The organism is Nonomuraea sp. NPDC049784 (assembly GCF_040659615.1).
GTDB lineage: Bacteria > Actinomycetota > Actinomycetes > Streptosporangiales > Streptosporangiaceae > Nonomuraea.
The window spans coordinates 1-54,752 of sequence record NZ_JBFAMX010000014.1; the positions used below are offsets into that span (position 1 = coordinate 1).

Genomic DNA, 54,752 nt, shown 5'->3' on the forward strand with positions numbered 1-54,752 from the left:
GCGTGTCGCAGGACACGAAGGACATCACCACGCTGGGACGCGGCGGGTCCGACACCACGGCGGTGGCGCTGGCGGCGGCCCTGCAGGCCGACGTGTGCGAGATCTACACCGACGTCGACGGCGTCTTCACCGCAGACCCACGCATCGTGCCGCCGGCACGGCAGATCCCCAGGATCTCCTACGACGAGATGATGGAGATGGCCGCCTGCGGCTCGAAGATCCTGCATCTGCGGTGCGTGGAATACGCGCGCCGGTTCGACCTGCCGATTCACGTCCGCAGCTCTTTCAGTACCAGGGAAGGCACGTGGGTCGTCTCCGACCCTTACACCGAAGGAACCGAGATGGAGCAGCCGATCATCTCCGGCGTCGCGCACGACCGGAGCGAGGCCAAGATCACTGTTGTCGGGGTCCCCGACAAGGTCGGAGAGGCTGCCTCGATCTTCAAAACGCTGGCCGACGCCCAGATCAACATTGACATGATCGTGCAGAACGTCTCGGCCGCGGCCACGGGCCGCACGGACATCTCCTTCACGCTGCCCACGGCCGACGCCCAGACGGCGCTGTCGTCGCTGAAGAAGATCCAGGGCCAGATCGGCTACGAGTCGCTGCTCTTCGACGACCAGATCGGGAAGGTGTCGCTGATCGGCGCGGGCATGCGCTCGCACCCCGGCGTCACGGCGACGTTCTTCGCGGCCCTCGCCGACGCGGGGGTCAACATCGAGATGATCTCCACCTCGGAGATCCGCATCTCAGTGGTCGTCGAGGAGGACGGCGTCGACGCGGCCGTGCAGGCCGCCCACCGCGCGTTCTCGCTCGACTCCGACCAGGTCGAAGCCGTGGTGTATGGAGGTACCGGACGATGAGCAGAAGGCCCAATCTTGCCCTGATCGGCGCGACCGGCGCCGTCGGCACCGTCATGCGCGACATCGTGTCGACGCGCGAGGACATCTGGGGCGAGATCCGTCTCGTCGCCTCGCCTCGCTCGGCGGGCAAGGTGCTCCAGGTACGCGGTGAGGACATCGTGGTCCAGGCGCTGGCGCCCGAGGTGTTCGACGGCATCGACGTGGCCATCTTCGACGTGCCCGACGAGGTGTCGGCGGTGTGGGTGCCGATCGCGGCCGAGCGCGGCCCGATCGTGATCGACAAGTCGGGCACGTTCCGCATGGAGCCGGACGTCCCCCTGGTCGTGCCCGAGGTCAACCCGCTCGACGCGCGCAACCGGCCGCGCAACATCATCTCGACCCCCAACTGCACGACGCTGTCGATGATGGCGGCCATGGGGGCGCTGCACGCCGAGTTCACGCTCACGGAGCTGGTCGTCGCCTCCTACCAGGCGGTGTCCGGCGCCGGTGTGGCGGGCTCCGCGCGGCTCTACGACGAGGTCGAGGCGCTGGCCGGCGACCGCACGGTCGGGCAGGCGGCCGGCGACGTACGCAAGGTGCTGGCCAACAAGCTGCCTGAGGAGTCCCCGTTCCCCGCGCCCATCGCGTTCAACGTGGTGCCGTGGGCGGGCTCCTACAAGGACGGCGGCTGGGCCTCCGAGGAGCTCAAGCTCCGCAACGAGTCCCGCAAGATCCTCGGCATCCCCGACCTGAAGGTCTCCGCGACCTGCGTGCGCGTTCCGGTGATCACGACCCACTCGCTGGCCGTGCACGCGCGGTTCGAGCGCGAGATCACGGTCGCCGACGCGCACCGCGTCCTTGAAGCGGCGCCGACGGTGGTCCTCATGGACGACCCGGCCAACGGGGTCTACCCGACGCCTCTCGACGTGGTGGGCAACGACCCGACCTACGTGGGCCGGATCCGTCAGGCGGTCGACTTCCCCAACACGCTCGACCTGTTCGTGTGTGGCGACAACCTGCGCAAGGGCGCGGCGCTCAACGCGGCGGAGATCGCCGAGCTGGTCGCGGCCGAGCTGTAGTCCGTCCGTTCGATGGTGTGACGCCGCGTGCTTCGTGCGCGGCGTCCGCCGTCTCACGGCCCGTCCGGCCGTCTCACAGCTGTGGTGTCCCGCCGGTGGTTGTCCGGCCCGGGAGGGTGGGGGAGCAGCCGGTTCGCGGTGTCAGCGAAAAAGAATGTCCCAGTGGTCGCGCTCATCGGCGAAGACCGTTCCTGAGCCGGCGCGGTACAGCCGGGCGCCGTCGCTACGCACACCCGCCTTCTCATGATTTTTCGTGATGTGCTGGTCAATGCAGTCGTTGTGGGAAATGTCGAGCTTGTAGCCGTTGCCGTGGCTGTAGGTCCCAGGAGCGTGGCCTGCTTCCGTACCCCCGGTGACCATGATCGGGCAGCCGCTCTCACGCTTCAGCTCGATGATGCCGGCGATCGTTCCGGTCCGCACCGAGTCGAGCGAGGTGCAGTGGTGTACCTGCTTGCTCGTGCAGTTGCCGCTCGACTTCGTCTTCACACCCACACCCTTCAGCCAGCCGGCGGCGGTGATGTGGGACATGTGCATGGCCCCTTGCCGCGGCAGGACGCGCGTCAGATCGACGCCGGCGTTCTTGCGCGACGTCAGACCAACGCCGGCGTCCTTGCGCGACGTCAGATGGGCGCGAGCGCGCTTGCGTGGCAGTTGCGGCCGCGCCCGGGGTATTCGCGCCACCCGAATGTGTACGAGCCCCTCTTCGGGCTCGATGGCCGGAGGACGCGGCGGCCGCTGCCCGATCGTGGGCTCCATGGGCCAGTCCTGCGTGTCGGCCGATTCGCTCATCGGCCAGTCCTGCGCGTCGGCCGATTCACTCATCGGCCAGTCCAGCAGGGCCGCCAGCTCCTTGCGGTCCATCATGAGCCGTTCGAAAGCCCACGCCTTGCTCAGATCCGGCCCCACCTCGTAGTCCCAGTCGGTGGGGCCGGCCGTGTTGTTGCTGCTCGGCACCGCCGACCCTCCGGGGCGGGTGGCGGCTGAAGCGGCCGAGGCCAGTGCGATTATGGAGATCTCAACGCCGAGGAGTGCGACTACTGTGAGGCGCACTGTTCCACGTATCCACATGTCGATGCCTTTTCGCGGAAATAGCCCTTCCGCCTGAAACGACAATCCCACCATTCACAGGAGATAACTCATGCCGCGGTCGCAACTTTGCCTTGTGACGGCGATCATCGTGCGGCTTCATGACCTACGAGTGGAAAACCTGCTAAATTGGACTGCCGCTATGATCTTGGCCCGACACAACGGAGGGGCGGCAGTCAGATGAGCAGGTTTTCTGCTCCATGCCCCATCACGACGTAAAGTGACGAACGTGTCCGAAGCCCGAAACCGAGGATCGGAGAGCACCCGAGAGGTCATCGTCGAGACGGCATTGCGGTTGTTCAGGGAGCGCGGCTTCGACGCGACCACAATGCGTGCCATCGCCGCCGAGGCCGGGGTGTCCGTGGGCAACGCCTACTACTACTTCGACAGCAAGGAGGCGTTGATCCAGGCGTACTACGACCGCGCCCAGGCCGAGCACGAGGCGGCCTGCAGGGAGTTCCTGGCCACCGAGACATCGTTCGCGGCCAGGCTGAGCGGGGTGCTACGCGAATGGGTACGCGTGTCCGAGCCCTACCACGAGTTCGCCGTCAAGTTCTACAAACACGCGGCCGAGCCGACCAACCCGCTGAGCCCGTTCAGCGAGCAGTCGTCACCCGCCCGCGAAGCCTCCATCGACATCTACCGCCAGGTGGTCGAGGGGTCGCGCGACCGTATGAACGCCGAGCTGCGCGAGGAGTTGCCCGAGCTGCTCTGGCTGCTGTCCATGGGCATGGTGCTGTTCTGGGTGCACGACACCTCGCCGGGCTGTGCGCGTACGTACCGGCTGATCGAGGTGACGGTGCCGCTGGTGGACCGGCTGGTCGGGCTGTCGCATCTGCCGGGTCTGAGGGGGATCACGAAGGACTTCATCGCGGCTGTCCACGAACTGCGCGCCTAGTGACACATACCGGTCGGTTGGTAGGGTTGGACGCGTCCAGCGGCCAACCGCGGGTTGCGGGGGGTGCGTTGAAGCCCTGAAGGCGCTCGGAGGCCATGAATGACTCAGAACTGGGGCATGACCATCCCCTTCTATGATCGCTCGCTGTCGAAGTCGCAGGAGCTGATCGCGGAGCTGCCCGAGCTCGGTTACACCGATGCCTGGTCCGCCGAGGTCAACGGGGCCGACGGGTTCGTGCCGCTGGCCATGGCCGCGCAGTGGGCGCCGGGGATCAGGCTGGGCAGCGCCATCGTGCCCGTCTCGACGCGCGGTCCCGGGCTGCTGGCCATGTCCGCGGCCACGCTGGCCGACCTGGCGCCCGAGCGGTTCGTGCTGGGCATCGGCGCGTCCTCGCCGGCGATCGTCGAGCGGTGGAACGCGGGGCGGTTCGAGAAGCCGTACGCGCGCACGCGGGACACGCTGCGCTTCCTGAGGAAGGCCCTGGCCGGGGAGAAGGTCTCGGAGGCGTACGAGACGTTCGAGGTCAAGGGGTTCAAGCTGGAGCGGGCCCCGGAGATCCCGCCCAAGATCGTGCTGGCTGCGCTGCGGCCCAGGATGCTCCGGCTGGCCGCCGAGGAGGCCGACGGCGCGATCACGAACTGGCTCTCGCCCGACGACGTACGCAAGGTGCGCGCCGAGATCGGCGAGGGCACCGAGTTGATCGCCCGCCTGTTCGTCTGCGTGAGCGAGGACGCCGACCGGGTACGGGAGATGGCCAGGCGGATGCTGGCCAGTTACCTGACCGTCCCGGTGTACGCGGCCTTCCACGACTGGCTGGGCCGGGGCGAGGTGCTGCGTCCCATGCACGAGGCGTGGCAGGCCGGCGACCGGCAGGCGGCACTCAAGGCAATCCCCGACGAGGTGGTCGACGCCCTGATCGTGCACGGCGACGCGGCCACCTGCCGCGCACGGATCCGGCAGTACGTGGACAACGGACTCGACACCCCTGTTCTCGCGCCGATCCCGGGCGGAGAGGTCTCCATCGAGCAGGCCGTGCGGGAGCTGGCCCCCAAAGCGTAGGAGCGCGCATGGACGACGTACTCAGGCTGGACGCGGTCGGTCAGGCTCAGGCGGTCAGGGACGGGCAGGTGTCGGCGCGGGAGCTGGCCGAGGCCGCCATCGCGCACATCGAGGCCCACGACGGCGAGCTGAACGCGGTGATCCACCGCCGGTTCGAGCGGGCGCTGGCCGAGATCGACTCCATCCCGGAAGACGCGCCGTTCCGCGGCGTGCCGATCCTGCTCAAGGACCTCGGCTGGCGGCAGGCGGGCGAGCCGTACAGTGCGGGCTCGAACGTGCGCGACGGCGTCGAGCCCGGCGCGGACGGGTACGGCGTCGTGCGGTTGCGCGAGGCCGGGTTCGTCATGCTCGGGCGGACGAACACCCCCGAGTTCGGCAGCACGATCACCACGGAGCCGGTGGCGTTCGGGCCGACGCGCAACCCCTACCACCCCGCGTACTCGCCGGGCGGTTCGAGCGGGGGATCGGCTGCGGCGGTGGCGGCCGGGATGGTGGCGCTGGCGACCGCGAGCGACGGCGGTGGGTCGATCCGCATCCCGGCGTCCCTGTGCGGCCTGGTGGGGCTCAAGCCGACGCGCGGGCGCGTGAGTGCGGGACCGGCCGGCGGCGAGGGGTGGAGCGGGTTCTCGTGCGCGGGATTCGTCAGCAGGAGCGTACGTGACACGGCGGCGGCGCTCGACGTCGTGTCCGGCATGCACCCCGGTGACCCGTACGACGCCCCCGCGCTGCCCGGCCCGCTGGCCGCCGAGGTGGGCAGGGAGCCGGGCCGGCTGCGGGTCGGGTTCGTCACCAGACATCCGAACGGGGCCGTGCCCGAGCGGCAGGAGCTCACCGAGGCCGTCACCGGGGCCGCCGCGCTGCTGGAGTCGCTCGGTCACGACGTCGCGCCCGGCGCCCCCGAGGCGCTCGCCGAGCCCGGCTTCGCCCAGCAGTTCGGCGCCATCGTGGCCAACAACCTGGCCGCGCACGTGGCGGGCCTCGGCGAGCTGCGCGGCAAGCCTGTGCAGCCGGAGGAGCTGGAGCCGCGGAACGCCGCCATGATGGCCGCGGCGCACAAGCACAGCGCCGCCGACCACATCCTGGCCGTCCAGTGGGTGGACGGCTTCCGCCGCCGCATGGCCGCGTGGTGGGGCGCGGGCCACGACCTGCTGCTGATGCCCTCGCTGGGTGTCGCGCCGTTCCCGCTGGGCTGGATACCGCCGGACGATCTCAGCACCGCGTTCGGCAGGACCGGGCACGCCGTGGCGTACTCCTCGCCGATCAACGCGACCGGACAGCCGGCCATTTCGCTGCCCCTGCACAGGAACGAGGCGGGCCTGCCGGTGGGCGTACAGCTCGTGGCGGCGGCCGGGAGAGAGGACCTGCTGATCAGGGTGGCCGCGCAGATCGAGCAGGCCAGGCCGTTCGAGCACGCGGCGATGCGCTGATCGCCAGGAACTCGTGGCCGCGCCGACGCGTTATGTCGTGAGAAGTCGGGGGTAGGGGGTTTCTCATGATGGCGAAGGCAGCACGGGCGGCGGCGGCGTGGCGGACGTACCGCGAGGTGACCAAGCCAGGCTCGCCCAGCTTGATGACCAGGGTTCGGGCGATTCCGCGGATGGTCGGCGCGGTCATGCGCGGGCAGTACGGAGGCATGGGCAAGGGCAGGCTCGCCCTGCTCGGGCTCGGGGTGGTCTACATCCTGTCGCCCATCGACGTGGTGCCCGACTTCCTGATGGTGATCGGCGTGGCCGACGACTTCGGCGTGTTCCTTTGGCTCGTCGCCTCGTTGCTCGGGGAGAGCGGGCGCTACGTCGAGCACGAGCGGCACGTCATCCAGGGGCGACTCCTCGAAAAGGAAGCCTAGATCTCCTCCATCCGCAGCCAGGCGCGTGAGGGCAGCGGGTGGCCGAAGAGGCGTGCCGCGTTGCCGTAGGCGACCCTGGCGATGTCGGCGGGCGGGAGCGTTCCGAGGTTGCGCGCCACGGACTTCTGCGTGTCCGGCCAGGTCGAGTCGGAGTGCGGGTAGCCGCTCTCCTGCAGCACGTGGTCGAGCCCGACCGCGAGCCGCACGCCTGACAGCGCGTGGTCGTCGAGCGTGCCGAAGAAGAAGTTACGGCGCAGCACCTCGCTGGGCTTGAGCCCGCCCTCCCACGACGCCTCGCCGGCGACCGGGTGGTCGAGGGCGTAGTCGGCACGCTCGGCCAGCATCGGCAGCCAGCCCACCCCGCCCTCGACAATGAGGATGCGCAGCGCCGGGAAGCGCAGCGGCAGCCCCGACCAGAGCCAGTCGGCGCAGGCGAACATGGCGCTGGTCGGCATCAGCGTGGTGATGGCCTCGATGGGCGTGTCGGGCGACGGCACGGGAGACCACGAGGAGTCGCCCGCGTGCAGCGCGACGACCGTGCCCGTCTCCTCACAGGCGGCGAAGAACGGGTCCCAGTGGCCTGAGTGGATCGACGGCAGCCGGAGCCGGGTCGGGAACTCGGGGAAGACGACGGCCTTGAATCCACGGGCGGCGTTGGCGCGGATCTCCTTGGCGGCCACGTCGGGGTCGGGCAGCCAGGGGAGCTGCAGGCCGATGATGCGCTCGGGATAGGTGCCCGCCCAGACGTCGATGTGCCAGTCGTTCCACGCCTTGACCAGGGCCAGACCGAGCTCCTGGTCGCGGGTCCTGGCGAACGGCATGCCCGACTGCATGGCCAGCATGCCGGGGAAGCACAGCGCGGCCCAGATGCCCGCGACGTCCATGTCCTCGATGCGGGCCTCGATGTCGTGGCAGCCGGGGCGCATGTGCTCGAACCTGACCGGCTCGAGCGTGCGCTGCTCGCGGGGCAGCCCGGCGCCCACGTCGATCCCGGCGCACGGGTAGGTCGCCCCGCCGTAGCGCCAGACCTGGTGACCCGCCTCCGTCTCCACGACCTTGGGCGCGACCTCGGCGTATTTCTCCGGCAGCCGGCCTTCGAACAGGTCGGGAGGCTCGATCAGGTGATCGTCGGCGGAGATGATCACGTAGTCGCGCCGCCTCGGGTCAGGGTCGGGGAGCAGCGGCGTAGTCACGCAGGTAACCGTACGACGGCGGGATAACGTCGAACAAGCTGCGACGTATCCGTTGGGTATCCGAGATTTTTGACCCGGGACCGCCGGGAGGGGGATGGCGGGCGGTCCCAGGCCCAGGATGGGCCGCTCGCCTGGACGCAGCAGGCGGGACCCGGCCTGCCTCTACCCGTCTGAGTTCGGTTCAGTCAGAAGGTGGTCGCGCAATTCGGCGATGGTGGCGGGGGAGACGTTCAGGACCTGTGTGACGTACCTCTCGATCGAGCCGTGCCGCGCCGTCAGGTCGGTGAGAAAGAACCGCATGGCCTCGGCGGGCGCCAGGCCGAACCCCGGCCACAGGGGTGCGCCGGGATGCCTCCCGCGCCAGTCGGCGATGAAAGCCTCGGTGGCCAGCCCGGTCAGCGCGTAGTCCGCCACGATGTCGTCCTCGCCGACGCCCGCCAGCGAGAGGGTCAGCGCGGTGAGCACGCCGGTGCGGTCCTTGCCCGCCGCGCAGTGGATCACCACAGGGGTGTTCTCGGCCCGTGCGATCGTCTCCAGCGCGGTCCTGAGGTTCTCGACGCCGTCCTCGGTCACCTCCAGGTAGCGGTCGGCGAGATATCTCCCGACCCCGATCTCCTCGCTGTACGGCGAGCTGTCCCAGCGGCGTCCCTCGATGGGCAGGTTCTGGTAGTGCTGCCCCTCGCTCTCCGGGACTCGTCCCGCCTTCTCGATCTCGAACGGGTGCCGCAGGTCGATGACCGTACGGACGCGTAAAGCGCGGAAGGTCGTGAGGTCGTCTCCGGCCAGCCAGCCGAGCGAGTCGGCCCGGTAGAGCCGCTGCCACTGCACGGTGCGCCCGTCCTGGGTGGCATATCCACCTACGTCGCGAAAATTATGGATACTGGCGAACTCAATGTGGCGGATCACCCTCAATACCTTAATTGGCGGCGGCCACGGACTCCTTGGAGTCCTCCCCAGCCTTCCGCTCGGCCACCTCGCGCCGGATCAGCAGGACCCAGCCGACCAGGGCGACGCCGATGAACAGCCACCACTGGATCGCGTACGCCAGGTTGAGCCCGCCCCCCGCGCCCACGTCCGGCGCGGGAACCGGCGCCGGCGCCGTGGCGGGCTTGGGCGACTGCTCGATCAGCTCCACGTATCCGCCCACCAGCCGGTACGGCAGCCCCTGCCCGATCTTGTCCGCGTTGATCAGGAGCACCTGTCCCGGCGGCAGCCCTGAGCGCTCTCTGATGCCGCTGGAGTCCTCGGTCTCGCTGAGCCGTAGCCGTCCGGTGACACTTACCTTCCCGGTGGGCGGAGCGGGCACCTCGGGGGTGGCGTCGGCGGTGGCGCCTGCCTGGACCCAGCCCCGGTTCACGATCAACGCCGTGCCGTTGCCGGTGACGAGGGGGGTCAGGACGTAGAAGCCGTTCAGCCCGTCCTGGGGGCGCCTGCGTACGAGCAAGGCGTGGGCCGGGTCGTACGTGCCGGAGACCGTGACCTGCCTGAACCGGTCGTCCTCGCGGACCCGCTGCGCCGGGGCGGCCAGCTTCTCCAGCGGCACCGGCGCGGCCTCGATGTTGGCGGTGACCCGCGTGCTGTTGGCCGACCGCTCCTCGAAACGCCCGAACTGCCACCGCCCGAGGAACACGAAAGCGGGGATGACCAGCAGCACCACCAAGTGGAGCGCCAGCCATCGAGGCGTCAGCAGGAACCGGTACACGCTCTCAAGCCTAGGCACCGGGAGGGGTGCCCCCGCACGCGCCTATGCGCTCCTGAGCTCGGCACCTGACCCCGGCATCGGGGTCACCTCGCGCGGCCCGCGCACCTCGTGGCCGTCGGCGCACCGGAAGTGCTGCTCGATGGGGGCGCCACAGTCGCGGTGGGTGAGCACCACCGGCGGGCCCTCCTCGTCGGTCAGGTATCTGTCGCCCCAGTGCATGAGCGCGACCAGCAGTGGATAAAGGTCGCGGCCCTTCTGGGTGAGCCGGTATTCGTCGCGCTGCCGCTGGCCCGGCTCGCGGTAGGGCTCCTTGCGCAGCAGTCCCTCGTCGACCAGCCGGGCCAGCCGGGCGCTGAGGACCTGGCGGGGGGCCCCGGTGTTGGCCTGCATGTCGGCGAACCTCCGCACGCCGCTGAACGCCTCGCGCAGCACCAGGAAGGTCCACTTCTCCCCGACGACGTCCAGGGTGCGCTCGATCGAGCAATTGTTCACCCGGAAGGGAACGTTCATCTTTCTATTATACCTGAGTTCAATTGACAGACTCAGCATTGACTGCGAGCCTGGGTCTATGCGAGGAACTCAGATCCGCCCCGCACGTGCCGACGACGAAGAGCGGATCAGGTGCTTCCTGGCCGGGCTGTCGTTGCACACGCAGACGCTCCGGTTCTTCACCGGCATCAGCACTCCGGCCGCCGGGCTGGTGCGCACGCTGCTCGCGACGGACGAGCGCCGTGACGCGCTCGTCGCCACCACTGTGGCGAGCGGCGAGATCGTCGGCCACGCCATGAGCTTCCAGGGCGACTGCGCCGACGTGGAGATCGCCGTGGTCGTCGCCGACCGGTGGCAGGGGCAGGGGATCGGGCCTCAGTTGGTCGACACGCTGCTGCTGCGGGCCTCCGTACGGGGCGCGAGGACCGTGGGCATGGACGTGCTGGGCGAGAACCGGCGCGTGCTCAGGCTCATCCGCAGGCTCTGGCCGGACGCCCGGATGAAGGTCAGCTCCGGATCGGTGGAGGTGACCGCTATGATCGATCCAGCCGGTCTATTTGCGGAACAACGTTCTGGTGGCACACCATTGACAGCGTGAAGAGTGCCAAGAACGGACGCGACGGCCGGACCCGCATCATCGAGGGTGCCCTCCGCCGCTTCAGCCAGGACGGGGTGTCGGCCACCACGCTGGCCAGCCTCCGCGAGGAGAGCGGTGTCAGCGTCGGCAGCTTCTACCACCACTTCGCCAGCAAGGAGCACGTCTTCGGCGTGCTGTACGCCGAGATCCTCACCGCGTACCAGAACGCCTTCCTCGCCGAGCTGGTCAGCCATCAGGAGGCCCGCGCCGGCATCGAGGCCGTCGTGGCGTTCCACATGCGCTGGGCGGGCGAGCACCCGGAGAAGGCCAGGCTGCTGGTCAGCGAGCGGCCGCCGCGCAAGCAGGAGCCAGGCGGTGCCGAGGTGGCCGAGGCCAGGCGCGCGTTCTTCCGCCAGGTGTCCGACTGGTGGCGGCCGCACATGAAGAACGGCCTGCTCCAGCCGGTCCACCCGACCATGTGCTACGTGCTGTGGCTGGGTCCGGCGCAGGAGATGTGCCGCCTGTGGTTCGCCGGCGCGCACACGCCCACGGAAGAGGAGATCAAGGGACTGGGCGCCGCGGCCTGGCAGAGCCTCCGCCAGCTGTGACGCCTGCCTCGGCTGCTGGCACGCCCTCAGCCGGCGCACCCACCGTCCCCAAACGCGCCAGGGAAGCTCAAGGCCGCGCGACCGGTTGGCCGACGCCGCCTCCTTGGTCCTCTTCCCGGCGTCTCCTCTGACGACATCCCCCGCTGCGACCCCGAAGGGCCACCGTCCGGGCGCGCGCGAGGCGGACGGCGGTCAGCGCGCCCTGTGCCCTCCCTAGTGCCGCCGCCGTGACGCCGGGCGGTGCACCGTCACGCCGGTCGGCCGGAGCCGGGTGGGGACGCGCCAGCTCGCCCGGTCAAGGAGGATGTCCAGCCGCAGGTCGCCGCGCTGCCTGCGCAGCCCGGGCACGCGCACCCGGGCGTGCACGTCGAACCTGCCCCGATGCGGATAGCCGAACCCCAGCTCGCCCGGCAGCACGCGCAGGTCGTCGCGGTTGCCGCAGCGCGGGCACGTCCAGGACACGAGATCCATGCCGCGGTTGTAGTCGGAGCAGGCACTGAAGTACTCGTCGGGGCCGAATCGGGACTCGCAAGCCAAGCAGGGGATCAGCATGGGTCCGCTCCTCGGGACGGCGTGGTGACTTCCCTAGAGATAACGCTCCCCGCTTGTCCGCCGCTTGCAGAACGCTTGGGCGCTTAGGTAACAGTATGAACACGCAACGAAGCGATCACCGGATCATGTGTAGGAGTCCGGAGTGAAAAGATGGACCCGTGGAACGACTACGCCATCACCTCCTGGAGACCGGTTACACCATCGACGGCGTACGCGATCGGCTGGGCAGCATGGCGGCCTCGGCGTTGGCCAGGGAGGAGCTGGTCCCGGCACTGCGGGCGACCGCTGACGGCGATCCCCTGGCCACGTTGATCAGGCTGTGGTGGCTCGGCGCTCCCGTCCCCGCCAAGTCCGTCGCGCCGGAGGTCCTCGACTCCGGCCTGGTCAGCGCCGACGGCGACCAGGTGAGCGCGACCGTGCATCTTCAGCCCTGGGAGACCGGCGGCTACCTGGTCTCCGATCGCAAGGTGCGCCCGGGCGACCCGGCGCTGCGGCCCGACCACGTCGTCGGCGCGGGCGGCGCCTCGGCGAACCTGGCCCAGCTCGTCACCCGCCGCCCGGTGGGGCGCGCGCTCGACCTGGGCACCGGGTGCGGGGTGCAGGTGCTGCACCTGGCGGAGCGGGCCGAGCGGATCGTGGCAACCGACGTCAATCCGCGGGCCGTGGAGCTGGCCAGGCTGAGCTGGGAGCTGTCCGGCATCTCCGACGTGGAAGCGCGTACGGGGTCCATGTTCGAGCCGGTCGAGGACGAGCTGTTCGACCTGGTCGTGAGCAACCCGCCGTTCGTCATCGGACCCGCGGGGGACCTGACCTATCGTGAGACGGGCGGCGACGGCTTCTGCCGCGACCTCGTACGCAGGACGCCCCGCCACCTCAACCCCGACGGCCAGGCCCACTTCCTGGCCAACTGGCTGCACGTCGAGGGAGAAGACTGGCACGACCGCGTGGGGGGCTGGCTGCGCGAGACCGGCTGCGACGCGTGGGTGGTCCAGCGCGACGTGCAGGACCCGGCCGAGTACGTCGAGCTCTGGCTCAGGGACGCGGCCGAGCAGGGCACCAAGGCCTACGCCGAGCACTACGACCGCTGGCTGGCCTGGTTCGACGAGCGCAAGGTCGAGGGCGTCGGGTTCGGCTGGATCACCATGCGCAACTCCGGCACGCTCGACCCGGTCGTACGCGTCGAGCACCTGGACCACCAGGTCGCACTCCCGGTCGGCGACTACGTGGACTCCGTGCTCGACGCCGTCGCCGCCGCCCACCGGGCCAAGGGGCTGGATGCCGCGCGCCTGCGTACCGCCGACGGACTGCTGGACGAGCGCATCGGCCTGCCGGGCGCGGAGGACCCCATCCGCATCGTGCTGCGCCAGACGCAGGGGCTGCGACGGAGCAGGGAAGTCGGCACGGTGGAGGCCGCGCTGGCCGGCGTGTGCGACGGCGAGCTGGCGCTCGGCCCGCTGCTCAACGTGATCGCCGAGCTGGTCGGCGACGGCGAGATCGCGGACGCCGACGCGATCAGGCCCCTCATCGCGGAAGGCTATTTCCTGCTTTAATCGGCCGTTAATTCGACGTTGACCCCTCGGGTGGAGGCTCAGGGCCACGACACGGACCCGGGGGGTTCGAGGGCCGTGTCAGGTCCGGCCGGTCGTCTGGAGTGAGGCGGCTAGCCGCTACGCGGAGCATCCGGATAACCGGGCCCCCTAGCGACGTGTGGCGGTCAAAGATGACCGGCCGGGCTGCATCACCACGCGTTCGTAACGGCCTGATCGACAAGAAACCTGCCCATCAGACTGCCGCCCTACTGTCGTGCATGGTCAAGATCGTAGGCGCAGACACCGCTGCCTGTGGCGGACCGCTGGACGCGGCCCACCACAGCGGCAGTCCGTTCAGCAGGTTTCTCATCGAAAGGACAGCCTTGATCAACCATGTGTGGATGACACGTCTGGACGACGAGCTGTACTCAGGACTCGATGACGGCCTTGGCGGCGGGCTCGGTGACGGTTTCGGCTACGAGGATGCCGTCGAGCAGGACCTTGAGATCCCCGGCTTCGGGAGCGCCGAGCCGGGAGAAGATGTCGAACGCCTGCCGTAGGCAGTCCAGGCTCCTCGTGGTGCTGCCCAGACCGTGCAGCGCCTTGCCGAGCACGGTGAGTGACAGCGCCTCGCCGTAGGGGTGGCCGATCTCGCGGGAGACCACCAGGGCCTGCTCGGCGTGGCGGACGGCATCGGGGTAGCGATCGGCGGCGATGAACGTCTCGGCCAGCCGGGAGCAGACCCGCTGCTCCCAGACCCGCTGCTTGCTGGCCCGGAAGAAGGCCAGGCACTCGGCGTGGTGGTGGACGGCCTCGGTGAGCCGGCCGACCCGGGACAGCACGATGCCGAGGTGGTAGCGGGCGCGGGCGGTGCCGGCGCCGCTGCCTATCTCGGTGAAGATGGCCAGGCCCTTCTCCGCGGCGGCGATCGCGTCCTTGGGACGGCCCAGCCCCAGGTGGTCGCGGGCGGAGTAGCTGAGCACGAGGGCTTCGCCGGCCGGCACGCCGTGCTCGCGGTAGAACCGCATCGCGGAGTCGGACAGCTCGAGCGCCTCGGTGTGGCGGCGCTGCCTGCCGACGACGACGGCCAGGGCGTTGAGCACCTCGCCGGTGACGATCTTCTCGCCACGGGCCGCGGACAGCTCGTACACGGTCCTGAAGTGCTCCTCGGCCTCCTTCAGCCGGTTGCCGGCGAACAGGACCCGGCCCAGCACGTACCGGACGCGCAGCTCGCTCGCCGTGTCGCCGAGCTCCCGCGCGGCGGCCAGCACGGCACGGGTGGCGTTGCCGAACTCACGCGTGTGCGTGCCCGACTCCAGCAGCGGCTCCATCGCCAGCAGGAGGTCGGCTGCGGGCAGGAGCTGCTCGGCCGTGCGGGCCGCGGCGGCGGCCTGGTTGATGGTCGCGAACAGCGAGTCGCCCTCGGAGATCAGCCAGGCCACGGCCTCGTCGGCGGAGCCGAAGGTGCGCCCGCTGCCGATCACCACGAGATTGCCGGGGATCATGCTGCCCTCGTAGGCCAGCCGGTGCGCGGACTGGGCCGAGGCCAGGTAGAAGCCGAGCAGCCGGCGCAGCGCCAGCGTCTTGGCCTGGGGGCGTTCGGTCTTGTCCAGCTCGCGCCTGGCGAACAGCTTGAGCAGGTTGTGGAAGCGGTACCGGCCGGGCGCGGGGGCCTCCAGCAGGCTCGCGTCCACGAGGGACTCCAGTACGGACTCCGCCTCGAGCTCGCTCACCGACAGCACGGCGGCCGCCGCGCCTGTGGAGACGTCGGGCCCGTTGGGCAGCGAGAGCAGGCGGAAGGCGCGCGCCGCGTGGGAGCCCACCTGCCCGTACCCGAGCGCGAACGTGGCCTCGACGGCCAGGTTGCCCACGCGCAGCTCGTCGAGGCGGCGCTGCTCGTCGGCCAGCCTGGGCACCAGCGAGGCGATCGTCCAGGAGGGCCGCGCGGCCAGCCTGGAGGCCACGATCCGCACTGCCAGCGGCAGGAACCCGCAGGCCGCCACCACGTCCATGGCCGCGCCGTGCTCGGCCGACACGCGCTCTGCCCCGGCCACCGACGCGAACAGCGACAGCGCCTCGCCCGGCTCCATCACGTCGAGATCGATCAGTTTGGCGGAGGGCAGATCGGCCAGCTTGCCGCGGCTCGTCACGATCGCCGCGCACCCGGGCGAGCCCGGCAGCAGCGGGCTGACCTGCTCGGCGGCGCGGGCGTTGTCCAGCAGGACGAGGATGCGGCGCTCGGCCAGGAGCGACCGGTAGAGCGCGGAACGTTCCTGCAGCCCCGCGGGAATGACGTCAGGCGGTATGCCGAGCGCGCGCAGGAACCCGCCGAGCGCCGACTCGGGCGCGGTGGGCTCGTCGGCGTAGCCGCGCAGGTCGGCGTAGAGCTGGCCGTCCGGGTACAGATCACCGGCCAGGTGGGCGACGTGCACGGCCAGCGCGGTCTTGCCGACGCCGCCGATGCCGGAGATCGCCGCCACAGGGACGCCCTCAGGCGCCGACAGCTGGGTACGGAGGCGCGTGGCGATCTCCTGGCGGCCGGTGAAGTCGTTGACGGCGGCGGGGAGCTGGGCGGGGCGCGGCAGCTGGAGCGCCGGCCGCGGCTCCTCCGCTTCGGCGGGCTCCTCCTCGGCCACGCCGGCGGCGGCCAGCGTGGGGTCGGCGGCCAGGATGCGCTGGTGCAGCGCGGCCAGTTCGGGGCCGGGCTCGATGCCCAGCTCGTCGATCAGGGCCTCGCGCGTGTCCGTGAAGACGGTGAGCGCGTCGCCCTGCCGCCCGCACCGGTAGTAGGCCAGCATGAGCTGGGCGCGCAGCTTCTCGCGCAGCGGGTGGTCGGCGGTCAGCGCGATCAGCTCCGAGACGATCTTCGCGTGGTTGCCCAGGTCGAGGTCCACGTCCATGAGGGTCTCGACGACGTTGATGCGGCGCTCGATCAGCCGGTCGCGCTGGTGCTCGGCGTACGGGCCGACGGTCCCGGCCAGCGGCTCGCCCTCGAACAACGACAGCGCGGCCCGCAGAGCCCGGGCCGCCTCGGACAGCCGGCCCGTCTTGCGGGCGCTCTCGGCCTCCTGGACGCCGCGTTCGAAGCGGACCAGGTCGAGCGAGCCGTCGGGCAGCCGCAGCGCGTAGCCCCTGCCGATGGACGTGAGCAGCTCCGGGCGGGAACGGGCGGGCCTGTCCGGCTCGAGCACCGTGCGGAGCCGGGAGACGTAGGTGCGCAGCGCGCCGAGGGCCCGCGGCGGCGCCTCCTCGCCCCACACAGCGTCGATCATCTCGTTGGGGGTGACCGCATGACCCTCGCGCAGGAGCAACATGCCGAGGATGGAACGCTGCAGCGGAGTGCCAAGATCTAACTCCTGGCCGTCACGCCACGCGCGGACAGGACCGAGCACGGCGAACCTGAGCCCGCCCTCAACGCTCTGACCAGCCATGCCGTATGTCTCCAAGCCAATGGATCGTTTTGTTACCAAATGATAGATCTAAGGTCGTTTGTCACCTAGATTCCGGACTGATCGTGAAATCAGCTGTTGATCCGTCTTTGATCTGGTGTTGAACGCGCCCCGGGACGATGAAGGTCGGCTAGGCATGACTCACACCGCGGGGGCGTGTCATGTAGAGCACCTGTAGGCAGGAAAAAATACGGCCCCGCCCAAAGTTTCTGGGGCGGGGCCGTGGTGGACGGGTTCTCAGGCTGCCTCGACCAGTCCGAGCCGCATGGCCAGTCGCTCGCGTACGAGCGGCCATTCGGAGTTCAGGATCGAGTAGAACGCGGTATCTCGGACCGTGTTGTCGGCGCCTCGGCTATCCGCTCGTCGCACCCCGTCGAAGTGTGCGCCGAGGGCCTCGATGGCGGCCCGAGACCTGGTGTTGCGTACGTCTGCCTTCAGGGTGATGCGGTGGACGTTCCACGTCTCGAAGGCGTGCGAGAGCATCAGGAACTTGCTCTCACGGTTGACACCCGTGCCCTGGGCGCCGGCGCCCAGCCAGGTGTAACCGATGTCGGCCACGGACGGAATCTCGCCCACCGCACCGCGTGTACCCGGTGGCCAGGGCATGGGGCCCTGCCAGTACTCCAGGTGCATGAGACGGGTGGCACCGACCACGCGGTCGGTGTTCAGCCACCGGATGGCGAAGGGCAAAGTGCGGCCCTCCGCCTGCTCAGCCATGGCGGCCTCCACATAGGAGGCCATCTCGTCCCGGCCATCCGGGACGCGAGTGAAGGCGTAAGTAGAACGGTCTTCACTCGCCGCGGCGACGAGATCGTCGATCACCGCGAGGCTGAGAGGTTCCAGGCGCACGGAGCGCCCGGACAAGGTGACAAGAGCGGGCATGTGCACATGATGAGGGGAAGGAGGCGTGCACGTAACCATGCCAAAAGGAAGATCTTTTGCAGGTTTCTGCAGATGGGGTGTTTCCGCAGGTCAGAGGCCCCTTTTGGGGGACAGTAAACCGGCTCTTGGGGAAAGATTCGCCTAACTGTGACATGGCGTCGGCATGAACGCGGGATGCCGTTCACGCACCGCGCCGTGCCGTACGACTGCGAGCTCTTTCAAGCCCCTCGACAGAAAGTCCAGATTGGCGGAGATCCAGGGAAGTTGGAGCGGATCTGGGCTGTTCAGGGCGGTCAGTCGCTCTTCGGCGGTGTCGCCGTAGAGCAGGCTCACCGCGACCCGCACCCTGGCCGCCGCGGGGTCGTCGCCGAACGCGTGTCCCGGCAGGACGCCGATGCCGTGTTCCTCCAGCAGGATCTTGGTGATCTCGGCGGAGCCGCCGAGTTGCAGATGACTCAGGTCGGGGTAGAGGTAGAAGCCGCCTTGAGGCGGGGGCGCGGCGGCACCGATCTCGGCGAACCTCTCGTGTACGGCCCTCGCGACCGCGCCGTGCAACCTGCGGCTGCGCTCGATGCGCTCGCTCAGCTCGGACGGCTCGCCGAAGGCGTACGCCGCGGCCTCCTGCACGGGAGCCGCCGGCGCGGACCAGATCTCGCTGGCCACCGCGAGCAGGCTCCTGTGCAGCGCGTGGGCGCCCGCGGGCAGCCTGGCCACGCCGATCCGCCAGCCGCCCAGCGCGAGGCTCTTGCTCAGCCCGGTGGTGATGATCGTGCGCTCCGGCGCGAGATCGGCGGGCGAGGTGTACGGCACGTCCGGGTCGTGGATGATGTCGCGGTAGATCTCGTCCGAGATGATCATCAGATCGAGCTCGCGGGCGATCTCCACCAGGCGGCCGATGGTCTCCGGCCCGGCCAGGCGGCCCGTCGGGTTGTCCGGCAGCGTCACCAGCAGCGAGTTGACGGTCCTGCCCTGTGCCCTGGCGCGGCGCACCGCGGCGGCCACGAGGTCGGGGTCGGGCGCTCCGCCCTCTCCTGGCGGTGCGGGCACCAGGATGGGGCGGGAGCCGACCAGATCGGCCTGCGCGGCGTAGCTGACCCAGCTGGGCATGGGCAGGACGATGTCCCCGCCGATCGCCAGGAGCAGGCCGTACAGCAGCGACTTGCTGCCCGGCCCGCAGACGACCAGTTCGGGGTCGGTGTTGAGCCCCCGTCGTGTCCAGTAGCCCGCCGCCGCCGTCCTGAGCTCGGACGCCCCCGCCACCGGCCCGTAGCCGTTGCGTTCTGATGCGGCGGCCAGCCTGTCGCGCAGCGCCGGGTGGACGGGCAGCCCTGCCTCACCGAAGGCCAGGTGCAGCACGCGTTCCCCGGCGCGCCGTCTTCGGTCGATGTCTTCGTTTGCCGCCAAGGTGGCAGAGAGGGTAACGGTCATGTTTGTCACGTTCCCAGGGTGGTTTGATGAAGGCATCAGCACAAGCGAGGCTTTTTGTGGGTAGGCATAAGGAAGACTGATGCTTGAATTGCGGCGTTTGGTCCTGATCTGCGAGTTCGCGCGTCGCGGCAGTATCGCTGCGGCCGCCGCCTCTCTCGGGTACAGTCCGTCGGCCGTGTCGCAGCAACTCGTCGCACTCGAACGCGAGACCGGTACGGCCCTCATCGACAGGACCGCGCGCAGTGCCGAGCTCACCGACGCGGGGCGGCGGCTGGTGGCGCACGCGGAGCGCATCCTGTCGATGGTCGAGGAGGCCGAGTCGGACTTGTCCGCACACGCGGGCACGCCCGCGGGGCGGGTCATGGTCACCGCCTTCCCGACGGCGGCGGTGGCGTTCGCGCCGGCGCTGGCGCGCTCGCTGCGCCGCCACACGGAGCTGACGCTCCGGCTGGGGCAGAGCAGGTCGGGGCGGGGACTGCGGGAGGTGCAGTCAGGAGAGGTGGACATCGCGCTCGTGGACGACTGGTACGGGCGGGTGCGCGACAGCGAGAGCCTGCGGGTGTTCCCGCTGCTGCGTGACCCGCTGGTGCTGGTGGTGCCGCGCAAGCACCGCCTCGCGGACCCCGACGTGCCGCTGGACCTGCGCGAGCTGCGGGACGAGCCGTGGATGGCGACGCCCGACGGGGAGCAGTCGCGGCTGGCGGTGGACCGGCTCTTCGTGGACGTGGGCGGCGCCCGGCGCTCGCCGTGGGAGTTCGAGGGCCTGGGGACGATCCTCTCGCTCGTGGCCAAGGGGATCGGCATCGCGGCCGTGCCCGCTCTGGCGCTGGCGGCCGGGGTGCGGGGGCTGGCCGTGCGTCAGTTCCCCGGTAACCCGGTGGGGCGTGACGTGCACGCCGTCGCCCGCGGCTCCAGCGTCCATCGGCCCTCGGTGTCGGTGACGCTCCGCGCCATCCACGTGGCCGCCCGCTACATCGCCGCCGATCTGGATCCGGTACGGTCCGCGGACCGGCGCCCACCGGAAGACCCCCTGGACGGGTAGCGTTTGCCGTTATGGCGCCGACGTACGACATCGAGCACCTCCTGCTCTCCCAGCCGAGCACCCGGACGGTCGCGGGCATCGACGAGGTGGGCCGCGGCGCCTGGGCGGGGCCCGTCACGGTGTGCGCGGTCGTCACCGACCTGTCCGAACCGCCGGCCGGTCTGACGGACTCCAAGCAGCTCTCGGCCGCCAGGCGCGTCCCGCTCGCCGATGAGCTGGCCGCCTGGGCGATCGGCATCGGCTATGGCGAGGCCACCCACACGGAGGTCGACGCGCTGGGCATGACCGAGGCCCTGCGCAGGGCGGCCCGCAGGGCGCTGGAGGCGCTGCCGGTACGCCCGGACGCGGTGATCCTCGACGGCAAGCACGACTACATCGGCCCGCCCTGGCTGGTGCGCCTGGAGGTCAAGGGGGATGCCGCGAGCATCTCGGTCGCGGCCGCGTCCGTCCTGGCGAAGGTCCGGCGTGACACGTACATGGGCACGATCGGCTGCGAGGAGTACGGCTTCGCCGAGAACGCCGGCTACCCGTCACCCCTGCACCAGGAGGCCCTCGCCCGGCTGGGCCCGACGCCCCATCATCGGCTCTCGTGGTCCTACCTGGACGATCTTCCGCAGTGGCGGCACCTCAAGCATCATCGGGACCCGCTGGTGGGCGAGGGCCAGGAAGCGCTTTTCGGCTGACATGCGGATCGGCGTCTTTGTCGTCGCGGCGCGATTTCCCGGCCAGGAAGCCGGGCACGTGCTGGCGAACGCCGTCGAACTGATTGTGGCGGCGGAAGAGGCGGGGTTCGACGACGCGTGGATCGCCGAGCACCACTTCATGTCCTACGGCGTGTGCCCCTCCGCCACCACCCTGGCGGCGGTCGCGCTCGGCAGGACCTCGCGGATCGGGCTCGGCACGGCCGTCAGCGTGCTGTCCACCCAGCATCCCGTGGCGCTGGCCGAGCAGGCAGCCATGCTGCATCACCTGTCCGGCGGGCGGTTCACGCTGGGGGTGGGCAGGGGCGGGCCGTGGGTGGACCTGGAGGTGTTCGGGACGGGTCTGGAGCGGTTCGAGCGGGGGTTCGGGGAGTCGCTCGATCTGCTGCTCGGCGCGCTCTCGGGAGAACCCGTCGCCGCTGACGGGGAGTTCTTCCGCTTCAGGGAGGTCCAGATGGTGCCCGGCGCGCGGATGCGGCCCGTGGTCGCGTGCACCTCCGAGGCGACCGTGGGGATCGCGGCAGAGCGAGGGCTGCCGATGCTGCTGGGGATGCACATCGGGGACGCGGAGAAGGCCGCCCTGGTCGCCGACTACGCGGCCCGTGGTGGCACGGCCCGTGATCACCTCGCCGCCGGGGTCGCCTACGTGGCCGACTCCACGGCGGAGGCGGTACGGGAGATCAAGGAGTCCTTGCCCCGGTGGCTGGAGCCGGGGCTGGCCGGGTACGTGCCGGTGGACGGCCGGCCCAGACCTTCACGAAATGTCCCGGCATATGCGGATCTGTTGAGCAGAATTCATCCCGTCGGGTCGGCCGAGCATTGTGCCGAGACGATTCTGCGTACCGCGGAGAACACCGGGATCGAGCGGTTCGTTCTGCTGGTCGAGGGGTTGGGGGAGCATCGGCGGACACTGGAGAACGTGCGGCGGTTCGGGGCCGAGGTGCTGCCCATGCTGCGCCGGTGACCCGGACCGGGTCACCGGCGCGGCGGGTTCAGCAGTCCACCAGCTCCGGTTTCTGGTTGAGGATCTGAGCCCTCGGGGTGACGAAGTCGCGCAGGGCCTTCGTCGCCGTCGGGTCGAAGACGGCGACCCGGTGGCAGTTCTGGAAGGCCAGGCGTACCCCGAAGTGGCGCTCCAGCGCGCCGCGCATCGCGTCGCTGGCCAGGCAGCGCAGGAGCTGGCCGCGGGCCTCCTCTGACGGCGGTGGCACCTGGTTGTCGGCGAACTCGGCTCCCGTCTGCTCGCGCTGCTCGACCAGCTCGTTGATCAGCGACCACGCGTACGGGAGCGAGTCGCGTACACACGCGAGAAACGCCGCGTCGTCCACGTCACCGGCTCTGGCCTGGTCGAGCAGATCGTTCGGAACGGTCAGCGACATGCTGTCTCCTCTCGAAAGGGATCAAATTTGACGCTATGCGGGGATTCGTTCTTGCTCCAGATGGCTTGAGGGAAGCACTAGGGGCCGTACACGAAATCCGGGTCTATCTGTGCGGCCAGGTCGGAGCCGGTCCTCTCGTTGCCCCACGCGCGGGCGTTGCGCAGGTGGAACTCCACGGTCTGCCGCCCGAAGCGCTCCCAGTCCTTCTCCTGCTGATCGAGGGCCTTGTGCAGCACGGCCAGCGCGTCGGCGTTGACCGGCTCCAGGTCGTCGAGGGTGAAGTGGCGGCCCTGCTCCATGGCGCGCACGGCGGCCGAGTGCTCCATCCAGGTGAGCAGGTCGTCGCCCACGTGCCCGCGCAGGAAGTCGACGTCGGACTGGCTGTGGACCTTGTTGCCGACCACGGCGAGCGCGACGTCGTACGAGGCGGCGTGGTCGCGGTACTGCCGGTAGACGCTCACGCCCTGCCTGGTCGGCTCGGCGACGAGGAACGTCAGGTCGAACCGGGTGAAGAGCCCGGAGGCGAAGGAGTCGGCCCCCGCGGTCATGTCGACCACGACGTACTCGCCGGGACCGTCGACCAGGTGGTTGAGCAGCAGCTCCACCGCGCCCACCTTCGAGTGGTAGCAGGCCACGCCCAGGTCGTCCTCGCTGAACGGCCCCGTCGCCAGCAGGCGCAGGCCTTCGGGGGTGGTCAGCGCGTACGGGTCGGCGGCCAGGTCGTCGAAGCTCAGCAGCCGGGAGCCGCGACCGGGCGGGGTCGTCTTGATCATGGCGTCGGCGGAGGGGATGCGCGGGTTGTCGCCGCGCAGCCGCTCCTTGATCTCGGTGAGACGGGGCCCGAGCGGCTCGGGCTGCCGGTCGAGGCCGAGCACCATGGCCAGGTGCTGGTTGATGTCGGCGTCGATGGCCACCACCGGCCCGCCCTGCCTCGCCACGTGCCGGGCGAACAGCGCGGACATCGTCGTCTTGCCGCTGCCGCCCTTTCCGACGAACGCCACTCTCACGGCCCCTCCATGTGAGTATGAAAACCTTTTCCGTTTCGGGTCGGGCAACATCATGCCACACTGTGTGCATGCGTGACGACGAATTGGCCCGGGGCGTGCGCCTACGGGAGGAGGGCAAGCCGGAGGAGGCCAGGGAGCTGCTGGTCGAGCTGGCGCGCCGGCATCCGGACGACGCCGAGGTGGCCTACCAGACGGCCTGGGTGCACGACACGCTCGGCCTCGAGGCCGAGGCGGTGCCGTACTACGAGACGGCCCTGGCGGACAAGGAGCTGAGCAATCGGCTGGGGGCCTACACCGGGTTCGGGAGCACGTTGCGAGGGCTCGGGCGGTATGACGAGGCGTTGGAGACGTTCGTCAGGGCGCTGGGGGAGTACCCCGGCGACGCCGGGCTGCGCACTTTCATGGCGATGACGCTGTACAACCTCGGCCGTTCTCAGGAGGCGGTCTCGACGCTGCTCAAGGTGGTAGCCGAGTCGGGCCACGTCGGCGGTTACCGGCGGGCCGTCGAGTACTACGCGGACCACCTCGATGAGACCGTCTAGGCGCAGGTCGCGTCGAGGTTGACCGGGCGGTCCAGGTCCGGCGCCGGGCTGGCGTCGGTCCTGGGCGAGGGGCGCGCCTTCAGGGCCTCGGCGACCTTGTGCCGGATCAGGGACCAGTCGGGGTACACCGTGTTGATCAGCGGCGGCACGAAGCTGAGGCTGCGGATCTTCGTGTCCTTGACCTTCTGCGCCAGGCCCACGACGGCCGGCAGCAGTTCCTGCGGGAGGTCGGTCGAGATGGCCCGCTTGGTGGCCGCGGCGAGCTGCTCGAAGCTGTTGAGCACGGTCAGCGCGTCGGCCTGTTTGGCGACCGCGTTGAGCAGGCACTTCTGGCGTCCCATGCGGACGTAGTCGTCGCTGTCGGTACGCGAGCGGCCGTACCAGAGGGCCTCCTGGCCGGACAACCTGCGGGTGCCGGTCGGCAGCAGGCCCTCGCGCCAGCGGCCGTACACGATGGGCTCCTTGATGGTGACCTTCACGCCTCCCATGGCGTCGATGATCTCGGCGAATCCCTTCATGTCCACGAGGGCGTAGTAGTTCACGTCGATGCCGAGGATGTCGCTGATCGTCTGCTTGAGCAGGGTCGCGCCGCGCTTGCCCTTCGCCACGCCCGGCACCATGTCTGGATTGTCCTCGGCGAACTGGTAGATCTCGTTGAGCAGCCCGGGGGTGCTGGGGCCGTCGCCGGTGAAGCCGTAGGGGAAGCGCGCCCTGGCCGGGCCGTCGGAGAAGTGGACGTTCTGGAGGTTGCGCGGCAGGCCGAACAGGACGGTGGCGCCGGTCTCGGTGTCCACGCTGGCCACGGTCATGCTGTCGGTACGCACACCGGGCCGTCCCGGCGCTGCGTCCCCGCCCAGGAGCAGGAAGTTGACCCGGCTGGCGCCGTTCCACGGGTCCTGGGCCATGACGGGCGTGCTGCTGGCGGTGGAGAACAGGGTGTTCACGACGTCTCGTGACAGGTACGCGAGCCTGGCGGCGTACACGGTCGGGGTCAGGACTAGCGCGCACAGGGCGACGGTCAGCGTCGTGGTCAGGAAGCGGCCCACGGTGTCCGCGCTCGGCGGACGTACCAGGACGAATGACCAGACGATCACGCCGGTCCAGGCGAGCGCGATCATCACCAGCGCCACGGTGAGCCAGACGAGCCAGTGGGGCTGCACCGCCAGCGACAGCAGGTTGGCGCTGTAGGCGGTGAACAGGGTGAGGACGCCGGCGAGCATCGCGACATGCCCGAACATGAGCGCCAGGCCAGTCTTGCGGCGTTCGGCCGCGAGATGCGCTACACCCCACAGCAGAGCCGAGGCGAACGTGAGTGCCATGCTCGCGCCTAGGCCGAATCCCCGCCGGTTCACTGTCATGCCTGGTCAAACCCCCATCGTGTGCTCATCCACGTCACCGTAGTAATGAGCTGTGCGGGATAGACGGTAGGAAGGAGAAGGGTTCGGTCAATTCCACGTCAAGACCACCTTGAGATATAACGTGAATGTGCGCAAGCGACACGGTAGTTATGGATTCGACGCACCCTGGGCGCTGGCCGGTCTGTTCTTGGGCGCGATCGGGCTGCTGGCCCTGGCGGTGATCTCCTTCCTGCTGGACATCCCTCCGGCCGGGATCGCGTTCCTGTTCGGCGGGCTCTACACGCTGGCCAGTGCGGCCAGCTACCTCTACACGACGCGCCGCGGCAAGTTCGTGGTCTGGGCCGAGGAACTTCAGTTGCTGAAGGGCGACGAGCGGCTGCTCGACCTGGGCTGCGGCCGTGGGGCGGTGCTGCTGATGGCGGCGGAACGGCTCGAGCACGGCAGCGCGACGGGCATCGACCTGTGGCGCTCGAAGGACCAGTCAGGCAACGACGAGTCGACGACCAGGGCTAACGCCGAGGCCGAGGGCGTCTCCGACCGGGTCGAGCTGGTGACCGGCGACATGCGCGACCTGCCGTTCGGCGACGGCGCGTTCGACGCGATCGTGTCGAGCCTGGCCGTCCACAACATCCCCGACGCCGAGGGGCGCGCGCAGGCCGTGCGCGAGGCGCATCGGGTGCTGCGGCCCGGCGGGCTGATGCTGCTCGCCGACTTCCAGCACACGGTCGCGTACGAGGACACGCTGCGCTCGCTCGGCGTGGTCGACGTGCGGCGTCGCGACGCGGGCTGGCGGTTCTGGTACGGCGGACCGTGGTTCAACACCGGCATCCTGGAAGCCAGGAAGCCTACCTAGCGAGAACGCGGGTAGCCACAAGAGCTTATGAGCGACGTGGAAACCGGCACCGTAACCACCAAAGTGCCCGCGCGCCTCGATCGGCTCCCCTGGTCCCGCTGGCACTGGATGATCGTCGTAGGGCTCGGCACCGTCTGGATACTCGACGGGCTCGAGGTCACCATCGTCGGCAACCTCTCCGGACAGCTCGCCAAGCCGGGAAGCGGCCTGGACATCACTCAGGCGCAGGTCGCGGGCCTGGCCGCCGCGCTCTATGTCGCGGGAGCCTGCTCGGGGGCGCTGTTCTTCGGCTGGCTGACCGACAGGTTCGGCAGGAAGAAGCTCTTCCTCATCACGCTGGTCGTCTACCTGCTGGCGACCCTGATGACTGCGTTCTCCTTTCAGGCGTGGTGGTTCTTCCTGTTCAGGTTCATGACGGGGTTCGGGATCGGCGGCGAGTACGCGGCCATCAACTCCGCCATCGACGAGCTCATCCCGAGCCACCACCGGGGGCGCATCGACATCATCATCAACGGCAGCTACTGGCTCGGCGCCGCCGGCGGCGCGCTGCTGACCGTGCCGCTGCTGAACGACCTGCCGGTGAACATCGGCTGGCGTGTCGCGTTCGGCCTGGGCGTGGTGCTGGGCCTGGCGATCCTGCTGGTACGGCGGAACGTGCCGGAGAGCCCGCGCTGGCTGTTCATCCACGGCAAGGAGAAGGAGGCCGAGGAGATCGTCGGCGACATCGAGCGGCAGATCGGTGTCGACCTGCCGGAGCCGTCGGAGTCGATCACCGTGCGCCAGCGCAAGTCCATCGGATTCATCCGGATCGCGCACACCATGGTCGCGCTCTACCCCACACGTACGATCCTGGGCCTGTCACTCTTCATCGGGCAGGCGTTCCTCTACAACGCGATCACCTTCGGCTACGCGCATATCCTGTCCACCTTCTACAAGATCGACACGCACACGGGCTACTACTTCGCCGTGATCGCGGTCGGGAACTTCCTCGGCCCGCTGCTGCTCGGCCACCTCTTCGACACCGTGGGCAGGATCCCGATGATCTCGGCCACGTACATCGGGTCCGGGGTGCTCCTGCTGGGCACCGCCTGGCTGTTCAACCAGGGCGTGCTGACCGCCGTCACGCTGACCGCGTGCTGGTCCGTGGTGCTCTTCGTGGCCTCGGCGGGGGCCAGTTCGGCGTACCTGACCGTCAGCGAGATCTTCCCCATGGAGACCAGGGCCCTGGCCATCGCGTTCTTCTTCGCGATCGGCACGGCCGCCGGCGGCATCGCCGGGCCGCTCGTCTTCGCCTCGCTGGTGGAGACCGGGGTGCCCGGGGACACGGCGCTCGCCTTCTCCATCGGCGGCATCGTGATGATCGCGGCGGGGCTGGTGGAGCTGCTGTTCGGGGTCAAGGCCGAGCGCAAGGGCCTGGAGGCCATCGCGACGCCTCTCACCGTGGCGTGATGAGCGAGATGCGGGCCACGTGATCGATGTACGCGGTGGGGAGGCCGTACAGGATGCCCGCCATCTCCTGGTCGTGGATCACGGGCAGGGCGGCCAGCGCGTCGGAGGCCAGGCCCCGGCAGTACTCGATCGTGTCGTCCACCATCCGGCTCGCCCGCAGCCTGCGCAGCGCCTCCTCGACCTCCTCGTCCGACATGGGCCTGCCCAGTAGATCGCCGAGGTCCGTGCCGGAGAGGAGCAGCGGGAGGCTGTAGACGCCCTGCCGTAGATCGTTCCCGGCGGGCTTGCCGAGCCGCTCGGCCGGCGCGGTCAGGTCGAGCAGGTCGTCGAGGATCTGGAAGACCAGCCCGAACCTCTCGCCGTACGCCGCCATCCGTGCCCTGTCCTCGGGGGAGGCGTGCGCGCACACGGCCGCCACCAGGCACCCGGCCCTGAACAGCGCGGCCGTCTTGCCGGTGATGGACCTGATGGCACTTTCCCGGGTACGGGCGGGATCGAACAGGTCGGTCGTCTCGAGATACTGCCCTTCGGCCAGCTCGACCACGGTGGCCGCCAGCACCTCGGCGACCGGCCTGGACACCGCGGTGATCGCCGCCAGCCCTGCCCTGGCCAGCATGAAGTCCCCAATCACCAGCGCCTTGCCGTCGCCCAGCTCGGCGTTGAGCGTCCTGGCTCCGCGGCGCTCGGTGGCGCGGTCCATGAGGTCGTCGTGCACGAGCGACCCGGCGTGGATGAGCTCGACGCACGCGGCCGCCGTGATCACCCGCCGGTCGGGCGTCTTGCCGAGGGCCAAGGAGGTGGCGAGCGTCAGGGCGGGCCTCAGCCGCTTGCCACCGGCCGCCACGATCCGCCCGGCACCGGCGCTGATCGCCGGCAGCGCGGACGACCCGCTCAGGCGGCGGATCCTGGCTTCGACCTTTCGCAGACCTTGGACGATGGCAGGGCTGCTCAGCAGTTGATCCATACCTCCCAGCCTGCTCGGAGCTCGCTGAGCCGGGCCTGAGAGACCCTGAGGGCGCTCTCAGCGCTGACCCATGCGGCGGTGCCGGGGTGAGAAGTCACCCATGAATTGGGACATGTGGGCCCATGACGCCGGGACAGCGTGAGCCTGCGTTCCATGCGCCGCCGCGCCACCGAACTGGGCGGCACGTTCGACCTGTCCACGACGCGGAGCGGCACGAACATCCTCGTCAGGCTGCCGCTGAAGGAGGCCACATGACCAGGGTCGTCGTGGTGGAAGAGCATCCGATGTTCGCCGAGGGGCTGATCGGGTTGCTGGGCGACCTGGACGGCGTCGAGGTCGCCGGGCACGCGGCCTCCGGAGAGGAGGCGGTGGAACTGGTGGCCGCCACGTCGCCGGACATCGTCCTGATGGACCTGCACCTGCCCGGCATGAGCGGGATCGAGGCGACCCGCGAGATCCGCTCCCGCTGTCCGGGCGTGGCGGTGCCGGCGCTGACGATGTTGTCGGACGACGCGACGATCCTGGAGGCGATCCGGGCGGGCGTGCGGGGCTACCTGCTCAAGGAGGCCACGCCCGCCGAGATCGCCAGGTCGCTGGCGGCGGTGGCGGCCGGGCACGTCGTCTTCGACCGCGGGGCGGGCGACCGGGTCCTCGCCGCGCTGTCGGATCCGCGCGTCGAGCCCCGCCCGCTGCCCGAGCTGACCGACCGCGAGCTGGAGGTGCTCGACCTGATCGCGGCGGGGCTGACCAACCCGGCGATCGCCGAGCGGCTGTGCCTGAGCGAGAAGACCGTGCGCAATCACGTGTCGAACGTCTTCGCCAAGCTCGGCGTCGGCGACCGCGCCGCCGCCGTGGCCCGGGCGAGGGACGCGGGCCTCGGATCGCGCCGCCCTGGCCGCCCGCCTGGCTGACCCGCATGAGAGGGTCACCATACGCCGCACCGCAGGGAGTCCTCGCGTGACCCGACCATCTAGCAAGGAGCTCTACGTCATCGTGTGCGCCGCCGGACCGGCTTCCGACGTCGGCCGGCTCGTCGCCATGGCGCAGGAACAGGGCTGGATCGTCCAGGTCGTCGCCACCCCGTCCGCCCTGGACTTCATCGACGTGCCCGCGCTGGAACGGCAGGCCGGCCGGCCGGTCCGCAGCCAGTACCGCAAGCCGTACGAGCCCAAACCGCCCCGAGCCGGGGCGATCGTGGTCGCGCCCGCCACCTACAACACGGTCAACAAGTTCGCCCAGGGCATCGCGGACACCTATGCCCTGGGCCTGCTGGCCGAGGCGCCCGGGCTCGGCATCCCCGTCGTCGTGCTCCCCTTCGTCAACAACGCCCTGGCCGAGCGCCGCCCCTTCCTGCGCAGCATCGACCTGCTGCGCGGCGAGGGCGTCCGTGTCGTGCTGGGCCCGGGGCAGTTCGCCTCGGACGAGCCCGACGCCGTGGCCGAGCCCTTTCCGTGGGAGCGCGCGCTGGACGAGCTCCGTGGTTGAGCCTGACATCGTGTGAGGCGGTATCCCGGGATGTACCGACCGACTTCAGGAGGAACATCATGACAATGGCCGAACGGGTCGACGAGGTCCTGCGCGCGGGCAAGGCGCCGTACTTCCACGGCCTCGTGGTGCTGCGGAGCGGGGAGGTCGTCCTCGAGCGGTACGGCTCCGGGCCGGACCACCGGCTGGGCGATTCGCTGGGGCACGTCGAGTTCGACCGGGACACGTTGCACGACCTCAGGTCCGTGTCCAAGAGCGTGGTGGGGCTGCTGTACGGCATCGCGCTGGGCGAAGGGCTGGTGCCGGAGCCGAGGGCGGGACTGGTGGCCCAATTTCCGGAATATCAGGACCTGGTGGCGGATCCCGCGCGGGCGCATCTCACCATCGAGCACGCGCTGACCATGACGCTCGGGCTCGAATGGAACGAGGACGCCCCCTACACCAGCCCGGCCAACAGCGAGATCGCGATGGAGCTGGCACCTGACCGGTACCGGTACGTGCTGGAACGGCCGGTCATCGAGGAGGCGGGGAAGCGGTGGCTCTACTGCGGTGGGGCGGCCGCTCTGATCGGCGGGATCATCGCGCGCGGGGCGGGGAAACCGCTCGAGGAGTACGCCGCGACCGCGCTCTTCGAGCCCCTCGGGGTGAACACCTTCGAGTGGTCCAGGGGCGAGCACGGGACGGTGAGCGCGGCGGCCGGGCTGCGGCTGCGGCCGGCGGACCTGGCCGCCATCGGGCAACTGGTGCTCGACGGCGGCCGGGACATCGTGCCAAGTGAGTGGCTCCAGGAGATGCTGCGGCCTCGGGTGCTGATCGACCAGGGGTTCGAGTACGGCTACCAGTGGTACATGGGCACCGGGGAGCGCCGCTGGACCGGCGGCATCGGGAACGGCGGGCAGCGCCTGGTCGTCCAGCCGGAGGACGAGCTGGTCGTGGCGGTGACGGCCGGAGAGTACGACCAGGGCCAGACCAGTGCCGTGGCGGTGCTCGAAGCGGTTCTGGACGCCTGACGCTCAGGGGACGAGCAGGATCCGGCCCGTGATCGCGCGGCTCTCCAGGAGGCGGTGGGCCTCCGCCGCCTCCTCCAGTCGCAGCGTACGGTCGACATAGGCCCGGCTCCTCCCGTCGGTGAGCCGGTCGAGGATCGCCGGGAGGTGCGTGGCGAACACCTCCCCGGCCCACCCGGGGCCGCTGCAGCCGGTCACCGTCACCCCGCGTTCCATCAGGTCGGCGGCCGTGATGGCGGCGGGTTCCCCGCTCAGCATCCCGTAGTACAGCATTCGGCCGGTGCCGGGAGTGAGGTGGTCGAGCACCTGCCTGGCCACCGTGCCGCCGACGGACTCGAAGACCACGTCCACATCCGGCAGCTCGCCGGGCCAGTCGGGCGAGCTATGGTCGATCACGAGATCCGCGCCCAGGCGAGCGGCCCGGTCCCGCTTGGCGGCCGAGCCCGCGGTGGCGATCACCCGTCCGGCCCCGAACTCCTTCGCGTGCCGCACCAGGTAGGTCCCCACCGAACTGCTGCCTGCCTCCACGAGCACGCTCTCCCCGCCATCGAGGCGCGCCTTGTGCAGCAGGGCGAGGGCTATCGCGCCGGGTGCCGCCGCGGCCAGCGCGTCCACCGGGGTCACGCCGTCCGGCAGGGGACACGTCATGGCGGCGGGGAGCAGCGCGTACTCGGCGTACGACCCGAGCCCGCCGGTCACTCCCACGAGCGTGCTCCCGAGCAGCTTCGCATCCACCCCCTCTCCCACCTCGACCACCTCGCCGGCCGCCTCCGCGCCGATCACGGCGGGTAGCGGCAGCGGGAACGGCAGCGTGCCCGCCCGGATCTGCGTCTCGGCGTAGCTGACGCCGATGGCCTGCGTGCGGATGAGGACCTGGCCCTCACCGGGACTCGGGCGTGGCAGGTCGGTCACTTCGAGCCGATCCGGGCCGCCCTTCTCGGACAGGACGATCGCGCGCATGCTGGGACTCCTTAAACTGAACCGTTGGTCCAGTTAATATATGGACCACTGGTCAAGTTTGTCCATGGGAAAGAATGACCGGATGGAACGTCGAGAGCGGGCCGACGCCGCGCGCAACAGGCAGGCGATCCTGCGGGCGGCCGAGGAGCTGCTGCGGCGGCACCCGCCCGAGCAGGTCTCCGTCGAGCGCGTCGCGGCCGCCGCCGGCGTGGGCAAGGGGACGGTCTTCCACCGGTTCGGGAGCCGTACGGGGCTCATGCTCGAGCTGATGAGCGAGCGGGCACGCGAGTTCGAGCAGGCCTTCACCGAGGGGCCGCCGCCGCTGGGCCCGGGCGCGGACCCGGCCGAGCGGCTGGTCGCGTTCTTCGCGGGGGTGGCGGAGCTGGCGGCACGCAACGGAAACCTGATGAGCGCCATCGAGCACGCCATGGTCACCAGGAAGAGCCACGGCGAGCAGCCCAGGGAGGCCAACCCGATCTACCTGGCCTGGCACCGGCACGTGTCCGGGCTGATCGCCGAGGGGCGGCCCGACGTGGACGCCGAGCAGATCGCTCACATGCTGCTCGGCACCCTGCACATGGAGCCGATCGCGAGCCAGTTGCGGGCGGGGGAGCAGGAGCGGCTGGCCGCCGCCTTCGCCGACCTGGTCAACGGGCTGCTCGGGGTCAGAGGGGGAGGTGGGTGATCGCCTTGTGGAAGGCAGCGACGGCCGCCCTGATCGCGGGGTGCTCGCCGTTCCCCCTCCTGAACGCCGCCAGCGTGCGGCGGCTCAACGGCAGGCGGGTGAGCGTCACCCCCTCGGGCGGGTCGATCGCCGCCAGATGGGGTACGAGCGCGACCCCCTGACCGGCCGCGACGAAGGCGAGCACGGTGTCGAAGTCGTCGATGTGGTGCCGTACGAGCGGCTCGAACCCGGCCGCCTGGCACGCTCTGATCGCCATCGTGTGGCACAGGGTCCCCGGCCTGTCGGTGATCCACGAGTCGGCGCGGGCGTCGGCGACCGAGGGCCGGTCGGTGAGGTACATCGGCTCGCTGAACAGCGGCTCCGTCTCGATGGACGCGTCGGTCACCGGCGGCACGAAGTCGTACTCGTGCACGAGCGCCACGTCCAGCTCCCCGGCTCGCAGCGCGGCCGAGACGTCGGCGGGGTCGATCTCGGAGACCATCGGCACCAGGCCGGGATGCGCCCCGGTCAGGTCGGCGAGGGCCGGGGGCAGGAGCACGCGGGCCGCCGTCGGGAACGCCCCGATCCGCAGCGGCCCCGAGGGCCCGCCGCGCGCGGCGGCGAGCGCAGCCGACGCGCGTTCGAGCTGCTCCAGCACGGCGTGCGCGTGCTCGACCAGGAGCCGGCCCGCGGGCGTCAACGTCACGGTACGGCCCGTACGCTCGAGCAGCGGCACGCCCGCCTCCCGCTCCAGGGCGCTGAGCTGCTGCGAGACGGCCGAAGGCGTGAACGTGACAGCCTCCGCGACGGCGGCGATCGTGCCGCGCCTGGCGAGTTCGCGGAGAAGGTGGAGCTTGCGCGGGTCGAGCATAAGTCAAGCTTAAGCTAAAGCGAAGAAATCCGCGCTGGACCTAACGTATCGATGCGAGGCAGGCTCGAAGCATGCTGAGAGGAATCCACGTACCGCTGGTCACCCCGTTCACCTCGTCGGGAGAGGTGGCCGTGGACGCGATCGAGAAGCTCGCCTCCCACATGCTCGACCAGGGCGCCGCCGGGCTGGTCGCGCTGGGCACGACGGGCGAGGTGGCCGCGCTCGACCCCGACGAGCGGGCAAGGGTGATCGAGACCTGCGCGCGGGTCTGCGCGGAGCGGCAGGCGCTGCTCACGGTGGGAGTGACGGGCAACGACACGCGTTCGACGGCTCGGGCCCTGCGTGGCCTGCCCGAGGGGGTCCGTGCCGCACTGGTGACGGTGCCGTACTTCCTGCGGCCCGGCGAGCGCGGCGTGATCGCGCACTTCGAGGCGCTGGCGGAGGAGACGCCCGTGCCGCTGGTGATCTACCACATCCCGTACCGGACGGGGCAGGCGGTCCGCGCCGCGACCCTCCGGCACCTCGGCGCCCATCCGATGATCGCGGGCGTGAAGTACGCGGCGGGCGGGATCGACCAGGATGCGGTGGACCTGCTGGGCGACCTGCCCGAGGGGTTCGAGGTGGTGGCGGGTGACGACGCGTTCGTCTCGCCGCTGCTCGCGCTGGGGGCCACGGGCGGGATCCTCGCCTCCGCGCATCTGGAGACCGGGAGCTTCGTCGAGCTGGCGGACGCCTGGCACGCCGGCGACGCGGCCCGGGCCAGGGCGCTCGGGCACCGGCTGGCCCGACTCTCGGCGGCGCTCTTCGCCGAGCCCAACCCCACCGTGATCAAGGGGTTGCTGCACGCCGAGGGCCTGATCCCGACCCCGGACGTGCGGTTGCCCCTGGTCCCCGCCAGTGCGGGGGCGGTGTCGCAGGCACGCTTGGTGGCGCACTCAGGCGATTGACGTTCAGCGGTCGGTCTCCCGGATGGCCGTGCCGACCTCGCTCACCCGGTCGGCCAGCAACCCGATCGCGCCCACGGCCCGGGTCATCGGGTCGTCGCCGGCCCCGCCGAGCGCCCTGGCCTTGAGGAACGCCGTCTTGATCTCCGCCCAGCGTTCGGCCTGGGCCGGGGTGAGGCGGTCGCGGAGCTCGGCCAGCTTGAGCAGGTTGGCCTCGGCGTCCGTGGTCAGGGTCTGGGCCTCGCCCAGGTAGTGGTCGTCGATCACCGCGTCCAGCTCGGCGTCGTTCATGGCGGGGACGATGCGCTCCGCCAGCTTGTTCATGTTCCGGTACGAGCCCTGCAGCCGGTACGGGGGCTCGGTGCGGGCGGCGTCGGACTGGGCGGCCGAGGCGATGTAGGCCTGGTTGTTGGCCAGCACGACCTCCTGGACGCGCACCAGCTTGGCCAGCACGCTGAGGATCTGGTCCAGTTCCGGCTTGGTGTACGGGTGCCGGAGCTGGTCGGGCCTGACGGTGGTGTCGCCCCTGGCGAGCCGTACGAGGAGCTCGACGTCCGCGCGGTCGCGGCCGGACAGCGGCGCGAGCACGGGGTTCGAGGTGAGGGCGTTGTCGATGTAGCTCAGCGCGAACAGGTCGTCCTTGCCCGACAGGACGTCGCCCAGGTTCCACACGTCGGCGCGGTTGGCCAGCATGTCGGGGATGCGGAAGCGCCGGCCGGACTCGGTGTACGGGTTGCCCGCCATGCACACGGCGAACCGTTTCCCGCGCAGGTCGTAGGTGCGCGTGCGGCCGTTCCAGACCCCTTCGATGCGGCGCTGGGCGTCGCAGAGGGAGATGAACTTCTGCAGCAGCTCCGGCGAGGTGTGCTGGATGTCGTCGAGGTAGAGCAGCGTGTTGCTGCCCGTCTCCAGGGCGAACGAGATCTTCTCCACTTCCTGCCTGGCCGTCGCGTCGGGCGCGTCCGCAGGGTCCAGCGAGGTCACCTCGTGGCCCAGGGCCGGGCCGTTCACCTTGACGAACATCAGGCCGAGGCGGCTGGCGACGTACTCCATGAGCGTCGTCTTGCCGTAGCCGGGCGGCGAGATGAGCAGGAGGAGGCCCATCTGGTCGGTACGCTTGCCCGCGCCCGCCGCGCCGAGCTGTTTGGCCAGGTTGTCGCCGATCAGCGGCAGGTACACCTCGTCGAGGAGGCGGTTGCGGACGAAGGCGCTCATGACCTTGGGCTTGTACTCGTCCAGGCGCAGGCGGCGCCGTTCCGCCTCGACCAGCTCGCTCCTGCGCCGCTGGTAGGCCCGGTACGCCGGGACCCGCTCCTGCCTGAACCGGCGTGTCCTGCTGAGGATCTCGTCCAGCCTGATCTCTAGCTTGCGGTCCTTGACGCGGGGGTGGCTGCCGAGGAGGCCGTCCACGATCTCCTGAGTGGTGGCGCTGGAGTCGTGGCGGGGGACGTCGCACAGCTGTACGGCAATGGCCTCCGCCACCTCGGGGCCCTGGTGGTAGGCGGCCATCCAGGCGTGGGCCAGCTGCAGCCGCTCGGGGAGCGGCACGTTCCTGAGCTCCTCCTCGAATTCCCGCACCTTGGCCGGGCCCAGGGTTTTCCTGAACCCGTCGAGGAGGTCGCGGGCCGCCTTGCTCGTCACGAACCCGATCGGGCTGCTGCTGCCCAGCTCCTCGACGAGATACTCGCCCGCGAGCCCCGCCCCTGTGCTCGGTGCCGTCTCCGCTGCGCCGGCCGCCGCACCCGTTGCGCCGAGTGCCGCCGCCCCCGTGCGGAGGCCCGCCATGAAGCGGGCGATCAACGTCCCCAGCTCAGCGGCCAGCGAGTCCAAGGCCGGGGTGGGCCCGAAGACGGCGCGGGCGCGGACCAGCGACACGGCCCGCGTGGTGAATGTTTTACGTGAAACGTCGTCCAACCCAAAGATCCAGAACAGCTGAGCCGCCGCCCGCACCTCGGCCGGATACCGCAGCAGCCCCGCCCCCGACCGCAGCCGCACCAGAACGTCCAGGATGGCTAGGGCATCGTGGTCATGGACGCCCCGCTCGTATCCCTCGTCGTAGCGGGACTCCAAGGCCTGCCGCACCACGTCCTCGAGAGCAGCCCCGGGAGCCAGGGAGTCCAGGAGCGAGGCCGCCAGGTGCTCGGCCCGGTACACCTCAGGCGTCTCCGACACCAGCAGCTGGTCCCAGAAGGGCCGGGTGTCGGCGAAGGAGGCGGGCACAGGGGAGCGGTAGTCCGTTCCCGTGATCGCGAAGTGCATGGACTTGTCGTGCGGCACAAGCGTCAGATCGATGGGCTGGGTGTTGACCGCGAAGCGGTGGTGGCCGAGCCGGAGAGTCTCGCCGCCGTCAGAGAAGAGGTCGAGCCGGTCCCGCAGGGCCCGTAAAGCCTCCTGCTGGGCGGACTTGACGCGCCCGTCCAGCTCCTCGGCCCGAACGGCGTCCCCGAGCGAACGCAGCTCCGCGGCGGCCGAGCGGACCTTGGCCACCATCGGGTCGGTGGCGAAGTACGTGTTGACCTCGTCCAGGGAGCCCAGGGCGCCGAGGCGGCGCGTGATGCTGCCCAGGATGCGCTCGGCCGAGGCGAAGACGCGGTCCGCGCGCCGGGCCAGGGCGTCGAGCTGGGACTGCTTGCGGGCCGAGAACGCCTCATAGACGTCGTCCCGCTTGGCCGACAGCTGTGCCGCGAAGTCGTCGAACTCGCCGAAGCGCGACTCCAGGGTCTCCAGCTGCAGCATCAGGCGCCCGAGCTGCTCATCGCATTCGGCAGGGGTGTCCGCCATGGCCAGCGCGCCCGTGATGGCCTGGCCGAGCAGCGCGAACTCGGCGGCGAACGCGGCCCGGCCCTCTGTGCCGAGCAGCTCGCGCCGGCGCCCGTCCAGGATGGCCCTGGCCCGGTTCACCCCGCCGAGGACCTCGGCGATCCGGCCCAGGATGGACGTGCGTACGGTGGCGTCGGCGATGTCCAGGGAGCCGACGACCTCCGTCACCACCTCCAGCCCCTCCGCCTGCGCCGCCAGCCGGTCCGCCACAGGGGCGGCCTCCGCGACCGTCGCGATTGCGGAGGCGGAGGCGGCGAGCTCCTCGACGGCCGCGTGATAGGCGGTGAACGCGTCCGCGCCCTGCATGAACGCGACCGCCCGCTTGCCGGCCGACGCGAGCTCCTCCGCCACGGAGGAAGACAGCGAGTCCAGGGCGGCCAGGTCGATGTAGCGGGTCTCGCGCAACGTCACAAGGCGGCCCTGGGCCCGGCGCAGCGTGGCCAGCATGGCGACCCAGGCGTCCGCGGTGACCGGACTGTCGGCTCGCGCCTGGCGTACCAGATGGGTGGTCTCCTCGGAGGCCGTGGCGAGCGCCTCAGCGGCCTGGCGGGTGAACTGCTCGACGTTCTCGTACTCGTCCAGCACCTGCTCGGCCGTGGCCCGCACGTCGGCGAGCGGGCCGCGCAGGCCGTGCTCCTCGAGCCAGTGGTAGGAGTCGAACGCCCGCGTGCAGGCGGCGATCAGCCCTTCGAACGTCCCCGCGGACGGCGCCATCTCCTCGATCATCCGGGACACGGACAGACAGTCGGAGATGCCGCGCACCAGCTCCGCGTTGCCGATGCGCTCCAGCGGCCCCGTCCCGGCGGGCTGGGCGGCGGCGTACGTGTCGGAGACGTACGGCGTCTGCCAGACCTGCATCGGGTGGACCCGGGTCGGCTCGTCGGAGGTCGCGCGGAAGACCACCATCGTGCCGTCGTCGAACAGCGAGTAGCCGTGGCAGACGATGGGGTTGGCCACCTCCTTCCTGATCACGTTGTACGGCAGCAGCAGCGACCGCCCGTCGCCCCTGGCGTGGAAGACGTACAGGACGTCCTCGCCGTTGGGCGAGCGGACCACCCGCTCGAACTCCAGGTCCGTCACGTCCGTGTCGAACGTCTTGCTGACCCCGGTCGTCAGGTAGTAGCCGCCGGGGAAGATCAGCCCCTGGTCCTCGGGAAGGCGCTGGCAGGCCTGGCCGAGGCCGTCGAGCCTGATCACGGCCTTGGTGCGGGTGTTGAAGACCAGGTGGCGCCGCTCGGTCTCCTTGTACGGCCTGATCCGCATGAGGATGAGCGGCCCCACCCTGGCGTACTCGACGTCGGCGTCCGCCAGGCTCTGCAGCGGCTCGGCGACCGGCTCGGCGTAGATGCCGGCGCCGGTCTCCGTGTTGTTCTCGATCTTGATGGTGAGGTCGCCGCCGACCGTCTCGACGAACACCTCGTCCTCGATCGAGATGTGCGGGTGCCGGCCGAGGATGTGGTCGTCGCGCGTGGTCGGCGTCCACTCGAAGTCGTGGGACGGGGGGAAGACGTGGTCACGCTCCCCCCGATTGTCCAGATAGCTCGGGACCCCGCCGTTGCTGACCGCCCACCGCAGCACCCGCAGGTCCGCCGGACCTGTCTGGAACACGGCCAGCAGCTTGCCCTCGACCCGCCTGAGCTGCTGCAGCCGGGTCTCCTTGTAGTACCGGTACAGCTCGGCGAAGTCCTTCTTGAACGCCGGATCGTCCAGCGTCTCCAGCTTGTCGGCGTCGAACCTGAACGCGTCGCCGTCCCTGGAGAACCGGTGCACCGCGAACACGTCCGCCACCGCCGTCTCCGGCTTGAGCCCGATGAAGACGTTGTAGCCGAAGAGCATCACGTCGCCCAGGGAGACGATGTCCCTGGGGACGCAGTTGTTCTCGGTACGGATCCGCTCGGTGCCCAGCAGGCGCAGCTCCGCGCCGCCGAACACCTTCAGCCGCTCCCCGTTGAGGCTCTCGGCCGCCGCCGTCAGCGCCTTGGCCTGGGCCTGGAGCCGGTTCCTGAGGACCTCGTACGTCCCCGCTTCCAGCTCGCTCACGTCAGGCCTTCACCCCGGCGAGCGCCGCCACCGGGGAGTCGGCCACGCCCAGCCTGCGGGCCGTCTCCAGCAGCTCGCCGAGCGCCGTCGCGTGCGGGCCGCCGTCCTGGATGAGCCGCATGAGCAGGGCGGAGACGGTCAGGTTCTTGATGTCCTCGCTACGCACGCCGCCGATCACGCTCGCCAGGTCGGCCGCCAGGCTCGCCGAGCCGTTGACGTACGGCGAGACCAGAGCCCCGGCGACCTCGGAGTGGTCCACGAAGCCGTCGACCACCTTCCCGGCGGTGATGGAGCCGACCACCTTGTCGAAGAACATCGTGTCGCCGCCGACGATGTCGATGTTCGCCTTGGCCAGCCCGGCGGCCAGCACGCTCGCCTGCGACTCCGCCACCTGCCGCGACACGTCGATGTGCTTGAGCCTGATCTCCTTGTCGGCCTCCAGGCGCAGGCGGTACTCCTCGTGCCCCCTGCTGGCCTCGTCCAGCGCCGCCATCGCGGCCGCCTTGGCCGTGAGGCCCTCGGCCTCGGCCTTCAGCTTCTCGCCCACCGCGGATGCCCCGGCCAGCGCCATCGCCTGCTCACCCTCGGCCTGCGCCTTGAGCCGGTCGCCCTCGACCAGGGCCATGGCCTTGGCCCCCTCGGCCTCGGCGGCCAGCTTCTCCTTCAGCACCAGCGCCTCCGCGCGGCCGACCTTCTCGATGGCCTCGGCGTCGCGCTCCCTGACCTGCACCTGCGCCAGCCCGGACGCGGCCGACTCGGCCTGGACGCCCTCGGCCAGCCGGATCTTGGCCCGGGCCTCCAGCTCGGCGGCCTGCTGCCTGGCCTCGGCGAGCACCAGTTCCTCGCGCGCCTTGAACTTGGAGGCGGCCTCCGCGGCCTCGGCCGCCTTGATGTCCTTGACCAGGTTCTCCTGCGCCTCGGCCTCGGCGGCGATGATCACCTGCTGGCGGGTGCGCTCGGCCTCCTCGACCACGCGCAACCGCTTGATGCTCTCCTCCTGCTCGGCCACGGTCTTGTCGACCGCGATGCGCTCGCGGATGACCTCGGCGATGGACCGCTTCTCGGTCTCGACCTCTTTGTCCTTGGCGATGCGCGACAGCTCGGTCTCCCGCTCGCGGGCGATGACCTCCAGCACCCGGTCCTTCTCGATGCGCTCGGACTCGATGGCGATCACGCGCTCACGGTTCTTCTCGGCGACCGCGATCTCGCGGGCCCGGTTCTCGTTCTGCACGCCGAGCTGCTCGTCGGTCTTCATGTGCGCGCCCTGGGCGCGCAGCCGCTCCTCGGCCTGCACGCGGGCGATCTCCGCCTCCTCGCGGGCCTTGACGGTCTCGATCTCCCGCCGCTGCTTCAGCTCGGCGTCGGCCTGGCGGCGCTCCAGTTCCAGGATGGCCTCGCGGGCGTCCACGTTCTGGCGGGTGATCTCCTTCTCCTCGTTGCGCTGGAACTCGTTCGTGCGCACGTGCTCGATCGCCGTCAGCTCGGTGATCTTGCGGATGCCCTGCGCGTCGAGGATGTTGCTCTTGTCGAGCTGCATGAGCGAGGTCTGCTCGAGGTAGTCGATGGCGGCGTCCTCAAGGCTGTAGCCGTTCAGGTCAGTGCCGATGAGCCGGACGATCTGGTCCCTGAACTCGTCGCGCTTGGTGTAGAGGTCCACGAAGTCGAGCTGCTTGCCGGCCGTCTTGAGCGCCTCGGAGAACTTCGCGTTGAACAGCTCCTGCAGCGTCGTCTCGTCACTGGCCCTGGCGGTGCCGATGGCCTGGGCGACCTTGATGACGTCCTCGGCGGTCTTGTTCACGCGGACGAAGAACGTGATCTTGATGTCGGCCCTGATGTTGTCCCGGCAGATCAGGCCCTCGCGGCCGGTCCGCTCGATCTCGATGGTCTTGACCGAGATGTCCATGATCTCGGCCTTGTGGACGACGGGCAGGACCACGGCGCCGGTGAACGTGACGTCCACCTTGTTGACCTTGGAGACGATCAGCGCCTTACCTTGCTCCACCTTGCGGAAAAGGCGGCCTATGACGACGAGCAGGCCAATCACGATGACCAGGATGACGGCGAGAAATACGCCGAAGCCGGTGGAGATGATGTCCATCAGTGCTCACTTTCGTACGGCATGACCCAGAAGAATTCGCCGTCTTTGTCGTATTCGAAGATGAGTGCGTTGTCGCCGCGGGCCAGCCGGTCCTGGCCGGTCGTACGTACCTGCACGACCGCGGACGAGCCGTCGGCGGCGGTGACCTCGGCCTGGCCGAAGTCGGGGGTGGCCGCGCCGGTGCGGATCACACACATCTGGCCGACGAAGTCGCCACGCGAGTGGCGATCCCCTTCAGGGAGCAGCCGGCGCAGCGGAACCAGCAGGCCACGGGTGGCGAGCCAGGCTCCGCCCAGGGCGGCGAAAGGGACGGCGATCAGCAGGCCGCCACTCGCCACCACGCTGCCGATGAGGCAGAGCAGCCAGGCCAGTGCGATCAACAGCGAGAGCGCGATTCCGGCGGGGACTCCCCCGAGGCCCAGCCAGGCGGCGTCGTCTTCCAGGTCGAACAGCCCGGTGATCACGGTCAGCCAATAACCGATGACCACCACGAGAAGGAAAGTGAAAATGACAGTCGGAAAGCTCAGTACGGTGTCTAAGAACTCGGTCATCCCGCCTCGGTTAGCCGATCCCCCGTTGACGTCCTGACGGACTATATACAGATAAAGCGCGACTAAAGCGGAAAGTTCCCGACGAGTCTGGTGATTTGCTCACTTGACCTCAACTTCGGTTGAGGTTGCAGGCTGGCGCCCATGACTGAAGTGATGAGAGCGGCCGCCTTCGCCGAGCCGGGCGGTCCAGAGGTGCTGAAGGTGATGGAGCTGCCCGCGCCGCAGGCGGGTCCTGGAGAGGTACGGGTACGGGTGCGGGCGGCCGGCGTGCAGCCGTTCGACGCGGCCGTACGGGCGGGGTGGCTGCCGCCGTACATGTCCTCGGCCCCCTTCCCGCGCGTTCCCGGCAACGAGTTCGCGGGCGTGGTCGACCAGGTGGGTGAGGGGGTCACCGGGGTGTCGGCAGGGGACGAGGTGCTCGGGTTCTCACTGCTGAACGCGTACGCCGAGTACATCGTGGTCCCGGGGACGAACGTGGCGCCCAAGCCCGCGGGGGTGCCCTGGGAGGTGGCCGGCGGGCTGACCTCGGGTGTGCAGACCGCCGAGCTCGCGATCGACGGGCTCGGCCTCGCGGAGGGTGAGACGCTGCTCGTGCACGGCGCGGCCGGGTCCGTGGGCACGGCGGCGGTGCAGATCGCCCGGCGGCGCGGCGCCACCGTGATCGGCACCGCCCGCGAGGTCAACCACGACTACCTGCGCGACCTCGGTGCCATCCCGGTGGCCTACGGCGAAGGACTGGCGGACCGGGTACGCGCGCTCGCCCCGGGCGGCGTGGACGCGGCGCTGGACGGGGCCGGTGGGCACGCGCTGGAGGTCTCGATCGAGCTGGTCAAGGACCGCGGCCGGATCGTCACGCTGGTCGAGCACGGCAAGGCGGCCGAGCTGGGCGTCCGGGTCGTCCAGGGCGAACGCAGCGCCGAGCGGCTCGGGCGCTACGCCGCTCTGATCGCCGAGGGCGCCTTCACGTTCTCGGTGCGCAGGACGTACCGGCTGGAGGACGCCGCGGAGGCGCACAGGGAGATCGAGGCCGGCCACGGCCAGGGGAAGATCGTCCTTCAGATGCGCTGACGTACGGCCTCGGCGATGGCGAGGTCGATCTCCTTGAGCTCGCTCTCGCCGTCCTCGACGTCCCACAGGGCATTCTGCAGGATCCGGCCGAGCGTCCATCCGGCCGCCCGCTGGGAGTCGAGGCCGAGCCGGTCCACCATGAAGTCGAAGCGGCGCAGCACACCCCGTGTCACGTCGCCGGCCACGTCCTCCCATCGGTTGTGCAGGGCGGGCCACAGGTCGAAGCACGGGTCGCCGGCCAGCGGCTTGGGGTCGATGCTGAGCCACGGCTCCCGGTCGGCGGCCAGCACGTTGTCGTAGTGCAGGTCCCAGTGCAGCAGCCGGTCGCCGGGCTCGGAGACGAGCTCGGCGACCGCCGACGCGCACGACTTCATCCAGTGGCGGTCCCGCTCCCGCGGCAGGCTCTTCAGCGCCTGGTCCACGTCGTCCAGCATGGCCTGCGCGATGTCGCCCAACCGGCGCATGCCCTCCGGCGCCGGATAGGCCACCAGGCGCGCCAGCAGCTCGGTGAGGATGCCCAGCGCCTCCATGTCGTCCGGCACGCTCGACAGCGACCGGTCCGCCTCCAGCCGCTCGAGCAGCAGGGTGCCGGTCTCGGGGTCTGAGTCGAGCAGGAGCACGGAGCCGTCGCCCGCCCAGGTCCGCAGTCCGGGCGCCTCGGTGGCGTTCTCATCGGTGACGGGCTGGAGCTTGAGCGCGGCCTTCGTCCCGTCTTGGCGTACGACGGGCAGCACGAGGGACACCACGCCGTGCCTGGGCTCCCCGTCGAGCCGCAGCCCCCACTCCTCCAGGTATCGCTCGCCCAGCGCGGGCAGCCCGGCCGACCACGCGCGCCCGGCCTCCCCGTCGTACTTCACGTGGGACTCGGTCAACGCCGCCGGCACCTTGATCCTCATGTCCCCAGTCTGCCCGCAAGTGCCGGACGAGGGCCTCTCCTTATTCGCGCCTCGGGATGCCCCGGTCCCCGCATCGCCGCATCACGGCTGAGCCTCGGAACGCGCGCCTGTGAACGGCGACGAGGAAGCGGGGGATCTCGACGTGCGGCACGCGATCGAGCGCTGCCCCCGCCACCACACGGCCGGGGAGCCAGCAGTCAGAAATGCCAGGGGAACGGCGACCAGTCGGGCTCGCGCTTCTCCAGGAACGAGTCGCGCCCCTCGGCCGCCTCCTCCGTCATGTACGCCAGCCGCGTCGCCTCTCCCGCGAACACCTGCTGCCCGACCAGCCCGTCGTCGATCGCGTTGAAGGCGAACTTGAGCATCCGCTGCGCGGTCGGCGACTTGCCGTTGACCTTGCGGGCCCAGTCCAGGGCGGTCCGCTCCAGCTCCTCGTGCGGGACCACGGCGTTGACCATGCCCATGCGGTGCGCGTCGGCCGCCGTGTAGGTCTCGCCGAGGAAGAAGATCTCGCGGGCGAACTTCTGACCGACCTGCCGGGCGAGATAGGCCGAGCCGAAACCGCCGTCGAAGCTGGCCACGTCGGCGTCGGTCTGCTTGAAGCGGGCGTGCTCGGCGCTGGCCAATGTGAGATCCGCCACGACGTGCAGGCTGTGGCCGCCGCCCGCGGCCCAGCCGGGCACCACGCAGATCACGATCTTGGGCATGAACCGGATGAGCCGCTGCACCTCCAGGATGTGCAGGCGACCGGTCGACGGTGTGCCGTCGGCGTACTGGTAGCCGTCCTTGCCCCGGATGCGCTGGTCGCCGCCCGAGCAGAACGCCCAGCCGCCGTCCTTGGGTGAGGGGCCGTTGCCGGTGAGCAGCACGCAGCCCACATCGGTGGTCTGCCGGGCGTGGTCGAGCGCGCGGTAGAGCTCGTCGACGGTCTGCGGGCGGAACGCGTTGCGCACCTCGGGACGGTTGAACGCGATCCGCACCGTGCCCTGGTCGACCGCCCGGTGGTAGGTGATGTCGGTGAAGTCGAATCCCTCGACCGCCTGCCACGCCTTGGGATCGAACAGCTCGGAGACCATGGGCCAGAGCCTAACGGATCTGGCCTTCCGCCCATTCGGCCCACTCCACTTGCGCCTTGCCCAGGCGGAGGCCGTATTCGAGGGTCATCCGCCCGTACACCGAGAGGTTGTCCTCGCGGTTCTCGAGGAACTCGCGGATGCCCTCCAGGTGCTCAAGCTGCTTGCCGACATGCTCGGCCTGGTGGCGGAGGTACGCGCGGGCCTGCTCGGGCGAGACCTGGGCCAGGAAGAACACGCGGAGCAGCATGTCGCTGCGCAGGACTCTGGCCGGCTCGACCTCGGTGATCCAGTGGCGCAGCTCGGCCAGGCCGTCCTCGGTGATCGCGTACTCCTTGCGGCCGCGTGGCCCCTCCGCCGACACGTCCACGAGACCCGCATCGGCTAGTTTGCCCAGCTCTGCGTAGAGCTGGCTCTGCGTGGCGGGCCACACGTTCGACAACGAGATGTCGAACATCTTCATCAGGTCGTATCCGCTCGCGGGCCCCTCGGAGAGCAGTCCCAGCACGGCATGTCGAAGGCTCATATTCCTATGTTGACATATCGACAGAGGAAGTTCTACCTTCGACCTGTCACTAATGGAATGTGGAAGGACACCCCCACCATGCGCGGCCTGCTCGGCTTCCTGCCCTGGATCGTCTACGCGGTCATCGCCACCAGCGACGAGTGGCGCTGGGGCGCCATCACCGGCCTGGTCATCGCTCTCGTCCTCGTCCTCGTCGACCGCCGGGCGGGCAAGGCCTGGGACGAGATGGTGATCGAGACCAGCGCGGCGCTGTTCTTCGCCTGTCTCACGGTGCTGTCGCTGCTGGACCCGCACTCGCCGCTCACGCCGTACGGTCCCGCTCTGGTCAACGTCTGGCTGGCGGGCACGGCGTGGGGCTCGCTCGCCATCCGCAAGCCGTTCACGCTGGGCATCGCGCGCACGATGACGCCGAAGGAGGTCTGGGAGACCCCGCAGTTCTACCGGGTCAACGCGGTCATCACGACGGTCTGGGCGGCGGCCTTCACCGTCGCCGCGGTCTCCCTGACGCTCGTCCTCCACGTCTCACCCCATGCGACGACGCTGGTCATCGCCATCAAGGTGCTCACGTTCGTCCTGCCCGCCGTCTTCACCGCCTGGTATCCCAAGCATGTGCGGCGGGCGCTCGTCAAGTGACCTCGGCTCGCAGCTCCGCCAGCAGTTCGCCCTGGTCGGCGAGCATGTCGGTGAGGATTCGGCGGGCGGCTCCGAGCAGGTCGGCCAGCTCGGGGGTGGCCAGCGTGTAGACAACGGTGCTGCCCTCGCGGATGGCGCTCACGATCCCGGCCCTGCGCAGGACGGCGAGCTGCTGGGAGAGGCTCGAGGGCTCGATGTCGATCTGGGCCAGCAGATCCCTGACGGGGAGTGGCCCTTCCTGGAGTAGCTCCAACACTCGGATGCGAGCGGGGTGGCCGAGCGTTCGGAAGAAGTCGGCCTTGGCCTGGTAGACCTCCACGTGCATATAGCCCAGACTAATCCAGCGCAGTTGCATAATTCTTCAAGTCGTAACGTTGTTGGATAGCATGACAGCGGGGACTAGGGAGTAGCCATGGGCCGAGGAAGAGCCAAGGCGAAGCAGACGAAGGTCGCTCGCCAGCTGAAGTACACCAACCACAATATCGACTACGACAGGCTCCGCGAGGAGCTCGGCGCCGACGCGCGCCACGAGGAGATCTACCCGCCTACCGCGTCCGAGCAGGAGTCCGAGCGCGCGCAATGACGCGGGTCAGCTTCGCGGGTGCGAGGGTGACGTTCTTCAGCCGCCTGGCCTCCGGCGCCTGATCGGGCGCCGTGAGCTCCAGGCGGTGCAGTACTTCGCTGATGATGACGCGCATCTCCAGCAGGGCCGGCTGCGCCCCGACGCAGAAGCGCCGCCCGCCGCCGAACGGCATCCAGGCCCTGTTCTGGGGCCCGTCAAGGAAGCGCTCCGGGCGAAACTCCCCGGGCTCGGGGAAGGCGGCGGGGTCGCGGTGCACGAGCGGGATGTACGGTCCGGCGTACCATCCGGCCGGGATCTCGTACCCAGCCAGTTGTGCTCTCGGTGCTCTTCGCATAGCTCACTCCTCATCGCGTGGCGAACACCTGACCTGGGGAGGAATGTCACCAGCCCCTCTGGGCAGTTCCCGGTTTCGAGGTGATCAAGGCATGCGTGTGGGAATCCTAGGTGCTGGAAGGCTCGGCGTGCCGCTCGGACGCCTGCTCTCGATGGCCGGGCACGACGTGCTGTTCAGCGACGCCGACCCCGCCCGGGTGGAGGCGGCCATGCTGGCCGCGGACGGCCTCGCCCAGGGCGGCACGCCTCTCGAGGCCACGCGGTTCGGCGACGTCGTGATCATGTCTGTGGGCTGGGAGGCGTTCCCGGTCGTGGTGGCGGAGCTCGGGAGCGCGCTCACCGGCAAGATCGTCGTCGATCCCAGCAACCCGATCGCCGAGCGCGACGGCCTGTCCGTGGTGCTGGCGGTCCCCGGCGGGCTGACCAGCCCGCAGTACCAGCAGCACGTGTTGGGCGCCGGAGTGCGCCTGGTGCGCACGTTCAACACCAAGTACCCACGGGAGCTGCTGGAGCTCGGCACGGCGGGGCAGCGCGGCGGCTCGCGGGCCGACATGCCCTACTGGGGCGACGACGACGGGGCCAAGAAGGCGGTGCTGCCGCTGATCGAAGACGCCGGCTTCACCGCCATAGACGGCGGCGGCCTCTCCGACGCCCTGTGACCCGGGGTCAGGCGGCGCAGGTGTCGTGGGTGGCGTCGAAGCCCTTGATGGCCTCCGTGTCGTCGGCGCGCAGGGGCTTCAGGCCCTTCCAGTCGTCGCCGATCACCAGCACCAGCCGGTTGGTACGTGCCGCGGCGACCTTCCGGGTGACGGCGGAGAGCAGGTCGTTGGTGAGCGTGGGCACGCGGGTCTCGCCGTTGGGCGCGTACAGGATGGTGGTCTTGGGCTGCGGCTTGCGGGCCGAGTCGCCGATCTTGGTGATGTGGTAGCCGCGCTGTTCCAGGGCGGCGGCCACCTGGGTGCCGAGGCCGCTGCGCCAGGTGCCGTTGCGCAGCTCGATCTGGATCTTCGTACGGCCCACCTTGGCCTGGCCGCCCTTGACGCCCTGGACGCTCTCGTCCTTGGCCACGATCTGGAACAGCCGCCCGGCCTGCGGCTGCACCCACTCGACCCGGCCCGGCTGGGTGAGCGAGTAGTGCCACGGGGTGGTGATGAAGCGGATGTGCCCGACGTTCAGGCCCTGGAGGCTGGTCGCGAGGTCCTTCATGACGCCGAAGGTCAGGCCGCGGTCGGTGGTCACCGCCTTGGTGCCCGCGTCCAGAATGCCGAGCAGCTTGGCCGGGTCGGTGAGCGTCTCGCCGCTCATCGCCTTCTTGACCATCGACGCGATGAACATCTGCTGCCGCTGGATGCGCCCGATGTCCGAGCCGTCGCCCATGCTGTAGCGGGCGCGGACGTAGCCGAGCGCCTGCTCGCCGTTGAGCGTCTGCCGCCCGGCGGGCAGGCGCAGCAGGGCCTTCTTGTCGTTCACCGGCTCGGGCAGGCAGACCTCGACGCCGCCGACGGCGTTCACCATGCTCTTGAACCCGGTGAAGTCGACCTTCACGAAGTGGTCGATGCGGATGTGGGTGAGTGACTCGATCGTCTTCCAGGTGCAGGCGATGCCGCCGGAGTTGAACGACTCGTTGATCATGCCGAGGTGCGGTCGCTGGCCCGGCAGGGTGCCGGTCGCGCGGCAGGCGGGCAGTTGTACGAGCGAGTCGCGCGGGAAGCTGACGACCATCGCGTTGTCGCGCTTGGACGACACGTGGACCAGCATGATCGTGTCGGTGCGCTCGCCCGCGATGTGGTGGCCGTACTTGGCGTTCTTGCCGTCGCGCTGGTCGGAGCCGACGACCAGGACGTTCATGGCGGTGCCCGCGACCTTGGGCGGGCGGGTGGCGCCGAGGTCGTCCTCGGTGACGTCGATGTGCTTGACGTTGCCGTTCAGCTTCGCCAGCACACCCACGGCGACGCCCGCGACCAGGAGGACGACGGTCACGGTGACCGCGATCACCCAGCGCAGCCAGCGGCGGCGACGCCGTGGTGGCGCGCTCGGCTCGGTAGGCGGCGCGTCGACAAGCCCGCTGCTCACGTGACTCCAGAGGGACGGGGCCGAGGGCCGCCGCCCATGGCCAAGAGCCTCGCCGTACAGATCTCGGCCGGTTGAACGTGCCCGAGTGTACCCATCCGGGCACTCCGGCGCGGAGGGAACCCCGTCAGTCCGGCAGATCCACGCGTAGCGACACGGTGCCGCGCAGGTCCAGCCAGGCCGTGCCGGGGCCGCGTACCAGCCTCAGGATCACCTCGTCACAGCCGGGGCAGCGGGCCACGAGGCCGGGCTCCGGGCCGTACACGCGGAGCGAGGCGACCGGGCCCGTCAGGCCGCAGCCGGCGCAGCGGCCGGTGGCGGCGGTGACGTCCACGGCGAAGATCTCGCCGAGCGGACCGGCCAGTGCGTTGCCGTCGAGATGTTCCGCGGTCATGTCAGCTCCCCCCGGTAGGGCCGAAACGTTCGGTTCGGATGCGCTCGGGGGCGTGCCCCAGCGCGACCAGCAGATCGGCCGCCGCCTCCACGAACCCGGTCGGCCCGCACACGTAGCAGTCGGGCTCGAAGGTCGCGGGCCAGCCGCTCTCGGCCAGGTCGTCCAGCATGATCCGCGCCGCCGGGCGGGATGTCTCGGGCGGGGCGGACCTGGTGTAGAGGTACGTGACATCGAGCCCTGGGTCGGGGCGGCGCAGTTCCTCGGCGTAGTAACGGCGGTCCTGGTCGCGCAGCGAGTAGACCAGGCGGAACGGCACCCGGCTGCCCGCCTGCCTGCGCGCCCTGATCATGGCCATCAGCGGCACGATGCCGGACCCGCCGCCGACCAGCAGCACGGGTGCCTTGCTCTCCGGCCGCCAGACGAACCAGCCGCCCACCGGGCCGCGGACCTCGACCTGGTCGCCGACCTCGATCACCTCGGTCAGGTACGGCGAGACCTCCCCGTCGGGAAAGGCCTCCACGGTCAGCTCGATGAGGTCGCCGTCGGCGGGCGCGGCCAGCGAGTAGCTGCGCTGCGCGGTGTAGCCGTCGTCGGCCGTCAGCCGTACGTCCACGTGCTGCCCCGCCAGGTGCCCCGGCCAGCCCGGCACCCGGAACCGCAGCGTGCGAGCGGTCGCGGTCTCGTTGTCGATCCCGGCGAGCTCGGCGGCCCGCCAGGCCAGGCGCGGCGGCACCTCAGTCGCCCTCGTAGCGCTGTTCGCGCCATGGGTCGCCGTAGTTGTGGTAGCCGGCCGTCTCCCAGAAGCCGGGCCAGTCGTCGTTCAGCAGGCGGATGCCGCGCACCCACTTGGCCGACTTCCAGAAGTACAGGTGCGGCACGATCAGCCGCGCCGGGCCACCGTGCCGGGGCTCCAGGTCCTCGTCGTCGAAGCTGTGCACGATCCACGCCTTGCCGTCGAGCAGGTCCTCCAGCGGCAGGTTGGTGGTGTAGCCGCCGTACGAGTAGACCAGCGCGTATTCAGCGGTCGTCTCGACGTCCTCGAAGAACACGTCCAGCGAGACGCCCTCCCAGGTGGTGTCGAGTTTCGACCACTTGGTCACGCAGTGGATGTCGACCGTGGGCGTCTCCATGGGCAGCGCCAGGAACTCCTCCCACGACCACCGGTGGGTCTGCTCCGCCTCCGTGTCGATGGCGAACTCCCACCGGTCGAGCGGCACTCGCGGTGTCGGCCCGGCGGACAGCACAGGGAAGTCGTCGACCAGGTATTGCCCAGGTGGCAGCCGGTCGCTGTCCGGTCTGCGCCGCCCGTGGAAACCGCGCGAAATGATGCTCACGCCTCATTCCACCACATGCCCTCAGGCCCGACGCGGAGTGACCAGACCCGACTCGTACGCGAAGACCACCAGCTGCGCCCGGTCACGCGCCCCCAACTTGGTCATCGCCCTGCTGACGTGCGTCTTCGCGGTGGTCGGACTGATCACCATGTGCGCGGCGATCTCGTCGTTGGACATGCCGCGGGCGACCAGGGCGGTCACCTCGCGCTCGCGGTTGGTGAGCACGTCGACGCCCTCCGGCTCCGGCGATGGGCGGCGGGCCACGTACTCGCCGATCAGGCGGCGGGTGATGGCGGGCGACAGGAGCGCGTCGCCCCGGGCGGCGACCCTGACGCCCTGCAGGAGGTCGGCGGGCTCGGTGTCCTTGACCAGGAACCCGCCCGCGCCCGCCCTGAGCGCGTTGAAGACGTACTCGTCGAGGCCGTAGTTGGTGAGGATCACCACGTGGACCTCGCTCAGCCGCTCGTCGGCCGCGATGCGCCTGGTCGCCTCGATGCCGTCCATCACCGGCATCTGCACGTCGATGAGGGCCACGTCCGGCAGGTGCTCGAGGGCGAGTGCGATGGCCTGCTCGCCGTTCGCGGCCTCGGCCACGACCTCGAAGTCGTCCTCGGCCTCCAGCAGCGCGCGGAAGCCGCCGCGGATGAGTGCCTGGTCATCCACGAGCAGCACGCGGATCACGTCAATTCCCCCAGTGGAAGCTCTGCGCCGAGCGGAAGCTCCGCGCGTACGGTGAAGCCGCCCTCCGGGCGGGGCTCGGCCCGCAGCCGGCCGCCGAGCGCCGTGACCCGCTCGCGCATGCCGAGCAGGCCCACGCCGGGCACGGGCGGCGCGTCCCTGCTCGCCCGGCCGTCGTCGTCCACCTGCACGACCAGCTCGTCGCCGCCGTAGTCGATGCGCACCGACGCCGCCGCCCCGCCTGCGTGCCTGGAGACGTTGGTGAGGGCCTCCTGCACGATCCGGTACGCGGCCCGGTCCACCTCGGGCGGCAGCTCCCGGCGTACCCCCGAGATAGTCACTGTGGCGGGCAGCCCGGTCGAGCGCGCCCGCTCCACCAGGTCGTCGAGCCGGTCGAGGCCGCTGGCCTGCGGTTCGCCGTCGTCGGAGTCGTCGCGCAGCACCTCCAGCGTGGCGCGCAGTTCGCGCATCGCGTCGCCGCTGGCCTCCTGGATGGCCTGCAGGGCGGCGGGAACCTCCTCGCCGCGCTTGCGGGCCAGGTGGACGGCCACCCCTGCCTGCACCTTGATGATCGAGATGCTGTGGGTGAGCGAGTCGTGGAGCTCTCTGGCGATCCTGAGCCGCTCCTCGCCCGCGCGACGGCGGGCCATCTCCTCGCGGGTGCGCTCGGCCTCGGCGGCCCGCTGCTCGGCCTGCTCCACGTACGCCTGCCGGTGCCTGGCGACCGTCGCCGTCACGCCCGAGGCCAGGAACCAGCCGAGCAGCAACGTCGTTGCCGTAACGATGTCCTGGGGGTTCCGCTCGCCGGCGGTGGCCAGGCTCCCCGCCAGGCTGGTGCCCAGGAACACCGCGCTCGCCAGCGCGGGCAGGAGCCGGTGGCCGGCCCGTACCGACCCGAAGACCGACAGCAGCACGGGGAACGAGGCGGGCGGGCCCGGCTGGGCGTGCACCGAGTAGACGAGCATGCAGGCGGTGCTGAGCAGCAGCGACACCAGGGGCGCCCGCCGCCAGGCGACGAGGGAGAGCGAGCCGATCAGGACGGCGGCGAGGTCGAGGGCGCCCGCCTTCGGGGTGACCAGCACGGTGGCCGCTTCCATGGCGGCCACGACGGCGGCGAGCGCGCCGTCCAGGGCGAGCGGCCGCCAGCCGCGCGGAGAGGTCATCCCTGCACATTAGAGCCTCTGCCTGGACGCGGTCCTCGGCGGCCGGTCGTAATTCGGTACTACTCCCGGCGAAGTACTTCGCACGATCCTGCGCCCAGGGTGGTAGGTGAGGAGTCTCCTCGGGCACGACGACCTGGCGCCGGGAGAAGAGCACGATGTCCGGCTATGGAGATGATCCGAGATGGAGGCCGGTAATGGCCGGCCAGTTCCGTTATGTCACCCCAGTGGAGGAGCAGTCGGCGACCGGACGGGTCGCCGAGGTCTACGCGCAGCTCGCGGAGGACTTCGGCATGGCTCGCATGGCCGTCTTCCTGACCCTGTCGCCTTCCCCGGAGGTGCTCGCCGCGACCTGGGCAATGCTCCGCGAGTCGCTGCTGGCAGGGGATGAGCCCAGAGCCGCCAAGGAGGTCGTGGCGCTGGGCGTGTCGATGGCCAACCGCTGCCCGTTCTGCGTGGCCGCGCACACGACGCTGCTGCACGCGACCGGCGACCACCGGCTGGCGGAGACCATAGCCGCCGGCGGCACGCCCGCCGATCCCCGGCATGCCGAGCTGCTGACCTGGGCCAAGTCACGGCGCGGAACGCCGGAGATCGGGCCCGAGCACATCGGCACGGCACTGACCTTCCACTTCATCAACCGCATGGCCTCGTCGCTGCTCACCGAGAACCTCCTCCCCGCCAACCTCCAGAAGTCGCGCCTGGTCAGGAGCGTGGGCGGCCGGGCGATGGCCCGAGTCGTGCGCAGGCGGCTGTCGTCAGGCGAGAGCCTGCCGCTGGTCGCGGACCTGCCCACGTTGCCGGAGCCCGCCTGGGGCGCGGGCACGGCCGTGGGCACTGCCTACGCCGCGCTTCGGGCCGTGGCAGGGACGGGTGGCGAGCTGCTCGGGGAGTCCGCCCGCGCCGCCGTGACCGACGCGGTCGCGGCCTGGGACGGGGAGCACCCGCCGATCGGCAACGCCTGGCTGGACGGGCCGCTCGCGGACGTGCTCGCCGGTGAGCGGCCCGGGGCCCGGCTGGCCCTGCTCGCCGCGCTCGCGCCGTACCGGGTGACCGACGCGGACGTGGCCGCCTGGCGCGGCTCCAGGACGGACGAAGACCTGGTACGGCTCTGCGCGTTCGGCGCCATCGCGGCCACGGAACGCGCGGAGACCCTCATCACCACCGGACGCGGGGAGGCATTCGCCGCGGGAGCACTCTCGGGAGACAGATCATGACCGCACAGCACACGCTCGCCGCCCGACCGGCGACCTGGCCCATGCAGGCGCTCAGGGCCGTGGTGGTCCTGCACGTCGTCGCGCTGCTGTTCCAGTCGGTGACGGCGGGCCTGCTGCTCTCCTCGCCCGGCGGCCGCGCGCTGCACATGGCCTCGGCGATCGCCCTGCTCGCCCTGGGGGTGGCGCATCTCATCGCCGCGATCCTGGTCCGGTGGCCCGGCGGAGGGAAGGGCCAGTTCATCGCTCCGGCCGCGTTGCTGGTGGCGTTCACGGTGGTGGCGGCGATTCTCGGCGAAGCCGGGGTGAAGGCCGTGCACGTGCCGCTCGGGGTGCTGCTGTTCGGCGGGGGCGTCGCGCAGCTCGGCCGGATCATGTCCCGGCCATGACTCCCACGCGACGCGACATGCTGCGGCTGCTGGGGCTGGGCGCGGTGGTGGCAGCCGGGGCGCCCGGCTGCTCGCTGATCGCCGGCACCCCGCAGCCGCAGCTCCTGGCCAGCAAGGCGCCGCTGCCCAAGCCGTTCGCGGTGCCGCTGCCGGTCCCAGAGGTGGCCAAGCCCGTGCGCAGCGCGGGCGGGGCCGACTTCTACGAGCTGACCGAACGGGCAGCCGAGGTGGAGCTGCTGCCGGGCCTGCGCACCGGCATCTGGGGGTACGGGGGCACGTTCCCCGGCCCGACCATCGAGGCACGCAGCGGGCGGCGAACCGTGGTGAAGCTGGTCAACCAGCTCGGCCAGCCGACCGTCCTGCACCTGCACGGCGGGCACAACCCGCCGGAGTCCGACGGCTTCCCCACCGACCTGGTGGCGCCGGGGGCGTCCCGCGAGTACGCGT

General features: G+C 70.3%; 56 protein-coding genes (1 of these 56 running past the window's edge). 27 read left to right on the forward strand and 29 right to left on the reverse strand.

The window, feature by feature from the left end; all coding sequences use genetic code 11:
• Together AB0J09_RS06080 and AB0J09_RS06085 are read left to right on the forward strand one after the other, a co-directional pair.
• Window positions 1-863: aspartate kinase (locus tag AB0J09_RS06080; protein ID WP_360685894.1), on the forward strand; the 863-nt coding region annotated here is incomplete at its 5' end.
• Complete coding sequence (locus AB0J09_RS06085) at window positions 860-1,921, forward strand: aspartate-semialdehyde dehydrogenase (protein ID WP_360685897.1); 1,062 nt, start codon at window positions 860-862, stop codon at window positions 1,919-1,921. The genes AB0J09_RS06080 and AB0J09_RS06085, both read left to right, overlap by 4 nt.
• 141 nt (window positions 1,922-2,062) lie before the next feature.
• On the opposite strand, the gene AB0J09_RS06090 is transcribed toward AB0J09_RS06085, so the two are convergent.
• Window positions 2,063-3,043, reverse strand: a complete 981-nt coding sequence (locus tag AB0J09_RS06090) for a hypothetical protein (protein ID WP_360685900.1) — start codon at window positions 3,041-3,043, stop codon at window positions 2,063-2,065.
• Between the two features lie 193 nt (window positions 3,044-3,236).
• Here AB0J09_RS06090 and AB0J09_RS06095 point away from each other — a divergent pair, with 193 nt between their 5' ends.
• The 4 genes from AB0J09_RS06095 to AB0J09_RS06110 all read left to right on the forward strand — a co-directional run bounded on the left by AB0J09_RS06095 (window position 3,237) and on the right by AB0J09_RS06110 (window position 6,810).
• Window positions 3,237-3,905, forward strand: coding sequence for a TetR family transcriptional regulator (locus tag AB0J09_RS06095; protein WP_360685903.1), 669 nt, complete (start codon window positions 3,237-3,239; stop codon window positions 3,903-3,905).
• 99 nt (window positions 3,906-4,004) lie between these two features.
• The gene (locus AB0J09_RS06100) at window positions 4,005-4,964 is read left to right on the forward strand and encodes an LLM class F420-dependent oxidoreductase (protein ID WP_360685906.1); all 960 of its coding nucleotides are present in this window, start codon (window positions 4,005-4,007) and stop codon (window positions 4,962-4,964) included.
• A gap of 8 nt (window positions 4,965-4,972) precedes the next feature.
• Window positions 4,973-6,391 (forward strand): amidase, encoded by a 1,419-nt coding sequence (locus AB0J09_RS06105; RefSeq protein WP_360685909.1) that lies wholly within the window; start codon window positions 4,973-4,975, stop codon window positions 6,389-6,391.
• A 65-nt stretch (window positions 6,392-6,456) separates the two neighbouring features.
• Window positions 6,457-6,810: a YkvA family protein gene (locus AB0J09_RS06110; protein WP_360685911.1), complete on the forward strand. Its 354-nt coding sequence runs from the start codon at window positions 6,457-6,459 to the stop codon at window positions 6,808-6,810.
• Here the strand turns inward: AB0J09_RS06110 and AB0J09_RS06115 are convergent.
• The 4 genes from AB0J09_RS06115 to AB0J09_RS06130 all read right to left on the reverse strand — a co-directional run bounded on the left by AB0J09_RS06115 (window position 6,807) and on the right by AB0J09_RS06130 (window position 10,215).
• Window positions 6,807-8,003, reverse strand: coding sequence for an amidohydrolase family protein (locus AB0J09_RS06115; protein ID WP_360685914.1), 1,197 nt, complete (start codon window positions 8,001-8,003; stop codon window positions 6,807-6,809). The two genes, AB0J09_RS06110 and AB0J09_RS06115, sit on opposite strands and share 4 nt — an antisense overlap.
• Before the next feature lie 162 nt (window positions 8,004-8,165).
• Window positions 8,166-8,909, reverse strand: coding sequence for a tyrosine-protein phosphatase (locus AB0J09_RS06120; protein ID WP_360685917.1), 744 nt, complete (start codon window positions 8,907-8,909; stop codon window positions 8,166-8,168).
• A gap of 10 nt (window positions 8,910-8,919) precedes the next feature.
• On the reverse strand, window positions 8,920-9,705 hold the full coding sequence (locus AB0J09_RS06125; protein ID WP_360685920.1) for an SURF1 family protein: 786 nt from the start codon (window positions 9,703-9,705) through the stop codon (window positions 8,920-8,922).
• A gap of 42 nt (window positions 9,706-9,747) precedes the next feature.
• The gene (locus tag AB0J09_RS06130) at window positions 9,748-10,215 is read right to left on the reverse strand and encodes a helix-turn-helix domain-containing protein (RefSeq protein ID WP_360685923.1); all 468 of its coding nucleotides are present in this window, start codon (window positions 10,213-10,215) and stop codon (window positions 9,748-9,750) included.
• A gap of 58 nt (window positions 10,216-10,273) precedes the next feature.
• On the opposite strand from AB0J09_RS06130, the gene AB0J09_RS06135 reads away from it, so the two are divergent.
• Complete coding sequence (locus AB0J09_RS06135) at window positions 10,274-10,792, forward strand: GNAT family N-acetyltransferase (RefSeq protein WP_360685926.1); 519 nt, start codon at window positions 10,274-10,276, stop codon at window positions 10,790-10,792.
• A complete protein-coding gene (locus tag AB0J09_RS06140) occupies window positions 10,789-11,379 on the forward strand; it encodes a TetR/AcrR family transcriptional regulator (protein ID WP_360685929.1) in 591 nt (196 codons plus the stop codon). Before AB0J09_RS06135 ends, AB0J09_RS06140 begins: the two co-directional genes overlap by 4 nt.
• Before the next feature lie 213 nt (window positions 11,380-11,592).
• On the opposite strand, the gene AB0J09_RS06145 is transcribed toward AB0J09_RS06140, so the two are convergent.
• Window positions 11,593-11,931: a hypothetical protein gene (locus AB0J09_RS06145; protein WP_360685932.1), complete on the reverse strand. Its 339-nt coding sequence runs from the start codon at window positions 11,929-11,931 to the stop codon at window positions 11,593-11,595.
• A 158-nt stretch (window positions 11,932-12,089) separates the two neighbouring features.
• Here AB0J09_RS06145 and AB0J09_RS06150 point away from each other — a divergent pair, with 158 nt between their 5' ends.
• Window positions 12,090-13,481, forward strand: a complete 1,392-nt coding sequence (locus AB0J09_RS06150) for a methyltransferase (protein WP_360685935.1) — start codon at window positions 12,090-12,092, stop codon at window positions 13,479-13,481.
• Window positions 13,482-13,888: 407 nt separating this feature from the next.
• Here AB0J09_RS06150 and AB0J09_RS06155 read toward each other — a convergent pair whose 3' ends face one another.
• The 3 genes from AB0J09_RS06155 to AB0J09_RS06165 form a co-directional block, all read right to left on the reverse strand.
• Entirely contained in the window at window positions 13,889-16,891 is a 3,003-nt protein-coding gene (locus tag AB0J09_RS06155) for a BTAD domain-containing putative transcriptional regulator (protein ID WP_360685938.1), read from the reverse strand.
• Between the two features lie 255 nt (window positions 16,892-17,146).
• On the reverse strand, window positions 17,147-17,791 hold the full coding sequence (locus AB0J09_RS06160) for a GNAT family protein (protein WP_360685941.1): 645 nt from the start codon (window positions 17,789-17,791) through the stop codon (window positions 17,147-17,149).
• Between the two features lie 141 nt (window positions 17,792-17,932).
• On the reverse strand, window positions 17,933-19,219 hold the full coding sequence (locus AB0J09_RS06165) for a pyridoxal phosphate-dependent aminotransferase (protein ID WP_360685944.1): 1,287 nt from the start codon (window positions 19,217-19,219) through the stop codon (window positions 17,933-17,935).
• Between the two features lie 79 nt (window positions 19,220-19,298).
• Between AB0J09_RS06165 and AB0J09_RS06170 the strand changes: the two genes are divergently transcribed.
• The 3 genes from AB0J09_RS06170 to AB0J09_RS06180 are packed head-to-tail and all read left to right on the forward strand — an operon-like array spanning window position 19,299 to window position 21,926.
• A complete protein-coding gene (locus AB0J09_RS06170; protein WP_360685947.1) occupies window positions 19,299-20,261 on the forward strand; it encodes a LysR family transcriptional regulator in 963 nt (320 codons plus the stop codon).
• Window positions 20,262-20,272: 11 nt separating this feature from the next.
• Window positions 20,273-20,944, forward strand: coding sequence for a ribonuclease HII (locus AB0J09_RS06175; protein ID WP_360685950.1), 672 nt, complete (start codon window positions 20,273-20,275; stop codon window positions 20,942-20,944).
• A gap of 1 nt (window position 20,945) precedes the next feature.
• Window positions 20,946-21,926: an LLM class flavin-dependent oxidoreductase gene (locus AB0J09_RS06180; RefSeq protein ID WP_360685953.1), complete on the forward strand. Its 981-nt coding sequence runs from the start codon at window positions 20,946-20,948 to the stop codon at window positions 21,924-21,926.
• Between the two features lie 28 nt (window positions 21,927-21,954).
• Here AB0J09_RS06180 and AB0J09_RS06185 read toward each other — a convergent pair whose 3' ends face one another.
• Together AB0J09_RS06185 and AB0J09_RS06190 are read right to left on the reverse strand one after the other, a co-directional pair.
• Window positions 21,955-22,341 (reverse strand): SCO5389 family protein, encoded by a 387-nt coding sequence (locus AB0J09_RS06185; protein WP_360685955.1) that lies wholly within the window; start codon window positions 22,339-22,341, stop codon window positions 21,955-21,957.
• Window positions 22,342-22,418: 77 nt separating this feature from the next.
• Entirely contained in the window at window positions 22,419-23,348 is a 930-nt protein-coding gene (locus tag AB0J09_RS06190; protein WP_360685958.1) for an ATP-binding protein, read from the reverse strand.
• 68 nt (window positions 23,349-23,416) lie between these two features.
• On the opposite strand from AB0J09_RS06190, the gene AB0J09_RS06195 reads away from it, so the two are divergent.
• The gene (locus AB0J09_RS06195; protein WP_360685961.1) at window positions 23,417-23,890 is read left to right on the forward strand and encodes a tetratricopeptide repeat protein; all 474 of its coding nucleotides are present in this window, start codon (window positions 23,417-23,419) and stop codon (window positions 23,888-23,890) included.
• Here the strand turns inward: AB0J09_RS06195 and AB0J09_RS06200 are convergent.
• Window positions 23,887-25,209 (reverse strand): LCP family protein, encoded by a 1,323-nt coding sequence (locus tag AB0J09_RS06200; RefSeq protein ID WP_360685964.1) that lies wholly within the window; start codon window positions 25,207-25,209, stop codon window positions 23,887-23,889. The two genes, AB0J09_RS06195 and AB0J09_RS06200, sit on opposite strands and share 4 nt — an antisense overlap.
• Before the next feature lie 166 nt (window positions 25,210-25,375).
• On the opposite strand from AB0J09_RS06200, the gene AB0J09_RS06205 reads away from it, so the two are divergent.
• Both AB0J09_RS06205 and AB0J09_RS06210 read left to right on the forward strand, forming a co-directional pair.
• On the forward strand, window positions 25,376-26,101 hold the full coding sequence (locus tag AB0J09_RS06205) for a class I SAM-dependent methyltransferase (protein WP_360685967.1): 726 nt from the start codon (window positions 25,376-25,378) through the stop codon (window positions 26,099-26,101).
• A 27-nt stretch (window positions 26,102-26,128) separates the two neighbouring features.
• Complete coding sequence (locus tag AB0J09_RS06210; RefSeq protein ID WP_360685970.1) at window positions 26,129-27,550, forward strand: MFS transporter; 1,422 nt, start codon at window positions 26,129-26,131, stop codon at window positions 27,548-27,550.
• On the opposite strand, the gene AB0J09_RS06215 is transcribed toward AB0J09_RS06210, so the two are convergent.
• Window positions 27,537-28,514, reverse strand: a complete 978-nt coding sequence (locus tag AB0J09_RS06215) for a polyprenyl synthetase family protein (protein ID WP_360685973.1) — start codon at window positions 28,512-28,514, stop codon at window positions 27,537-27,539. The genes AB0J09_RS06210 and AB0J09_RS06215 overlap by 14 nt on opposite strands.
• A 251-nt stretch (window positions 28,515-28,765) precedes the next feature.
• Between AB0J09_RS06215 and AB0J09_RS06220 the strand changes: the two genes are divergently transcribed.
• From AB0J09_RS06220 to AB0J09_RS06230, 3 genes are read left to right on the forward strand one after another with little or no spacing between them, the layout of a single operon-like run.
• The gene (locus AB0J09_RS06220; RefSeq protein WP_360685976.1) at window positions 28,766-29,425 is read left to right on the forward strand and encodes a response regulator transcription factor; all 660 of its coding nucleotides are present in this window, start codon (window positions 28,766-28,768) and stop codon (window positions 29,423-29,425) included.
• A gap of 46 nt (window positions 29,426-29,471) precedes the next feature.
• Entirely contained in the window at window positions 29,472-29,999 is a 528-nt protein-coding gene (locus AB0J09_RS06225) for a flavoprotein (protein ID WP_360685979.1), read from the forward strand.
• 59 nt (window positions 30,000-30,058) lie between these two features.
• Complete coding sequence (locus tag AB0J09_RS06230) at window positions 30,059-31,009, forward strand: serine hydrolase (RefSeq protein ID WP_360685982.1); 951 nt, start codon at window positions 30,059-30,061, stop codon at window positions 31,007-31,009.
• A gap of 3 nt (window positions 31,010-31,012) precedes the next feature.
• Here AB0J09_RS06230 and AB0J09_RS06235 read toward each other — a convergent pair whose 3' ends face one another.
• Window positions 31,013-31,966, reverse strand: a complete 954-nt coding sequence (locus tag AB0J09_RS06235; RefSeq protein ID WP_360685985.1) for a zinc-binding dehydrogenase — start codon at window positions 31,964-31,966, stop codon at window positions 31,013-31,015.
• 64 nt (window positions 31,967-32,030) lie between these two features.
• On the opposite strand from AB0J09_RS06235, the gene AB0J09_RS06240 reads away from it, so the two are divergent.
• Entirely contained in the window at window positions 32,031-32,651 is a 621-nt protein-coding gene (locus AB0J09_RS06240) for a TetR/AcrR family transcriptional regulator (protein WP_360685988.1), read from the forward strand.
• Here the strand turns inward: AB0J09_RS06240 and AB0J09_RS06245 are convergent.
• Complete coding sequence (locus AB0J09_RS06245) at window positions 32,632-33,501, reverse strand: LysR family transcriptional regulator (protein ID WP_360685990.1); 870 nt, start codon at window positions 33,499-33,501, stop codon at window positions 32,632-32,634. The genes AB0J09_RS06240 and AB0J09_RS06245 overlap by 20 nt on opposite strands.
• A 71-nt stretch (window positions 33,502-33,572) precedes the next feature.
• Here AB0J09_RS06245 and AB0J09_RS06250 point away from each other — a divergent pair, with 71 nt between their 5' ends.
• Window positions 33,573-34,448, forward strand: a complete 876-nt coding sequence (locus AB0J09_RS06250) for a 4-hydroxy-tetrahydrodipicolinate synthase (protein WP_360685993.1) — start codon at window positions 33,573-33,575, stop codon at window positions 34,446-34,448.
• Between the two features lie 3 nt (window positions 34,449-34,451).
• On the opposite strand, the gene AB0J09_RS06255 is transcribed toward AB0J09_RS06250, so the two are convergent.
• The 3 genes from AB0J09_RS06255 to AB0J09_RS06265 are packed head-to-tail and all read right to left on the reverse strand — an operon-like array spanning window position 34,452 to window position 41,954.
• Window positions 34,452-39,305: a DNA repair ATPase gene (locus tag AB0J09_RS06255; protein ID WP_360685996.1), complete on the reverse strand. Its 4,854-nt coding sequence runs from the start codon at window positions 39,303-39,305 to the stop codon at window positions 34,452-34,454.
• Window position 39,306: 1 nt separating this feature from the next.
• Window positions 39,307-41,403, reverse strand: a complete 2,097-nt coding sequence (locus AB0J09_RS06260; protein ID WP_360685999.1) for a flotillin family protein — start codon at window positions 41,401-41,403, stop codon at window positions 39,307-39,309.
• Entirely contained in the window at window positions 41,403-41,954 is a 552-nt protein-coding gene (locus tag AB0J09_RS06265) for a hypothetical protein (RefSeq protein WP_360686002.1), read from the reverse strand. The genes AB0J09_RS06260 and AB0J09_RS06265 overlap by 1 nt, the downstream gene beginning before the upstream one ends.
• Before the next feature lie 141 nt (window positions 41,955-42,095).
• Here AB0J09_RS06265 and AB0J09_RS06270 point away from each other — a divergent pair, with 141 nt between their 5' ends.
• Window positions 42,096-43,022, forward strand: a complete 927-nt coding sequence (locus tag AB0J09_RS06270) for an NADP-dependent oxidoreductase (protein WP_360686004.1) — start codon at window positions 42,096-42,098, stop codon at window positions 43,020-43,022.
• On the opposite strand, the gene AB0J09_RS06275 is transcribed toward AB0J09_RS06270, so the two are convergent.
• The 3 genes from AB0J09_RS06275 to AB0J09_RS06285 form a co-directional block, all read right to left on the reverse strand.
• Window positions 43,010-43,918, reverse strand: a complete 909-nt coding sequence (locus tag AB0J09_RS06275; RefSeq protein WP_360686007.1) for an aminoglycoside phosphotransferase family protein — start codon at window positions 43,916-43,918, stop codon at window positions 43,010-43,012. The genes AB0J09_RS06270 and AB0J09_RS06275 overlap by 13 nt on opposite strands.
• A gap of 197 nt (window positions 43,919-44,115) precedes the next feature.
• Complete coding sequence (locus tag AB0J09_RS06280; RefSeq protein ID WP_360686010.1) at window positions 44,116-44,994, reverse strand: 1,4-dihydroxy-2-naphthoyl-CoA synthase; 879 nt, start codon at window positions 44,992-44,994, stop codon at window positions 44,116-44,118.
• A 10-nt stretch (window positions 44,995-45,004) separates the two neighbouring features.
• Entirely contained in the window at window positions 45,005-45,517 is a 513-nt protein-coding gene (locus tag AB0J09_RS06285; protein ID WP_360686013.1) for a PadR family transcriptional regulator, read from the reverse strand.
• Window positions 45,518-45,574: 57 nt separating this feature from the next.
• Here AB0J09_RS06285 and AB0J09_RS06290 point away from each other — a divergent pair, with 57 nt between their 5' ends.
• Window positions 45,575-46,150, forward strand: coding sequence for a hypothetical protein (locus AB0J09_RS06290; RefSeq protein ID WP_360686016.1), 576 nt, complete (start codon window positions 45,575-45,577; stop codon window positions 46,148-46,150).
• Here the strand turns inward: AB0J09_RS06290 and AB0J09_RS06295 are convergent.
• Entirely contained in the window at window positions 46,143-46,475 is a 333-nt protein-coding gene (locus AB0J09_RS06295; protein ID WP_020542962.1) for a metalloregulator ArsR/SmtB family transcription factor, read from the reverse strand. The two genes, AB0J09_RS06290 and AB0J09_RS06295, sit on opposite strands and share 8 nt — an antisense overlap.
• 87 nt (window positions 46,476-46,562) lie before the next feature.
• On the opposite strand from AB0J09_RS06295, the gene AB0J09_RS06300 reads away from it, so the two are divergent.
• On the forward strand, window positions 46,563-46,733 hold the full coding sequence (locus tag AB0J09_RS06300) for a DUF3073 domain-containing protein (protein WP_360686020.1): 171 nt from the start codon (window positions 46,563-46,565) through the stop codon (window positions 46,731-46,733).
• Here AB0J09_RS06300 and AB0J09_RS06305 read toward each other — a convergent pair.
• Window positions 46,696-47,067: a cytochrome P450 gene (locus AB0J09_RS06305; RefSeq protein ID WP_360686023.1), complete on the reverse strand. Its 372-nt coding sequence runs from the start codon at window positions 47,065-47,067 to the stop codon at window positions 46,696-46,698. The genes AB0J09_RS06300 and AB0J09_RS06305 overlap by 38 nt on opposite strands.
• Window positions 47,068-47,158: 91 nt before the next feature.
• Between AB0J09_RS06305 and AB0J09_RS06310 the strand changes: the two genes are divergently transcribed.
• On the forward strand, window positions 47,159-47,725 hold the full coding sequence (locus AB0J09_RS06310) for an NAD(P)-binding domain-containing protein (protein WP_360686026.1): 567 nt from the start codon (window positions 47,159-47,161) through the stop codon (window positions 47,723-47,725).
• Between the two features lie 7 nt (window positions 47,726-47,732).
• Here AB0J09_RS06310 and AB0J09_RS06315 read toward each other — a convergent pair whose 3' ends face one another.
• From AB0J09_RS06315 to AB0J09_RS06340, 6 genes are all read right to left on the reverse strand, one after another.
• Entirely contained in the window at window positions 47,733-49,139 is a 1,407-nt protein-coding gene (locus AB0J09_RS06315; RefSeq protein ID WP_360686029.1) for an LCP family protein, read from the reverse strand.
• 124 nt (window positions 49,140-49,263) lie between these two features.
• Window positions 49,264-49,530, reverse strand: coding sequence for a DUF6510 family protein (locus AB0J09_RS06320; RefSeq protein ID WP_360686032.1), 267 nt, complete (start codon window positions 49,528-49,530; stop codon window positions 49,264-49,266).
• 1 nt (window position 49,531) lies between these two features.
• Entirely contained in the window at window positions 49,532-50,263 is a 732-nt protein-coding gene (locus AB0J09_RS06325) for a ferredoxin reductase (protein WP_360686035.1), read from the reverse strand.
• A 1-nt stretch (window position 50,264) separates the two neighbouring features.
• A complete protein-coding gene (locus AB0J09_RS06330) occupies window positions 50,265-50,864 on the reverse strand; it encodes a sulfite oxidase-like oxidoreductase (RefSeq protein ID WP_360686038.1) in 600 nt (199 codons plus the stop codon).
• A gap of 21 nt (window positions 50,865-50,885) precedes the next feature.
• On the reverse strand, window positions 50,886-51,545 hold the full coding sequence (locus AB0J09_RS06335) for a response regulator transcription factor (protein ID WP_360686041.1): 660 nt from the start codon (window positions 51,543-51,545) through the stop codon (window positions 50,886-50,888).
• The gene (locus AB0J09_RS06340) at window positions 51,542-52,705 is read right to left on the reverse strand and encodes a sensor histidine kinase (protein WP_360686043.1); all 1,164 of its coding nucleotides are present in this window, start codon (window positions 52,703-52,705) and stop codon (window positions 51,542-51,544) included. The genes AB0J09_RS06335 and AB0J09_RS06340 overlap by 4 nt, the downstream gene beginning before the upstream one ends.
• A gap of 194 nt (window positions 52,706-52,899) precedes the next feature.
• On the opposite strand from AB0J09_RS06340, the gene AB0J09_RS06345 reads away from it, so the two are divergent.
• The 3 genes in view from AB0J09_RS06345 to AB0J09_RS06355 are tightly spaced (each overlapping or abutting the next) and all read left to right on the forward strand, a layout consistent with a single transcriptional unit that may run on beyond the window.
• The gene (locus AB0J09_RS06345; RefSeq protein WP_360686046.1) at window positions 52,900-53,919 is read left to right on the forward strand and encodes a carboxymuconolactone decarboxylase family protein; all 1,020 of its coding nucleotides are present in this window, start codon (window positions 52,900-52,902) and stop codon (window positions 53,917-53,919) included.
• Window positions 53,916-54,305, forward strand: coding sequence for a hypothetical protein (locus AB0J09_RS06350; protein ID WP_360686049.1), 390 nt, complete (start codon window positions 53,916-53,918; stop codon window positions 54,303-54,305). The genes AB0J09_RS06345 and AB0J09_RS06350 overlap by 4 nt, the downstream gene beginning before the upstream one ends.
• Window positions 54,302-54,752, forward strand: partial view of a multicopper oxidase family protein gene (locus AB0J09_RS06355; RefSeq protein ID WP_360686052.1) — the 5' portion only. The gene runs 998 nt beyond the window's last position; the window shows 451 of its 1,449 coding nt (coding positions 1-451); the start codon lies at window positions 54,302-54,304; its stop codon lies off the right edge, out of view. Before AB0J09_RS06350 ends, AB0J09_RS06355 begins: the two co-directional genes overlap by 4 nt.

Coding starts and splice junctions, on each gene's coding strand:
- AB0J09_RS06085 (WP_360685897.1), top strand. CDS start 860: ATGAGCAGAAGGCCCAATCTTGCCCTGATCGGCGCGACCGGCGCCGTC.
- AB0J09_RS06090 (WP_360685900.1), bottom strand. CDS start 3,043: ATGGTGGGATTGTCGTTTCAGGCGGAAGGGCTATTTCCGCGAAAAGGC.
- AB0J09_RS06100 (WP_360685906.1), top strand. CDS start 4,005: ATGACTCAGAACTGGGGCATGACCATCCCCTTCTATGATCGCTCGCTG.
- AB0J09_RS06105 (WP_360685909.1), top strand. CDS start 4,973: ATGGACGACGTACTCAGGCTGGACGCGGTCGGTCAGGCTCAGGCGGTC.
- AB0J09_RS06110 (WP_360685911.1), top strand. CDS start 6,457: ATGATGGCGAAGGCAGCACGGGCGGCGGCGGCGTGGCGGACGTACCGC.
- AB0J09_RS06130 (WP_360685923.1), bottom strand. CDS start 10,215: ATGAACGTTCCCTTCCGGGTGAACAATTGCTCGATCGAGCGCACCCTG.
- AB0J09_RS06135 (WP_360685926.1), top strand. CDS start 10,274: ATGCGAGGAACTCAGATCCGCCCCGCACGTGCCGACGACGAAGAGCGG.
- AB0J09_RS06145 (WP_360685932.1), bottom strand. CDS start 11,931: ATGCTGATCCCCTGCTTGGCTTGCGAGTCCCGATTCGGCCCCGACGAG.
- AB0J09_RS06155 (WP_360685938.1), bottom strand. CDS start 16,891: ATGGCTGGTCAGAGCGTTGAGGGCGGGCTCAGGTTCGCCGTGCTCGGT.
- AB0J09_RS06160 (WP_360685941.1), bottom strand. CDS start 17,791: ATGCCCGCTCTTGTCACCTTGTCCGGGCGCTCCGTGCGCCTGGAACCT.
- AB0J09_RS06165 (WP_360685944.1), bottom strand. CDS start 19,219: ATGACCGTTACCCTCTCTGCCACCTTGGCGGCAAACGAAGACATCGAC.
- AB0J09_RS06170 (WP_360685947.1), top strand. CDS start 19,299: ATGCTTGAATTGCGGCGTTTGGTCCTGATCTGCGAGTTCGCGCGTCGC.
- AB0J09_RS06175 (WP_360685950.1), top strand. CDS start 20,273: ATGGCGCCGACGTACGACATCGAGCACCTCCTGCTCTCCCAGCCGAGC.
- AB0J09_RS06180 (WP_360685953.1), top strand. CDS start 20,946: ATGCGGATCGGCGTCTTTGTCGTCGCGGCGCGATTTCCCGGCCAGGAA.
- AB0J09_RS06185 (WP_360685955.1), bottom strand. CDS start 22,341: ATGTCGCTGACCGTTCCGAACGATCTGCTCGACCAGGCCAGAGCCGGT.
- AB0J09_RS06195 (WP_360685961.1), top strand. CDS start 23,417: ATGCGTGACGACGAATTGGCCCGGGGCGTGCGCCTACGGGAGGAGGGC.
- AB0J09_RS06200 (WP_360685964.1), bottom strand. CDS start 25,209: ATGGCACTCACGTTCGCCTCGGCTCTGCTGTGGGGTGTAGCGCATCTC.
- AB0J09_RS06210 (WP_360685970.1), top strand. CDS start 26,129: ATGAGCGACGTGGAAACCGGCACCGTAACCACCAAAGTGCCCGCGCGC.
- AB0J09_RS06215 (WP_360685973.1), bottom strand. CDS start 28,514: ATGGATCAACTGCTGAGCAGCCCTGCCATCGTCCAAGGTCTGCGAAAG.
- AB0J09_RS06220 (WP_360685976.1), top strand. CDS start 28,766: ATGACCAGGGTCGTCGTGGTGGAAGAGCATCCGATGTTCGCCGAGGGG.
- AB0J09_RS06230 (WP_360685982.1), top strand. CDS start 30,059: ATGACAATGGCCGAACGGGTCGACGAGGTCCTGCGCGCGGGCAAGGCG.
- AB0J09_RS06235 (WP_360685985.1), bottom strand. CDS start 31,966: ATGCGCGCGATCGTCCTGTCCGAGAAGGGCGGCCCGGATCGGCTCGAA.
- AB0J09_RS06240 (WP_360685988.1), top strand. CDS start 32,031: ATGGGAAAGAATGACCGGATGGAACGTCGAGAGCGGGCCGACGCCGCG.
- AB0J09_RS06245 (WP_360685990.1), bottom strand. CDS start 33,501: ATGCTCGACCCGCGCAAGCTCCACCTTCTCCGCGAACTCGCCAGGCGC.
- AB0J09_RS06250 (WP_360685993.1), top strand. CDS start 33,573: ATGCTGAGAGGAATCCACGTACCGCTGGTCACCCCGTTCACCTCGTCG.
- AB0J09_RS06260 (WP_360685999.1), bottom strand. CDS start 41,403: ATGGACATCATCTCCACCGGCTTCGGCGTATTTCTCGCCGTCATCCTG.
- AB0J09_RS06265 (WP_360686002.1), bottom strand. CDS start 41,954: ATGACCGAGTTCTTAGACACCGTACTGAGCTTTCCGACTGTCATTTTC.
- AB0J09_RS06270 (WP_360686004.1), top strand. CDS start 42,096: ATGACTGAAGTGATGAGAGCGGCCGCCTTCGCCGAGCCGGGCGGTCCA.
- AB0J09_RS06275 (WP_360686007.1), bottom strand. CDS start 43,918: ATGAGGATCAAGGTGCCGGCGGCGTTGACCGAGTCCCACGTGAAGTAC.
- AB0J09_RS06280 (WP_360686010.1), bottom strand. CDS start 44,994: ATGGTCTCCGAGCTGTTCGATCCCAAGGCGTGGCAGGCGGTCGAGGGA.
- AB0J09_RS06285 (WP_360686013.1), bottom strand. CDS start 45,517: ATGAGCCTTCGACATGCCGTGCTGGGACTGCTCTCCGAGGGGCCCGCG.
- AB0J09_RS06290 (WP_360686016.1), top strand. CDS start 45,575: ATGTGGAAGGACACCCCCACCATGCGCGGCCTGCTCGGCTTCCTGCCC.
- AB0J09_RS06295 (WP_020542962.1), bottom strand. CDS start 46,475: ATGCACGTGGAGGTCTACCAGGCCAAGGCCGACTTCTTCCGAACGCTC.
- AB0J09_RS06300 (WP_360686020.1), top strand. CDS start 46,563: ATGGGCCGAGGAAGAGCCAAGGCGAAGCAGACGAAGGTCGCTCGCCAG.
- AB0J09_RS06305 (WP_360686023.1), bottom strand. CDS start 47,067: ATGCGAAGAGCACCGAGAGCACAACTGGCTGGGTACGAGATCCCGGCC.
- AB0J09_RS06310 (WP_360686026.1), top strand. CDS start 47,159: ATGCGTGTGGGAATCCTAGGTGCTGGAAGGCTCGGCGTGCCGCTCGGA.
- AB0J09_RS06320 (WP_360686032.1), bottom strand. CDS start 49,530: ATGACCGCGGAACATCTCGACGGCAACGCACTGGCCGGTCCGCTCGGC.
- AB0J09_RS06340 (WP_360686043.1), bottom strand. CDS start 52,705: ATGACCTCTCCGCGCGGCTGGCGGCCGCTCGCCCTGGACGGCGCGCTC.
- AB0J09_RS06345 (WP_360686046.1), top strand. CDS start 52,900: ATGGCCGGCCAGTTCCGTTATGTCACCCCAGTGGAGGAGCAGTCGGCG.
- AB0J09_RS06350 (WP_360686049.1), top strand. CDS start 53,916: ATGACCGCACAGCACACGCTCGCCGCCCGACCGGCGACCTGGCCCATG.